Raw genomic sequence first — 57,671 nt, forward strand, 5'->3', positions numbered from 1 at the left:
GCCTTTACCTTCCAAGCTGATATCGCCCGAAGCCACCCATGTATAATCACCATCGGCAGAAGTCGCAATCTTCACATTAAGTTTTTCTTTAGAAGTTGCAGTCGATTTAGGCTCGTTCAAAACATACACTTCAAGCATAGAGGTTTCCTTCCAATATGTCCCTTCACTATAAAATGAAAAGACTTTATTAGTAGCCTCTTTCACGTTCAACGCCGGGGTAAACATCCACAAATCATACGACTTACCAGCATTTTTATCACTACCATCGTGAGCGGTGGCCTGAATGTATTTCTCCTCTTTAAAGACCTTACTTTGCCATGTACGATCGTCATCGGCCGGAGAAACAATCTCGTGGGTCCAACCCGGACATAATTCATCAATAGGAGTATAATTAGCTTCAATGTTATCGAAAGTATAAATCGTATCGGTCAACACTTTCGAAGGAGTAGTACCGTCACCCCCATTACCCCCTGTACCGGGTAAAAGCTCATCTTCTACATTGGAGCATGCGGAGAATCCTGCAACTGTCATAGCTGCCATAAAAATCCATGCAAATTTTCTCATCTTTTTCATATTAAAATTTATTTGGGGTTAAAAATATTATTACGATTCATGCAAAAATAGATCGCTCCTCAGCATAACCAATTTCATTTGATTTCGCGCCCGACTCACCCTATTGAGGGAAATCGAATCCTTTGAGATCGGCAAACGGCTTATCCAACGACCGTACGGTCAACTGCCAAGTTCCGTCATAGGCCTCGTTATCTTGGAACCACCCTACAATTGCAGTAATTTCTCCTTTATTGCCGCTACCGGGGGTAGGAATACGACGATCGGCAAACCGGGCATACTCACTGGTAGAAATATACACATCTACCGTATTGCCACTATCATCGGCAATCTCCCGGGAGCGAGGGAACCCGATATTATATTTTTTATTGTTATCGTAAGTCGCAGGAGCAAACGTAGGGTTCAAAGCGTACTTCGCCAAAGCGGCCGTCACATTCTTTCCGTCCGACGGGAACGGGAAAATCACATCGTTCAATTTCTTTCCATCGGAATCATATCCTGTAAAATAGACATCTTTAATCTTTACGATTTTGAAATAACCATATTTGTCCATTTCGGTGATCTCTTTCAAAGTCTTTTCTTCCACAACTATTTTAGAAGGATCGGGAGTTCCTATCTTCTGGATATGTTTCATCGCCAGCGTATAAGGGATACGCCCGGGCTCTTCACGAATCTTATTGTCGTTGCGATATCCGCGTACTCCCAACTGGGGTGCTGCCGCATAACGTCCCAAAACCAATCCGTTACAGCGAATAGCTACCACTTGTCCCAACGGCAACATACCCGAAAGACTGCCGGCATCGACCGAAACTTTCAAACAAGTATGGTCATCGTCCAGACTTTGTATAACGAAATATTTATATACGTTGCCCGCACGGTCATCGGTAATAATCCGACCTCTAACGATGATATCGTTGGGAGAATCGATCGTATCGATTGTAAACAGGCCCTCTTTCGTATCGAAATTTTCGATAAGGTCTTTAATAGTTACCGTCTGGGGCCAAGCCTCATCGCTGCCTTCGGGAACCGTAGCAAAATCTTCGGGAATGGCATCGAATTCTTTTTCACACGCCGTAAACAGCATAAGAGCTGCAAATACGACACCGATATATTTTAATTGTCTCATACTCTAAACGATTTATTAAAATTTGAAACCGACATTGATAAACATATTGAAGCCCCAAGCATAATAATATTTATTGGGGAATTTGTCCACCGATTGTATATCCTTGGTTACACTCTTATTATCCCGGCTGACACGACCTTGTTGATAACCGCCGGTAATCATGCTGGTATTATTGAGAATATTATTGAAGCTAAGGTTGATATTCAACTGTTGCTTACGATTGTTGAGATAAATCAATTTACCTACCGAAGCATCGAGTAAGAACCCGCCTTTAAGTTTCTCCTGCGAACCGATCATCTCCTTCTGATTGTAGTACTTAACGATATCGGAACCTTTATTCCCGGTATAGTCTCTAACAAGAACAGGTTTACCTGTCTTTTCATCAAAGCTCCAAACCATAGAAGTTTGACCATTCTTATCGATACCGATAATGCGATAACCGTTGTAATTCTGCTCCAATCCTACTTCATTGGGATATTTTCCGCCATACATATTCATGTGCGTGAAACGCGACGGAGAGAAATCGAGGTAATTGTTATCGAAGTAAGAAAGCGTTATGTCGGCAAACCACATCTTCGGGTGAAAATAATCCAGCGTAATGCTTGCGGCCAACTGAGGACCGTTGCTCACATGAAGACCTTCGGTGTAAACTTTTTCGGTATAATCGGTCGAAGCGGCCCGCCCGTCGACTATAACCGGCAATTGTTCGGTAAAGAGATTCATACCGTTCTCGGCGCTCATCGTTCCCATACAATCGTTGGTATATTTGTAGCTGCCATACGTTCCTGCCGCCGATATAGTGAAGCTGCTGTTCAACTTCACACTCACACCGGCCTCGACACCAAAGTGACGTTTATTCACGCCCGACAATGTATGATTTACATACGTGCGGAACTCATCGTGATAATATCCCGTACTTTCTACGCCATCGCGGAATTCCGTGAAGAACCCTGTTACCCGACCTTTTACAATCGATGTATTCAATTGATAGGTCAAATCGGCCGAGAATACTTTCTCCGATTTCAAACCTCTGATACGAGTATCTTTAATACGAGGCGCTACATAGGCATAACCGGCCAACGGAGCCCGAGATTCCGCCAAAGCATTTAACGACAAACGATTATGTCCGTCTATCTTATATACGACACCGGCCTTGATACTGGGATCTATAAAATACATCTGTTTACCCAAGCCCTTAGACCGGGCTCCAACAACCTCGGCACGACCGTTTCTCATCAAACCTTCACGTTGGAAAGAGGTATAGGATAAACGTGCGGCATAATAGATATCGAACAAGGGTAATTTCCAATCGTTCTGTATAAATGCCGAAGCATTGATAACATGCATATTGTAATTATATCCGAACTTATCACCTTTATAAACAGCTCGGTTCGGGTCGTCCAAATCATTCTGGATAATGTCCTGATTGTCGGTAAAGTCACGCTCGGCAAACTGGTCTATATCGATCCACTGATTAGCCCCTAACAAGTCATCGACGGTCTTGTAGTGCATTCCTTTCGCATATTTGGCTTCGATACCGGCCGTCAATTTGAGTTCGCTATTCAACTGATTGGTGTACAAAAAGTTCAAAGGTATTTCCATCAAGTTGTTGTGACGACGCTCCAAAATATACTTGGCGCTCCCCTCGGGATTTATGGCATTGTTGGCATAGTTCGCGCTATACATCGCATTCCAGTTAATCTGGGTCACATTGGGATCGCCGGCTCTCCACAAATCGGCAATCTGATTGGCCAATCCCTTATTCACCTCTTTGTAATAGGCATTATAAACATCGTCGGGACCATCTACCGCCAACTGATAATATTGCCAACTGGGCAAATTACGGTAATAATCGGGACGGGGATCGGGCGCGTTATAAAAAGCTATCGCCGAATTACTGTATTGGCTGTAATGGAATCCTACGCCGGCAGACAATTTGCTCTCATCGTCGATTTTCCAGTCCCAATTAAAAATTGCCGTAGGGTCATAGCTGTGGACAATGCGGGAATTACGCTTTTCTCCGTCTTGGTATCCCCAATAAGGATTGTAATAAATTCCCCGATAATCGTAAACCTCCTGTGAAACGGCAGCCGACTGTGCCCGTTTGGTCGGTGCACCGAACGTCGTCAAGGCAAATCGATGGTCGCCCAATACTTTCTCGGCAGCAAGGAAATAGCCGAAAGAGTTGTAAAAGGTTCCTTCCGTGCGTCCCTCGTCGGCCCAACGATAAACGACCGACCCGGTAAAAGCCCAACCGTTGTCCATAATACCGGTCGAGTAGATAGCCTGTCCGCGCAATTTATAAGCACGATTCGTGTAAGCGGCATTTACATTCGTACCTGCTGCATAGTTGGTTGCCCGCGTGTTGATGTTCGTCGTTCCTCCCAAAGAACCGTAAGCATATCCCGGCATTTCAAGACCATTCACGGCATCTTTATTTCTCATGGCATTGTTCAATCCTCCGAGACTCGAATAGTTGAAACGGCCGCGTTCCAAATCATTAAAGTTAAGTCCGTTTATATAGGTAGAAGATTCCCGTTGTTCATATCCCCTCACATTAAAACGCATAGGGCTATACGAATAACTGGCTGCCTGCAAATAAACATCGTCGGCAGCGCCGGACAGATAGGATGCCGATTGAGATGCGGCACTGCCCTCATCGTCTATCGCCGACTCGTCGAGCTCGAAAACATTATCTTCGAGAACCTGTTGATTGAGTGTATTGTCTGCTTTCTTAGGTTGCAAAGAAGCATTCAAGGTATTTACGCCGTCATTTACCACAAAGTCGACAGAATAAGCCTTATAATCAGCCGCCGTAAATACAACAACCACAGACCCTGCCCTAACTTTCTTCAACTCGAAATTTCCGTCAAAATCCGTAACAGCCGACACGTTCCGTATCGCAACTTTTACATTCGCAATAGGTTTGTTTGTTTCATAGTCAACGACAACACCTCTTACTGATGCGGCCTGAACAAAAGCCGGTACGACAAGAAGCCATGTCATTAATAACCATAGTTTACGATTCATTACATCAAAAGGTTTAATTATAACTGTGTTTATGTTTACAACCCTATTCCCCCTTTTGTCAAGGGGCAGAAAAGGAATTTGCAAATTAAAAGATTATTTTCCATTATACAAACTTCTACGTTGGGAATATTTATTACAATCGTGTTAAATTGTAACCCTATATAAAATGTTAATTATCGGACAAAATGCAAGAAATTTTGGGAAATAAGCTAACTTTCAAGTTATTAAACCTATCACTATGTTAAAAATACCTTTCTAAACGACAACTGCTAAATCATATCTCACCCATCGTCCTAATACATTATCGCCATCATAAACATTAGAGCTAATGATATAATATGATTCTTACGAACGTCGCACACGGAAAGATGTCTTTAAACGCATTTCTTCCTACCGATAGAGATTTATTCCTAAAAAAATTTCGCTTATTTGTCAAATTAGAGTTATCTTGCGCCACATTTTAATTTAAGTCGAAAATTTCAAAAACAAAATTCCACACGAACTATGAAAAAAATAGGATTCTTGCTATTAGCCGTATTCTTGACAGGAGTGACTGTTACACAAGCACAAAAGAAACAATACGCTATATATGCGGTAGCATTCTACAATCTTGAAAACCTGTTCGACACGATTAATCAGCCGAATACGAACGACGAAGAATTTACTCCTTCGGGGTCGTACCGTTGGGGCGGATTAAAATATCGGAATAAACTCAACAACCTTGCTTATGCGATTAGCAATTTTGCCACAGACAACAGCAGCCCGTTCAAATTAAAAAACGGACCTGCCGTTATCGGCGTATCGGAAATAGAAAACGAACAAGTATTGGAAGATTTGATTCATACCGGCGAATTATCCAAACGAAACTATGGAATTGTACATTACGACTCTCCCGATTTTAGAGGAATCGATGTGGGTCTTATATACGACAAAGATCAATTTACACTCGAATCGAGCCGTAGCGCACGACTTCATACCCCTCAATTCCCCGACCTACGTACTCGCGACCAATTAGTTGTTTCGGGAATATTGGCCGGCGAACGGGTACACTTTATTGTCAACCACTGGCCTTCAAGACTCGGCGGAGAAAAACAATCGAGCCCAAAACGGGAAGCCGCTGCCGCACTGACCAAACATTTGGCTGACTCTCTTTTAGCGGCCGACCCCGACTCGAAAGTCATCATTATGGGCGACCTCAACGACGACCCGTCGAACCGTAGTTGCAAAACCGTATTAGGGGCCAAAAAGAAACAACAAGAAGTTCAGGCTGGCGGATATTTCAATACCATGTGGGAAATGTTCGACAAAGGCATAGGCACGTTGGCTTATAACGGTTCTTGGAACTTATTCGACCAAATTATTATTTCGGGGAACCTGTTAGGTAAAGATCGCTCCACCTTGAAATATATCCGGTCGGAAGTATTCAACCGGGATTTCCTAAAACAAAAAGAAGGCAAGTACAAGGGTTATCCTTTGCGAACCCATGCTGCGGGAGTTTATCTAAATGGTTACAGCGACCACTTCCCCACTCTCATCTATTTAGCCAAAGAGATAAAATAAATAAAGCTCGAAACACAAAAAGAGGGGTGATATTGTTCTATCACCCCTCTTTTCATTTTCTCCGGAATTAAAATATAACACGACGAGTTATCCTATCTTCATTCGATGACAATACGATAACATAAATTCCTCTGGGATAATCGGCTGTCGACAAAACAATCTTCCCCCGACCATCTAAGTATTCACACCAAACCATACGACCAGAAATATCGACCAATTCGATCATTCGAAATTTTGTATCATTCACAGCAATCTCTAAATTTCTGCCATTTCGAATGATAACTATATCATCATCTCTATCCACCTCTTCAATTCCGCTATAACAAGGATCATTCACCGCATCCGACGTTTCATATTCGATGTTACCGTCAGGACCTTTGACATAAACCAATTTATCCTGAGTATCCAACCCACTCACATCGGTAGAACAACCCGGGCGCAGCAAATCACCGTCTTCTACACCTATCCCTTCGATCCACAAGACCTTATCTCCCGTCCAAAATCGCTGCCGAAGTGTATTGGCGATCTCTACCGTATCGATTTTACTAATTGTCGAAGATACGGATTTCTGAGTAATCCAATCGAAATGAGTGATGGTCTCACCCTCCTTTACGCCGAAATCATAAATAAGATATTCCCTATCACACAAACTCTCGACAGGCATAAGGAGTTTATTAAAAGTTATATAAACCTGTTTCCCGGATTCTCGGATAAAAGCCAAATTTTCATCGGCCGTCTCCGAACAAGACTTAAAAGTGTAAAACTTTTTATACGCAATGTCATTGACAATGGTATCGGCTTGTATCAGATTTCGATAATAACTCTTTCCGAATAATTGCTGGGAATATCCCCACTCGACACCGTCTCGCACCAAAGGGACATACTCATAATGCGCAGCTTTTATATTCCCGACCACGGCGAACAAAAGAACGAACAACGTAATTTTTCTCATAACTATCACTTTTTCTTTAAGGTAATGAAATAATTTATTTGTAAAAATAATATATATCATTGAATGAATCTATTTTTATTCAATCTTTTTACCGAGATTGCGATTTCTACAAAAAACATGAAAATAGACTGTAACCCTACTCAATCAAATAAATTGATTTCTGCTCTCATTTGCACCATCTTTGCGCAGGATGCGAAAATAGGCTACATTCGGCAAAGTCAAGCGAGCTTGCTTTTGCCCTCATTTGCACTATCTTTGCATCGAATTTTCAAAAGGGATTGCCCCATGACTCAGAAAGCGAAAACTTATATGCTACCCGTCGCAATGGCTACCGGAAGTTTGGCGGGATATTTACTCCCCGACCTTACAGCCCGATGGGCTACACTTCTGGCCCCTATCCTTATTTTTGCTATGCTGTTGGTTACCTACTGTAAAATTTCCCCGAACGATCTACATATAAAACCTCTACACGGCTGGCTTCTCGCTGTTCAGATTATCGGTGGATTAACCATATTCGGTGCGCTTTATTTTTGGGATCCTATCATAGCGGAAGGAACTTTCATCTGCCTTTTCTGTCCCACAGCGACAGCCGCTCCCGTCATTACCGGAATGCTCGGAGGAAATGTCCCGACACTAATTTCATACAGTCTAATCAGCAATATGGCTGTGGCCATTTTATCGCCGATTATTTTTTCGTTCATGGGAATACATGCCGACATCTCTTTCCTCGACTCTTTCCTAACTATATGCAGTAAAGTGTTACCACTGCTTATCCTACCCTTAGGAGTGGCAATCCTCTTACGACAATGCCTACCCAAAATCCACACGGTATTGAATAAGCGACAATCTCTATCGTTTTACATGTGGGCAGTTTCGCTTTTTCTTGTAGTAGGCAAAGCGGTCACATTCATCATCGGACAAGGGAGAGAAGCTATACCTCTCGAAATCGCTATCGCCCTCCTCTCTTTGATCGTTTGTATAGGACAATTCTATATAGGGCGAAAATTAGGTGGACGATACGGCGATAAAATTTCAGGAGCGCAAGGATTGGGACAGAAAAACACCGTGCTTGCCATTTGGCTGGCACTCACTTATTTGTCGCCTATCACATCGATAGGCCCGGCATCATATATCATCTGGCAGAACAGCATCAATAGCTATCAACTTTACTTGAAAGAAAAGCAGACAATGAAAGGCTCTTAGAAACTGTTTTCATTTTTTCAAATCGAATCTTTTCCGGTCGAACGACCTCAAAACTATTCCAAATTCAAATATAAAAGGCTAATTTTCCTCTTCCTCCTCATTCACCGCCGGAAGATTCTTTTTCGCTTTCACCCCCATGACTTTAAGTTTCTCTACACGTCCTATCAGATTTCCGTTGCCGGTTTTCAGTTTTTTCATGGCATCGGTATAAGCCATAGCCGTCGTATTCAATGATTTACCAATCTTCTCCATATCCTCGACAAAACCGGCGAACTTATCGTACAATTTTCCGCCCTCCTCGGCTATATCGATTGCATTGCGGGTCTGCTTGTCCCGTTGCCACAAATCGGCTACGAGTTTCAGTGCGGCAATCAAATTCGTCGGGCTCAACAAAAGCACTTTCTTTTCATAGGCATATTGCCACAAAGCGTGATCGGCCTGCATAGCAGCCAGATAGGCAGCCTCGTTGGGAATAAACATCATTACATGATCGCCTTTCCCGACATAATCTTGATAGCTCTTCCCGGCCAGCTCGTCTATATGTTTCCTCACCGATACTAAATGCTGCTTCAATGCCAATCGAGCTTCGTCGGCATCTTCCGCATTGACGTAATTGACATAAGCCGTGAGAGATACTTTCGAGTCGATCACCATTTGATGATTTTCTCCACCGGGATAACGGATAATGACATCAGGACGCATCTTCCGCCCATCGGAGCCCTGTATGGTATGTCCCTCTTCGTCCCGCAAAGTTTCCTGTATGAAATATTCCCGATCCTTTTCAAGCCCCGATTTTTCGAGAATACTTTCCAATATCATCTCCCCCCAGTCACCCTGTATTTTGGAATCTCCACGCAGAGCATGAGTCAGCTGTTTTGCCTCCGCACCTATGGATTCGCTTCTCTCTACCAGCTCTTTAATCTGTTCTTTCAACGAAAACCGTTCGCGAGCCTCATTATTATAAGTTTCTTCCACGGTCTTTTTAAATCCCTCCAAACGCTCTTTCAAGGGATTGAGTATTTCGGCGAGACGTTCGTGGTTCATCTCGGAAAAGCTCTTCGATTTCTCCTGCAATATCTCGTTAGCCAGTACCTTGAACTCGTTGTTCATCTCTTGCCGGATACGTTGGACTTCCTGCTTTTGAACTTCCATATTTTCGGAAAGCATTTGATTACGGGCTTGCAGATCGCCTTTCTCACGGTTGAGTTTCTCTCGCTCCCGATTAGCAAAATCGAGTTGTGCCTGTACCTCGGCCAACCGCGCCGTACAGCTTTTCACCTGCGCCTCCAACACACCGTTGCGTACCTTCAAGTCAGCCGCCTCGCTTTCGCGTACCGCCAGCGACTGCTGCCACCCTTTACGACTCGAATTATACACGACAAAAAATACCACGGTAGCAACCAAAGCCACCAATATACCAACCCCTACTGCTATCATAATGATCTAATCTATATTCAACACCTCAAAAAATCGTTGTGCAATCTGCTCGAACCCGTTATTACCCGGATGAGAAGCGATATCCTTATCGGTAGTTATCGTTTCATATCCTTGCCAAGTCAATGTTTTAGCCTCGGTATTATCGCTATAACTTTCCGTTTGCACAATGGCTTTGTATTTCTTTCCACCGACATTAAAATCTATTTGTAACCGATTATCCGACAACACGGTATAATGGGTATAATTCAAGGACTGAGAGGTCGGGTCCACACGGGTGATAACCGTACCTATCAAACTGCGATTACCGGCTTTGTTAATGCCGTCTATCGCTACGAGGGTCACGGCATATTGTTTACACGCATTTTTTACAGACTTGATGACACTATTCGATACATACCAGCCATAAATCCACACGATACGAGCCCGAGGCGCATAGGCTTTTATGGTTGCGATCAGCTCTTTTGCCCCTTGCTCGAAGGCTTCTCTTTTACTCGATGTATTTACATTATCGCCAATCTGTATAACGACCAAATCCAAATCGTCGCTCAACACGGGACACAATCTATTATCCAACCAATCCATCTGTTGAGCCCGGTTTTCACAAGCCTCAAAATCGACTCCCGATAATTTCGTATCGGTATAGGCTGGATTGGCTTTTAAAAACTTTCTTTGGATAACGGCATGATAATCGCTCGCCGAGTCGGTCGCATTCATTCCGAAAGCGCCATTACCCAATAGTAAAGAATTCCCGATAAACAGAGCCTTATCAGGCATTTCAAATTTTCCATGATCGAAAATCAAGTCGGTTAGCTCCTCTCCAAAAAATTTGTCGCACGAGGCCATCGTTATCGACAAAATGATAAGGCATAAGTAAGAAGAGAAATATTTCATAAGCCTATACAAACAATTGTATTTGAACAATGTGACAACAAAGATATTAAATAACATGAACAGAGGCAAACGAAAAAATCATTCCCGCATAAATATTCTGCATCACACCTCTACAAACAGACGATAAATTTCACTATTCACACTTTTATAATTACTTTTGTACAAGTAACCGACAAAATTCCAACGCATGAAATTAGGAGATGTATGGTTCTCGGCCATTGCCGAAGCCGAAAACAGTGACCGCATGATTGTCGTTTCGGGACGTACCGAGATAGAACCGTTCATTCAATCGGGCAAGTTCAAAGAACGTGTTGAAATCACATGGAAATACGAGGCCGATAGTAAAGGCATGCCCAATGAGACTACCGGGAAACTGATGGAAGAAGTGCAGACCGTATTGAAACAGGCTATGGAAAAAGATAAACTGGCCATTTTCACAGGAATCTATACCGGAGACGGCGAACGCACATGGGTATTTTATACCCGCAATATACCTGCATTCGGACGTATGCTCAACGAAACTCTCGCTCCGTTCGAAACGTTACCTCTCACCATCTATACCGAGAAAGACCCCGAATGGAACGAATATCGGGAAATGTGCGAGCTTCAAGATCAGGATAATGACGATGAAGACCTCGATGAATGAAAGCGATACAGCACTGAACGTCCATTCGCACAATGAAAAAAGCGCTCTTACATATAGGCATATTCATTCTGTTTTCGGCTCAAATAGCATGTTCACATGGAGAAGACGAACCGGAAGATATTACTACTATCTCTGTTAATGAACCGGGCTCCCTATCTGAAATCATCGCGCCGAGCCAACGAGGCAGTATTACTAAATTATCCGTAAAAGGATCTCTAAATTATAGCGATATTTCCTATATCCACCAAATGCCGGAATTACTTTACTTAGATGTAGGAAACGTCGTACTGCCCAACAACTACTTCCCGGATAATGCCATTTCCAGCCATGAAAAATTAGAGGCCGTGATTCTCCCTGTATCGCTCGATTCTATCGGGGCATCGGCATTTCGATGGTGCGAAAGGTTGCAAGCCGTCCGCCTGCCCAAAAAACTTAAATCCATCGGAGCGTATGCATTCGCCGGCTGTATCAATCTGTACGATATAGAATTACCCAACTCTTTGCTATATCTCGAAAAATATGCCTTTTCCGGTTGTAAAAGTTTATATACCTTGAAAATACCATCGAAATTACAACGTATATCCGACTATACTTTTTCCAAATGTATCAGCCTTACCGAAATAAAAATACCGGGAAGTATCCGGGAAATAGGGTATAAATCATTTTCGGGTTGCAGCGGACTCCGAGAAATTAGCATCCCCTCGACTGTCAAAACAGTAGGTATCGGAGCCTTTGAAAATTGTACCGAATTAAAGGATATATCCTTGCCAACGACTCTTACCGAAATCAATTACTACACATTCTCAGGCTGTACCAGTCTCACTACTCTTACTCTACACAGCAAGCTCACCGCTATCAACAACTATGCTTTCGCCGGATGCAAAAGCCTTACTGAAATACATTGTAAAAACAGCAACCCGCCTTTGATCGGAGAAAATACATTTCGAGACGTAAACCGCATCGGCTGTAAAATATTCGTCCCGTCGAAACGAGCGAAGAAAAGTTATAGTACAGCCCTCTATTGGAATGAATTTACCATTTATATAGAATGACACCTACTGTTCTTTATTCGAATCAATTATAATGAACAGAAATTATAATACTAAAAAACGTATTTTTATCAAATCAAGATTTTAATTTATAATTTTTTTCATTATACTTGCATTAAACAAAAAAACAATCTGCTCCATCAACCAACAGAACATACACTATTCATATTCTTGTAAAATCCTAAACGATAAAGCCATGAAAAATACATTACTTCGAACAGTCGTTATCTTCGTCGCTCTTTGCATTTATCCCAGTATCCACGCTTATGACTTTGAATATGACGGATTCTATTACGACATTACCTCCGATTCAACAGTAAGTGTCACTTACGAAGGATCCACCGAATATCAATACGAAGGCGACATTATAATCCCTGAAAAAGCAACCTTTAATAACAAAACTTACCAAGTCTCAGAGATTGGTCCATTTGCTTTTTTTGAGTGTAATATCGGAACAATCTCGATTCCAAACAATATTATTGCAATTAGAGAAAGTGCCTTCACTTCATCTTCATTAGACTCCATCAATATAGGATCAGGAGTCTTGATAATCGAGCCGTCAGCTTTTAGCTATTGTAACCTAGGCCATATCAATATCCCCGATAATGTCACAAGAATAGGGCATCATGCCTTTTATGCAAGTTTTGGTTTAGAAACTGTAATAATCGGCAATGGAGTTACCCAAATAGAACAATCAACATTTCATTTTTGTCCAAATTTAAAGCACATTGCATTAGGAAATAATACCACCTCAATCGGAGCAGAAGCATTTCTCTCTTGCGATAGCCTAAAATATATAGAACTGCCCAATAGTATCAGCGAAATAGGTAAAAATGCATTTAGTAGCTGCGATGCATTATCATCTATTACACTCAGTGAAAATCTATCAGAAATAAAAGAGCAGACTTTTTCAAATTGTACAAGTCTGTCTTCTATTATAATTCCCGACAAAGTATCGACCATAGCAACATCAGCATTTTCAGGGTGTAATCATTTAGTCTCTCTCAGATTGGGTACAGGTGTTACTGATATATCTTATTGGGCATTTAAAAGCGCTCCATTGAAAGAAATCTATGCTTTCTCGGAAACGCCACCGACAGTCCATTATACAAACTCATACACAAATTCCTTTGACGCAGACATTTTTAATCAATGCACTCTGTACGTCCCTGCCGGTAGTTTACAAGCCTACAAAAATGCAGAAGTATGGAAAAATTTCAAAAACATCGTGGAGAATGATTTCACAGGAATAGAACGCCCCTCACCAGACAAAGCAAAAATTTTCGGAAACAAAAATAGCATTGCATTTCGAAATATCGAACCGGGTACAGATATAAGTATCTATGACACAACCGGGAAATGTATAAAAACATTTGCAGTGGACGGAGACAGCGAAATCCCCTTCCCCAGCGGTATTTATCTCATCAAATATGCCGGGAAAACCGTAAAAATAATATTATAATCAAATAGGCTCAGTAAAAATCGGTGGGGGTAAACATGAATTTTAGCGAATGCGATGGACTGCATTTTCCTTCTCCCCTGCCGTGTCCCGTAGCCTTACGGAGTGTTGCGTCAGCAATATAGGAGAGACACCGAAGTAACGGCAGTTTCTGAGGAGAGGGGTTGAAAAGATTTCAAGAGTTTTTGGGCTGTAAGAATTAACCCCTCCGTCCGACGGACACCTCCCCTATATTTTGTTTGACAACAAAACACAGGGGAGGAGGGCAATACCTTCTGTATCGTTAGATTATATAAAAGTACAATCCCCTCTGATTTCCTACTGAGAAGCTATAAAGGAGAAATGGCACTATAAATAAAAAGAGATGTTCGGTAAAACATCTCTTTTTATTTATTCCACAAGACAGTTGTACTCTATTTTTATTCCTCGTCTTCCTCTTCTTTCATATTGTGGAAAACATTTTGTACATCTTCGTCTTCCTCAAAACGTTCGATCAACTTTTCGATAGAAGCGCGTTGTTCGGGTGTAACATCTTTCACATCGTTAGGAATACGTTCGAATTCGGCACTAACGATTTCATAACCGGCCTCTTCGAGATGGTGTTGGATATTATTATTCTCCGAGAACTCGCCATAAAGTACGATTTCTTCCTCATCGGCCTCCACTTCATCGACACCATAGTCAATCATTTCAAGTTCGAGATCCTCCACCGAGACTCCCTCTTTGGGTTTGATATGAAACACACATTTGTGGTCGAACAAGAAAGAAAGACTACCGGTCGTTCCCAACGATCCTCCGGCTTTATTGAAATAACTGCGCACATTGGCGACAGTACGGGTCGTGTTATCGGTAGCTGTTTCTACGACGATAGCGATACCGAAAGGACCGTATCCTTCATAAACCACTTCCTTATAATCGCCGGCATCTTTCGACGAAGCTTTTTTAATAGCCCGTTCTACATTTTCTTTCGGCATATTCGCCGCTTTGGCATTCTGCATCAATACACGCAGACGCGGATTGGCATCGGGATCGGGTCCACCGGCTTTAACGGCAATAGAAATTTCTTTCCCAATTTTCGTAAATGTACGGGCCATATTACCCCACCGTTTCAATTTTCTGGCTTTACGATATTCAAAAGCTCTTCCCATAGGATATCTTTTACTTATATTTTTATTAAATCGAATTATCTTAGCTGTGCCTCCAATTTCTGTTGAAGATTGGCTATAATTTTATTCATGATAGCATCTATCTGCTTATCGTTAAGCGTCTTATTCTCGTCTTGAAGAATAAACGAAACGGCATAGGACTTCTTACCTTCGGGGAGGTTCTTCCCTTCATAAACATCGAAAAGATAGACCTCTTTGAGCAATTTACGCTCGCTTTCCCGAGCCACTTTCTCGATATCGGCAAAAGAGACCGCTTGATCGACCAACAAAGCCAAATCCCGTTTCACCGCTTGAAATTTAGGCAATTCGCTGTACAATACCGCATGTTTCGCAGCCATTTTCATTAGTGAATCCCAATTCAACTCGGCAAAAGAAACCTCGACATCGATATCGAAACGTTTGAGTATCTTATGCGAGACAAGCCCCATCTTTCCTAGTATCTTTCCTCCCCGGTTGCTATAAGTCAAAGCTACCGAATAAATCTCGTCGCTTGTCTGTGTCGCGATAATATCACCGGCTATTCCAAGACGGGCAAAAATATTCTCCACATAAGCCTTCATTTCGTAAACCGAAGATTTCTCATCGGCATGCGCCCAGCTTCCTTCCACTCGATTACCGGTCTGCCACAAAGCGAAATGTTTTTCTTCGGAATAGCCCGACAAAACTTTCTCTTCATTATGAGTCTCCGGGTCAAAATAATAACAATTACCACATTCGTAAAAACGCAAGTTGGCCCGACGACGATTTATATTATGTGAAATACTTTCCAATCCACCGAATAAAAGGGTTTGGCGCATTACATTCAAGTCATTGCTCAACGGATTAAGCAAAGCCACGCAATGCGCACGAGGCCAACCTTGCAAGTCGTCGTAATAAGCGCCACAGGTTAATGAGTTGTTCATGATTTCATTAAACCCGCACCCCGTGAGCTGTTCCGAAACTAAATTTTGAAACTGGTGACTTTGGTCGGTAACAGTCTTATAAGAAAGGCTGGAATGTACCCGGTCGGATATTTCGACATGATTATATCCATAGATACGAAGTAGATCTTCTATAACATCGACATCTCGCTGCACATCGACCCTATATGTAGGAACTTGCAACGAAAGTTCCTTTTCTGTTTCAGAAACGATCTTTATTTCAAGACTGTTCAATATGCTCTTGACCGTATCGACTGGAATATGTTTCCCGATGAGAGTATCGATTTTTTCATACGTAAGGGTTACAGGGAACGGAGCTACCGGATTGGGATATATATCCACAACTTCACCGCAAATCTCACCTCCGGCCAATTCTTTCACCAATAGAGCCGCCCGTTTCAAAGCATATAGAGTATCATTGGGATCGACACCACGCTCGAAGCGGAAAGACGAATCGGTATTCAATCCTTGACGGCGAGCTGTCTTACGCACCCATGTGGGATTAAAGCAAGCCGACTCCAAGAAAATATCGGTCGTATCGTTGGTTACACCCGATTTCAAACCGCCAAACACACCGGCGATACACATCGATTCCTTCTCATTACATATCATTAAGTCGTTAGAAGTCAACGTACGCTCTACCTCATCGAGTGTAACGAATTTCTCACCCTCTACGGCAGGTTTCACGATGACTTTCCCTCCGGCAATTCGATTCAAATCAAAACAATGCAGCGGTTGTCCGGTAGCATGGAGTATATAATTGGTAATATCCACCACATTATTGATCGGACGCAATCCGATAGCGGACAAACGTTGCTTCAACCAATCGGGACTTTCTGCCACTTTCACATTCCGCATCGTCACTCCGCTGTACCGGATACATGCTTCATGGTTCGCTACATCGACATCAATACCGCCCTCTTTTCTATCGATAGCGAAATCGTTTACCGACGGTCTGTGCAATCCGGCATCTTTACCCCTTTGTGTCAAATAAGCGGCCAAATCACGGGCAACGCCATAATGCGAAGCTGCATCGATACGATTCGGGGTAATATCCACTTCGAGGACATAATCGCTCTTTATATTATAATAGTCTTTGGCCAGTGTACCGGGCTTTACCTCTCCCGGCAACACGATAATGCCATCGTGCGAAGTTCCTATACCTATTTCGTCTTCGGCACAAATCATACCGAAAGATTCCACTCCGCGAATCTTCGATTTTTTAATCGTAAAACTTTCTTCACCACTATACAAAACAGTACCCAACGTAGCCACTACCACGTATTGTCCCGCCGCGACATTCGCAGCTCCACACACGATTTGAACAGGCTCGGATTCCCCCAAATCCACGGTAGTAATGTGCAAATGATCTGAGTTGGGGTGATCCTCACAAGTGAGAACCTTACCGATAACCAGCCCGTTAAGGCCGCCCTTGATGGTTTGCACCTCTTCAATTCCACCGGTCTCCAAACCGATAGAGGTGAGAGCTGCCGAAAGTTCTTCGGGAGAAAGGTCAAAATTCACGTAATCTTTCAACCAATTATACGAAATATTCATAACGAACTAATTTTATCTTCTTTCTAAAAACGCCGAAAAAGCCTTGAAAAAGCTCTTCCGAAAATTTCGCCAAAGTTAATAAGAAACTGTTTAAAAAGCCAAGCTATCGACTAATTTAAAAGGTTCTAAAAGCTATTTCTCAGCAGTATTTATTCTATTTGTCCCCGATGTTATCGACAAGAATCGAGCCGGTATGGGAGTCTCGAAATTCATCTCACGTCGTGTTACCGGGTGAGCAAAGCGTAATTTAACCGCATGTAGAGCCACACGTCCCAAAGGACTGCCATGCGCACCGTATTTGCGATCTCCGATAATACTATGACCGAGATCGTGCATGTGAACCCGTATCTGATTTTTACGTCCCGTCTCCAAATCGAGTTCTACCAACGAAAAACGGCTGTTACCTCCCAATACCTTATAACGAGTAATCGCCAACTGCCCCTCATCGGGATTATCGGTCGAATAAACTTGGAAAGCCGCATTTTCGGTCAAATAGGAACGAACCATTCCCTCGGGTTGCTCCATCACGCCCTCTACTACTGCTACATATTTACGTTCCAATACGATATTGTGCCAATTATGCTGCAACTGTTCCTGTATTCCTTTGCTTTTAGCAAACATCATCAAACCCGAAGTATCCCTGTCGAGACGATGCACGATGAACAGCTTGTTCTCCGGGTTCTGGGATTTCACATAATCGCTGAGTATACTATATGCTGTTCCGGTCTTTATACGTTCTGTCGACATCGAAAGCAATCCATACCCCTTATCTATGACAATGATATACTCATCTTCATAAACCATCTTCAAACGATTGTGTTTAAACACACTGAAACCTCGCTTAAAATTAATTTTCAATTCGTCCCCAACATGCAACATCGTGTCGAATTGGGTAACCGGCATATCATTGACAGCGACTTGCCGGTGAGACAGATAAGATTTGACCGTCGTGCGGCTTTTGTCCCCAAACAAAGTCAATAGATAATTCAACAATGTATCGTCGTGCTCTACTTTGAAACGCTTGATATCTTTTTCGGAAAACCGGCGTAAAGGCCGTTTATCGGAAGGTTGGCGCATATTATTTATTTTTTGTGCAAAGATAGTGTAAACCAAGAGCAGAAACAAATTTATTTGGAAATGCCGAAGTATAGCTTATTTTCGCATTAACACGGTTCTATAAAAAACAACGGGGATAGGCATGAATTTTGGCGAATGCGATGAATTGCGTTCCTCCTTCTCCCCTGCCGTTTCCCGTAACATTATGAGGTGCTGCGTTAGCAATATAGGAGAGACACCGAAGAAACGGCAGTTTCTGAGGAGAGGGGTTGAAAAGATTTTATAGACTTTTTGGCTGTAAGGGTTAACCCCTCCGTCTTGCGGACACCTCCCCTATATTTTGCTGTGCAAAACACAGTGGAGGAGGTTTAATTCAATCGCAAAGACAACTTCACTTCCCTCTTTTTATATGCTTCGAAAAAGTGTAAATATTAGTATAAACCATGCCCATTTTCTAATCGGGCAACATTCCCAATTTATCGGCGACACCCACGACAAGTCCCCACACAAAGAAACTGACGACACCGGCAATTAACGCAGAGAAAAAACCATCGCTAATCCAAACAGAAATCACCGTAACAATAATACTCAACAATCCTCCATACAAAATGATATACCCCATAGCCTTCCATATGAAAACCACAGCCGATAAAATAAATGCCAACACCGACCAAACAAAACCGAAAAATCGAGAAAAGCCATCGCCTACCCTTCGCCAAAACGAACGCCTCGGCCGGTGAGGATATCGCGGCCTGCCCTGTGAAATGATTTCACCGGTCGACATATTCACACGAGTCCCGTTACGCAACGTAATGATACGATCGCCCATAGCCCCAAAAACTATCTACACTCCAAGCACTCGGAATCTTTTTTCAATTTTACTCCATACCAACGGAGTATCGTCAAATGTCTATTCGGATTCCGATTGAATGGAGCCCAGTTGGCAAATTGGAAATCCCGACGATTGGCCCAAATATAATAATCATAGGTCAACTCTTCTATCAGCGAAGATATGCCGCACTCGATTCCACGAGATAGCTCGTTCAATGCCAATTTTACCATCATATTGTTAATCGGTGCGATATCGGTCGATAATCCCACCTGAACCATCGCATGAGCATCCTCGTCCGACACATATGCCGGTATAACTCCCAACTCTCTGGCCCGACGCACATCGGTAATCTCGTCATTCTGATGATAAATAGGATTCCCCGTCAAGCAGGCATAACACGGTCCACCCGGTCTTACGCGTAATATATCGCCACCCTCGGCGCGAGTGACAGCCCTGCCAAACAATCCCACTTTACCCAATTTCACCAAACGGGCATTGATGTTATATCTGCTCGCATACTCGTCCGTCGCAACTATGGTAAGATCCGATTCTGCCACACATTTTTCAAGAATATCAAGCTGCTTATTCATATCGATATCGTAGGTCTCTACTTGCGCATACGGGTTTTTCAATAATATGGCATCTTTCACGGCATTTACTTTGAGCCGTCCCAATTCGTTCACCCCACAGATATGACGAGCGATATTGTGCAATTCTATACGATCGAAATCCATCAGTATAAAATGCCCTACACCGGCTTTCGCCAACTCGACGGCAATAGGTGCGCCACCGCTGCCTAACCCTACGATAAGGACCTTTTTCGACTCCAACGCTCCCACTTCGAGTAGCCCTTTACTGCGAGTATAAAGCTCACTCTTGCGAGGCACATATTTCACAACCGCCTCGATGATTCTTCCGTCATCGACAATAAAAGCACGAGAGCTGACTTTCGTGTCTTCGACATGAATGCAAACAATAACGACCGGAACTCGTTTTGCCTCTTCCGGCATCGATGCATAAACAGACAAAGCCACATCTTCGGCCTTTCCATAATCGTCAGTATCGACTACCCGAAAGAGACAAGGCATGGAATATCCTGTCGGAGCCACCTGCGGATACTTGATGTAGACATGGTAAACCTGTTCGCCTTTCCACTCAAAAGCAGCGCCGAAACATTGTGATTGCCCGCTATTCCAAAAATCCTGCAAATGATCCTGATAAATGTACACTATCGGTTCCATAGCACCTTATTCTTTATCATTATAATAAGGTTTGGTTCCTATTGTCGTGCCCACTTTTTCCTTTCCGCTTTTTTCCGCTTCATCGGGAGTCATCGCTTCCAGTTCTCCATCGTCTCCGATAACCAATTCTACTTCTCTACGTCCACTGTTGGTTTGAGCCAGAGCTTCACCCAAATCTTCACAATCGTCAGTTTGTTTTTTTCCAAATAGTCCCATAGTTAGTTATATTCTTTAATAGATCAATAATTTGCCCCTTTCAAAAATTCATCGAGCGTCTTTCCCGTTTTCAGATGACATTCATACATTTCGAGCCAAATGCGAACCTTAATAATAATCTGATACAAAGTTATTCGATTCGGAGCCCAATCCTCATAACCGTAATGACAAACCCTCACACAGCCGTTTTCTCCGGTAAGCGTATGCATACTGTGACTGGCTTGCAGCATACTACCGCCGGAACGCGTCAACAAGGGTTTAGGACTCGTAATAAAAACCTTCGGTATATTATAGGGATAATTGTCCGAAAGGTCTATTTTCACCACGTAGCATCGTAGAGAATTAGTCTGAATGGCGACCGCCAAATACGGATACGGCGTGTCCATATCCATAAATTTGTACTGTTTCGATTTTATCGTCGAATTTTGCAATACACCTAATTCTATTTGATATCTGTCATAAGTCATATCGATAAATATTTTAAACTGTTAATAACCGATTGTCCCATCTCTGAAAACGACGAAAGCCAGTGAGGTGTACCGTTTTTTCCCAATGCCCCCAAGCTCCAAGAAGTAGTTTCTCCCGCCTCATACCGGACAACGTAAGGCGCCCGACTCGGAAAATCTTTATCGAAAACAATCCTCCAAGAAGACCGACGAGGTATATCGAATCTGATTTCAATAGTCATGTCATCTACTTTCAACAGTTTCACAGCGGAATATTTCGACTGTATATAAGAGACGATACGCTTCAACTGCAAACGGTTTTCTTTATTATTCAACCAAAAACCGGTATCGAACGTCACGCCATTCTCCGGCGGCATCTGTTGTACCGGAATCATATTCAACTCATGATACACAGCCTCTTTGACCTGCGGCATTATCACAGAATCCCGATAAGCCGTATCATAACGACTCCTTACCGAACCGTCTCCTTGCACCACATTCCACGGCACTAAGTTCATCTTTACCCCTTCACCTGTGCATACAAAAGAAAAAGCATTGACAGAGGCCCCTGCCCTATCGCAAATTCCAATAGCCAATATACACCGCGACAGCCCGTCTGCCAGCATACCCTCTTGTATCGATTGCACATCGCCTCCGCTCGGATACGACAATCCCAAACCATGATGCGAATGCCACACACCGATATGGGAGAGATGGTACTCTTCGAATAATCTATCGGCATGCAACTGCAAATAATCGGCATCTTGTATAAAACTGGTAAAACGACAGACCGACCTTCTACCGGGACCCAATACATACATGATTACGGCATCTCCGTTCGGCGTCCAATAGCCCAACAAATTACCTCCGGTTTCCATGTGAGGAGAATCCAATATTGTCCTCGCCATGAAATCTAATTCCCCCCGATAAATATATACGCCCCCATGAGCTATTCGCCCGATATCCATAATCTCTTGTTTTTCATGATTACGCAATATAAATAAAAAATATCGACATTTACAAACTTATAACTATAAAATTAATTATGAACTGGTCTATAATTCTCATTCACTTTCCCAATCATACAAAAAAGAGTCCTTGTTTTTGTCTTTCCGTAAATAACTATTACCTTTGTTCGCTACTTCTAAATCGAGTTAAAAGATGAAAATGAAAATACACCGAGAAGGGAAAAACATATTACTTATTCTTTTTATCATTCTGGCTCTTTTGAATTTGCCGGTTTATCTATGGATAAAAATAACATGGCTGGCTTATCTAATCCACGCCGCCTCCATTATATTTTTCTTTCTGGTAGTTAATTTTTTCCGGTCTCCCAAACGGCATTTCAAAGGTAATCCAAAAAATGCCATAGTCGCACCGGCAGACGGTGTCGTAGTCGTTCTTGAAGAAGTTCTCGAAGATGAATACTTTCATGACAAACGTATGCAAGTTTCTATCTTTATGAATATATTCAACGTACATGCCAACTGGTTTCCCGTTGCCGGAAAAGTAATCCATGTAAGTCATCAACAAGGCCGTTTTATGGCAGCCTATTTACCTAAATCAAGCACAGACAACGAAAGATCCACAGTAGTCATTAAGGCTGAAAATGGTGAGGAAATCTTAGTCAGACAAATTGCCGGTGCAGTGGCGCGTCGCATTGTAACTTACGCCGAAGTCGGTGATACCTGTGACATCGACGAACACATGGGCTTTATAAAATTCGGTTCACGCGTAGATTTGTACCTTCCGCTCGATTGCGATATTAAAGTAGCTCTACACGATAAAACAATAGGCGACCTCACCGAAATAGCCCGTCTAAAATAAAGCTCTCATGAATGCCATTACAAAAAATATCCCTAATAGTATTACTTGTCTCAATCTCCTTTCAGGGTGTTTTGCCTGTCTTTTCGCATACAAAGGAGAATACGACATAGTTGCTTTATGCATAGGGTTATCCGCATTATTCGACTTTTTAGACGGTATGGCGGCACGTTTGCTCCATGCTTACTCTCCGATGGGAAAAGAATTGGATTCACTCGCCGATCTTATCAGCTTCGGGCTTGCTCCGGGATTCATGGCCATGCATTTCATGCTATACGACAGTGTCTTTCATGGAATAAACGATTCCTATCAAATCTGGTGGGCATTAAGCGCATTGCTCATTCCTGTTTTCTCCGCACTCCGTTTAGCGAAATTCAATATCGATACTCGTCAGACAACCTCGTTCATCGGGTTGCCCGTCCCTGCCAACGCTCTTTTTTGGATAGGAATATGTCAAGCCGGCTTACAAATAGAGGACAAAGCCTGTGGATACGCTATCGTCTGCTTAGTCATTCTCTTCTCTTTCCTATTGATTTCGGAGATTCCCATGTTTTCTCTAAAATTCAAGAACTTGAAGTTAAAAGAAAATTATCTTCGTTACTTGATTTTAATCGCTGCCGCAATTTTCCTTATCTTTTTCGGACTGGCAGGCCTCGCCGCAACAATAGGCTTGTATATAATATTATCGCTGTTGACAGCCAAGAAGCATTAACAACAAAAACGGAACGGTTTTTGTTCTACCATACATAAACTTAACAAGTATCAATTATGCATGCTCTTGGACTGCTCCTCATCATAGCTTTTATTATCTTCATAGTACCCATTATAGGTATATTTCAACTTATCCTCCGGTTCTTCTTCGGAAAGAAAAACAGCGTTAGGAATCCCTTTCAACAAGGACAACAGGGACAAAACAACAAAGGGCGTACCACATGGTACACCCATACGAAAAAGAACAAAAAGGTTATCCAAGACGACGAAGGAGAATATATAGATTTTGAAGATATAAAAGAGAAATAGATAATAAGTTTATTATCTATTTTCTACTTTACAGATAAAATCTCTTCTACTATAAAATTGCTATATCCACGCCAGGGCAAAGCTCCAAGATATTCGTTATATTTCAGCTCCACATGACGGCCGCTCAATCGCATGAGAGAATCTGCCAAATTGGCATTATCCACAGAAAAGACAAATTGATTGGACTGTAACGTTCCCCGGCTCTCGGTGCGAAAACCTTCCATAATGAGAATTCCCTCATAGGTTTTGAATACATATCCTTTTTTTACGACATAATTCAAAGTACCGGCTTTTACCCCCGATCCAAAGACAAAATAATAACGTACATAAAAAAAAGCTCCCCCAACCAATAGGAGCAATACAATGGCAACCCGAATGAAACGACGGAATGATCGACGCACCTTGCCAGAGACTTGGTTACTCGATTCATTTTGATTTACATGACTATCCATCTCATTTATATTTTTCAAAATTTACTCAAATTATCCTACTTTTCAAAAAGTATCTTCCTATCCAATTACAAAAACACTTTGTCGAACAACGAACGCACGCCCCGTTTTCACACCAGCGGAAAACTTACTGGAAGGCTCTCATTTTCCACACAAAGATAACATTTTTATATACGACATATACAACAAACAAAAAAGCCGTCGATACCGCTTTCCATATCGACGGCTTTTAACGAATATTGTATTTAATCTTTTTCCGGAATATTTTCAAGGACTGCCACCAACAACTTCCAGAAAGTCTCGACCGTAGAAATCTTAACTTTTTCATTCGGTGAGTGAGGGTGCTTAATAGTAGGACCAAAGGAAATCATATCCAATCCCGGATAATTAGCTCCGATAATACCACACTCCAATCCGGCATGCATCATTTTTACGTCGGCCTCTTTTCCGGTAACTTGCGGATATATTTTTTTCATCAGGTTCAATATATCCGATTTAAAATTAGGTTCCCAGCCGGGATATGCACCATCAAACTCCACTCTGGCTCCTGCCAAAGCAAAAGTACTCTCCAATTCCGATGCCAAAGCCATTTTCATGGTTTCACTGGAACTCCGCACCAAAATCTGTATTTCGACAAGCCCCTCCGAAGTACGCACAATAGAAAGATTGGACGATGTTTCTACCACCTCTGGGGCATCCGGAATCATACGATACACGCCATTATGACAAGCGACAACGGCATTGATAAGATCGTCTTGTATTTCTTCCGGCAAAAGAGTTTTCGGAAGTGAAATCTCCTCGGCTTTAAAAACCAATCCATCTTCAATAAAACCATACTCCCGTCTCAAAGTGGAGAAAAACTCATCGACAGCGGCCATGAAATCGGTTTTATCTTCTGATAAAATAGTCACCACAGCCTCTGCTTCACGCGGTATGGCGTTTCGCAATGTTCCTCCGTTATAATGAGCCAAACGAGCTCCATACTCCGATACAGCCTCTTTCAAAAACCTGAACATCTCCTTGTTAGCATTCATTCTTCCCAAATGAATATCCACACCCGAATGACCGCCATGCAATCCGCCCAAAGTCAATTTCAAAGCTATTTCACCGGCAACCGGAGTATAAGCCTCCTCTTTGTATTTAAATTCGACATTTACATCTACCCCTCCGGCACAGCTCATATACAATTCGCCATCTTGCTCCGAGTCGGTATTCAATAATATTTCACCTTGCAGCTCACCCGGTTCAAGCCCTATGGCTCCATACATACCGGTCTCCTCGTCGTTAGTAAACAAAGCTTCGATAGGTCCATGCTGTATCTCTTTCGATTCGAGAATCGCCAAAATCGAAGAAATACCTATACCATTATCAGCTCCCAATGTCGTTTCGGTAGCGCTCACCCATTCACCGTCGATACGAGGAAGAATCGGATCGGTCTCGAAATTATGGTTCACCGATTTATTCGCCTGAGGAACCATATCCATGTGTCCTTGAAGAATAACCGGCTTGCGGTTTTCCATGCCGGGTGTGGCAGGTTTACGAATAATGACATTCCCGGCCTTATCCAAAATGGTCTCCAATCCCAAAGAACGACCTACACCCATTATATACTCGGTGATTTTATCGAGATGCCCCGACGGACGAGGTACTTGACAAATCGCATTGAAATATTTCCATACTGCCTGCGGTTGAAGAGAAGTGATTTTGTTGTCCATAGTGAAAATTTTATTTACCAATAATATTTTTAAGGGCGATCCGACTTTGGAAGTTCAGTCATGACCTCTGCCATAATCCTTTCACCCTTTGGTTTCTTTTTGTCACACGCCATCGAAATAAAGGCATATATACCTATCAGAACGATTAGTACCATTTGAGAGCCATGTGCCACAAAAGCAAATGCCCCCGCCTCGTTACCGGTTATGCCATAATAGGACAATCCGGCAATCACAGCAAAATGCCACGGCCCGATTCCACCCTGTACGGGAAGCAACATACCCAAACTACCCAATACATAAAGCAGCAAGACCGCCGAGACCGTCAAATCTTCCATACCGGGGAAAGCGAATATGCAGACATACAGTTGCATAAAATAACAGAACCAAATAAACAGGGTATAGAATACGAACCAAAATTTCCCTCTCATCGTAATAATCGAGGCAAAACCGTCCCAGATGTTGGCCATAAAATTCTTTATCTTCAATACAATCTTGCTCCGACTGTTCGTATAGAAAAACCAAACGACAGCGACAATACATACAAAGATTCCAACATAGAGCCACACCGAAGTCAATACATTCATCACCCCTGTTTCGATAGAAGGATTCTCATTCAAAAATTGACGGAACGGCTTCATTTGAATCATGAATACCGCAAACGTAAGCATTGCGAGCATTATCGTATCGGAGAGACGATCGGAAACCATAGATCCCAATACTTTCGTAAATGATGCCTTTTCTCGCTGGGCCACATAACCGCAACGCCAAACCTCTCCCAACCGGGGAAACAACAGATTCATGGCATACGTGCCGAAAATAGCGTTTATCAAAACCCGCATCGACGGGGTTATATTCAACGCTCGCAACTGCAAACGCCAGCGAAACGCACGGGCAATATGGCTGAATGCTGCAATAACCATAGATAGGATAATCCAAAAATAATTCACATCTGATTTGAGGATTTGAAAAATGGTATTCATATCCAATTTCTGGTAGACATACCAAAACAACCACACACCACAAAGCAGAGGAAGCAGATATTTTACAATATCCCGTATTATCCTTTTCAATTTTCCCGTTTTAAAAATTTGTTATACTTTTGTAGGTTGCAAAGATAAAGGTTTATCTTCAACTTTGTAGCTGGCAGAGGTATGAAAAATCTCTGTGAGAAAAAATTTATTGACTGACAACTGAAACGAACCCTTCATGAGCTACATAGTTAGACCTAAAAAATCGTTAGGGCAGCACTTTCTCATCGATTTGAATATCGCACAAGCCATTGCCGATACGCTCGACAATTACAAAAATACTCCCATACTTGAAGTAGGCCCCGGCATGGGAGTCTTAACTCAATATCTTCTATCCAAAGGACACGATTTGACAGTCGTCGAACTCGACCATGAATCGATCGAATATTTACAAGAAAATTTCCCCGAATTGAAAGGACACATTTTAGAAGAAGATTTTCTAAAACTCGATTTATCGAAGTTGTTCTTCGGAAATTTCTGCGTTATAGGAAACTATCCCTACAATATATCCAGTCAAATATTTTTCAAAGTACTCGAATACAAAGATCATATACCTTGTTGCAGCGGCATGATTCAAAAAGAAGTCGCCGAACGAATGGCAGCCCCTCCGGGCAGTAAAACTTACGGTATTTTGAGTGTATTGCTGCAAGCTTGGTATGAAATAGAATATTTATTCACAGTCCCCGAACACGTATTCAATCCCCCACCGAAAGTCAAATCGGCAGTCATCAAAATGACACGAAACCAAGTCCGGCAATTAGGTTGTAACGAACCTCTATTCAAACGAATCGTAAAAACCGCATTCAATCAAAGACGAAAAACCATGCGGAACTCATTAAAAAGTATGGTCGGACAAGATTGTAAAATATTGGCAGAACCGATTTTCAACGAACGCCCCGAACGGCTATCGGTCAAACAATTCATAGATTTGACAAATCTATTGGAAAGTTACATTATAAAATGAATAATCTACCGGAATATTTACGAAAACGACATTCCGGTCTCAAAGTATAAGGAGGGAAAAACATGGATAAATTTACACCCGAATATATCCAAAATGTTCAGCAAATCATTAAAAACGACGAAAAAGACAAAGCCCGTGAATTACTGAAAGATTTGCACCCGGCCGATATAGCGGAACTATATCAACAGTTGAACCTCGATGAAGCAGAGTATATCTACATGCTTTTGGACGGGGAAAAAGCGGCAGATGTACTTCTCGAACTAGATGAAGACGATCGGGAAAAAATGTTGAAACAACTGCCAAGCGAAGTCATCGCCAAACAGTTTATCGACTACATGGATTCCGACGATGCCGTGGACCTCATTCGGGAAATGGACGAAGACGCTCAGGAAGAGATCCTCTCCCACATCGACGACGTAGAACAAGCCGGAGACATCGTTGACTTGTTGAAATACGATGAAGACACCGCCGGTGGTCTCATGGGTACAGAAATGGTTGTCGTAAACGAAAATTGGAGTATGCCCGAATGCGTCAAACAAATGCGGATACAAGCAGAAGAGCTAGGGCAGCTTTATTATGTCTATGTAGTGGACGATGACGACAGATTGAAAGGAGTTTTCCCCCTAAAAAAAATGATTACCAATCCCTCTGCCTCAAAGATAAAGCACGTCATGCGTAAAGACCCTGTATCGGTAAAGACCGATACTCCTATCAATGACGTAGCTATGACTTTCGAAAAATACGACTTGGTAGCCGTACCGGTGATAGACAGCATCGGACGTTTGGTAGGGCAGATTACGGTCGACGACATCATGGACGAAGTTCGTGAACAATCGGAACGTGAATATCAATTGGCATCGGGTTTGTCCCAAGACGTAGAATCGAACGACACTGTTTTCACTCAAACGGCAGCCCGGCTACCGTGGCTGCTCATCGGTATGGTCGGAGGGTTGGCAAACTCGGTAATCTTAGGAAATTTTGAATCGAACATCGCTAAAAATCCGGCCACAGCACTCTTCATACCGCTGATCGGCGGTACGGGAGGAAATGTGGGAATACAATCATCGGCCATCGTAGTACAAGGTTTAGCAAACGGTAAATTAGATTTAAAAACAGCGGGAAAACAATTATTCAAAGAATTAGGTGTAGCCTTGATCAACGCCTGCATGATATCCCTACTCGTATTCGTTTACAACTGGTTTTTCCTCGACAATATAGCGACTACGGTATCCGTATCGCTTTCCTTGTTTGCCGTAGTGATTTTTGCCTCCATTTTCGGGACTCTCGTCCCTTTAACCCTCGAACGATTCAAAATAGACCCAGCCATAGCCACAGGGCCTTTTATCACCATCACCAATGACATTATAGGTATGCTCATTTACATGAGTATCAGCTATGCGCTCTCTATATAAACCCTTATTTGAATAAAATTTCACTATCAACCGTAAAATTCTGCCAGTTATTTGTATTTTTGCACTTTTCGATTTAACCGACACAAGCTCAAAAATGAAAAGATACGTATTAAATATATCCGATTTACAAGACATTGCACCCCAGTTCAAAAGCGAAAGTGGAACCAAGATTCTCAAATACCTTTTCAACCTTTGCAAAATCAACGAGATCAATGCTTTGTACGATCGCTCCTGCGATTATCGGGGAGCAGCATTTTGCAATTCTATTATAGACGATTTGGACATCACTTGCCAAATCGACCACGAAGAGAAACTCGATAACTTACCCGAAGGTGCTTTCATCACAGTCTCGAATCACCCGTTCGGAGCGCTCGATGGCGTTATTCTCATTAAACTACTTGCCAATCGCCGCCCCGATTACAAAGTCATGGTCAATTGGATATTGAATCATGTCGAAGCCATGTCCGACAATTTCATTGCCGTAGACCCTTACTCCAATCCAGACAGACGAAAAGTCTCCCTCAATGGAATAAAAGAAGCTCTACTTCAAGCTAAAAACGGACATCCTCTCGGCTTTTTCCCCGCCGGGGCTGTCTCCAAACTAAGATGGGACCTTCGCATTGAAGATAGAGAATGGCAATCCAGTATAATCAGATTGATTCAGCAATTAAAGAAACCCGTCGTCCCCATTTTCTTTCATGGACATAACTCGCTATTTTATACGATATTAAGGATATTCAGTTGGAAAATGTGCGCCATGCGATTACCTGCCGAAGTATTCAAAAAAGAACACAAAACTATACGCATCTCTGTGGGAGACGCCATTTCCCCCGAAACGTTAGCTCAATATCCCACCATTAAAGAATTGGAGAAATTCTTAAAGCAAGAAACCTATAAATTGAAAAAACGATAATAACTATAAATTTACAAAGGAATCCGTTTTAGTGATTTTTACACTAAAACGGATTCCTTTTCTTCTGTCGTGGCAAAATCTCTACTTATAAAAAGGAGCTATAATCATACGGCTCCCGATTTCGCCCCGTTCAAAACCTATCCGAATTTATTCCTTTACCGGGATAAAAGTAAAATCAAACTCATAGGATTCTAACGGCAGCCAATAGACAGGCAGCACACCCGGTCCGCAAGTCGCAGTTCCTACCCCAGTTTGTGCAGCATCCACATGTACTGTCACTTCACCGTCAAAATTCAGGTCATTGATATGTGTAGCAGCTTCGATGTTTATATCCGAGTAAGGTAATACGCTGAACTGGAACGGTTTGTCAGAAATTATTTTCCAGCCACTACCCTTTTCTCCGGTTAACGCCAGCCAACGGGTATCTATGCGATTACCGGTAGACTGGGGCATCACATAATAATGAAACATAGCGAAAGGCGAAGTCTCATAAATTCCTATCTTCCCGGCAACCCTATCTACATAGTTCTCAAAATCACCCCGACCTAAATAGGTCACATCGCAACAATTCGCCACAGGCATACGGAATGTCAATCCCACCCGAGGCAATGACTTCACGATAGCTGTATCGGGAGTAAAGACAGTATTTATCTTTAACATACCCTTCCGATCCAATGTATAAACAAAGCTCCCGGTTCCTATCTCATTGTCTTTTGCGTTGAGAACAGAAACATCGACCGTAAAACCATTCTTAGAGGGCTTTATCGATGTCACTTTCTGGGAAATTTTATCCAACCCCGCTTTCTTCCAAAGCATGCCTCCATGTTTGTCTTTTTTGTCATTCTCGGTCAAGGGTCGATATAGCGACAGTTCCACCGGTTGTGAAAGCCATTCTTCACCTCGATATTTATATGAAATCAATGCACCTGTCTCAGGAGAAACCGTAGCTGATACTTTATCGTTAAACCACGTATATCCGTCTCTTTCTAATTTTGTACCTGACGGTAAATCTATTTTTGCTTCATATTTGGAATTGGCAAGAAGGACAAACTGGTCATATGCCACTTCATAATTCGTGTCCATAAAAGCCGAGGCTTGATTAGGAGTCCAACTAAGATTCAGATAGGCCTCCTTCACATCACGAGGCAGTTTCACTTTCCCAAGAACAATCTCTACCGTCTCGTGCGGGGCACAAGCCGTTATCACCTCTCCCTGAGCCAATATGTTCCCGTTATCGGCGGTCACATTCCAATGCAAAGTATAATTTTTCAAATCGGTAAAGTCATACCAATTCTTGACCGTAACCGTCAAATTCTCGTTATCTATCAAACGAGATTTGATATATTGATATACTTTTTTCACAGCAAACAAATGAGGATGTGGTTCCCGGACAGCATTTACCAACCCATTACAACAAAAACTACCAAAAGAAGGGACACCCTCGGGACCATAATCCCCTCCGTAGCTCCAATACCACCGACCGTCGGAATCTACCTCTCGGAAAGATTGATCCACCCAATCCCAAATACAACCGCCCTGAGCCATCGGTTCTGACTCGAAAACGTCCCAATAATCTTTCAATCCCCCCACGCTGTTACCCATAGCGTGAGCATATTCACAAAGAATGAAGGGGCGATAAATATCCGGTTGTGCAAGATAAGCCTTTATCTCGTCTATACTACGATACATACGGCAATAAATATCGGTATTGAAATTTTGTTCTGCCCGTTCATATTGTACCGGACGGTTAGTCTCCACCGATTTCAGCCACTCGTAAGTTTTCTCAAAATTAATTCCGTTGCCGGCTTCATTACCCAACGACCAAATCGTAACCGAAGGATTATTCTTTGTCCGCTCATACATACGGCGGGTGCGGTCCATGTGTGCACTCAACCACGATGTATCCTTAGCCAAAGTCGCCGGACCGTACCCCATTCCATGAGATTCGATATTCGCCTCGTCTATAACATAAAGACCATACCGATCGCACAACTGATACCAATAGGAATGATTAGGATAATGGGCACAACGCACTGTATTGATATTATTTTGCTTCATCAGTTGTATATCTTTCAACATCAACTCTTTACTAACCGTACGGCCCTGTTCTGAGAACTCGTGTCGATTCACTCCTTTTACCAACACAGGGACTCCATTGATACAAAAACGACCATTCTTAATCTCAGAGGTTTTAAAACCCACGGGACACCCCGTCGTTTCTATTACTTGCCCCTGCTCGTCTTTCAAATCGACAACCAACGTATAGAGATAAGGCTGCTCGGCATTCCACGGTTTAACATCAGGAATAATCGCATCAAACGATACGATACTGTCTCGCACCGGAGAACCGCCGTCCTGTGCGACCATTCGATGATCGGCATCGAATAATCCATAATGAACCGTTATGCCGTGTCGGCCTTTCAAACCACCTATATGCACGTCCAAAGAGAACTCCCCATCTTTATACAAATTTTTATCCAATGGAGAAACTACTTTATAATCGGCAATATACTCTTCGGGAGTGCTATACAGATAAACATCGCGTTCGATTCCACTCAATCTCCACATATCCTGACATTCGAGATACGCCCCCGCACTCCAACGATAAACTTCGACAGCGAGTGTATTCTCACCCTGTTTCACCTTATTAGTAATATCCCACTCAGCCGGGGTTTTGGAATCCTGATTATATCCCAAAAGCTCCCCATTGAGCCACACATAATAAAAAGAAGTAACACCCTCGAAACACAAGACGATACGACGTCCTATCCAAGATTCAGGCAAAACGAATGTACGGCGATAAGAACCGACCTCATTATCCTCATAGGGAACAAAAGGAGGATTTTTCTTAAAATGAAACATCGGATCGTCAAACTCGTATGTCTCATTCACATATATAGGGATACCATAATTCTGGCATTCCCAGTTCCCCGGAACCTGTATATCATTCCAGCCACCGGTATAAAAGTCGGGACGGTAAAAATTCACCGGACGCTTATCGGGATTCCGTACCCAATTGAATTTCCACGTGCCGTTCAAGCTCATATAATAAGGAGACTGTTCATAGTCTTGTGCCCGCACGCTGTTTATATCCCCCTCTTTATACGGCCAAACATAAGCATGAGGAGCCAATTTATTCAAGCCTATGGCATATTGGCTCTGCCACTCCGGTGTCTCTACCCTAGCGAAAGTCTTTCCCAACGGGCACAACAACATACAAATCAAAAACAGGATATTATTTTTCATCATCTTATTCTTAAAATGGATATATTTCAACAAATTTTTTCCGTTATCATTTAAGCGGAAGAGCAACTCGCCCGTCTTTTATTTCCAATAATCTCGCTGCTAATTCTTCGACGACATCGGGATATTGTTCGGCTACATTTTTCCGCTCTCCCAAGTCCTTATGCAAATTGTACAACTGGGGAAGAGAACTATTACCTGTTTCAATACCGACATTTTTATTGAATGGCTCTCCTTTTCCGGGTTCTATATACTTCCATTCGCCGGAAGTAATCGATAAATTATTTTGTGCATTCTGTTCAACCAAATAAGGACGCCCCTCGGCTTCTTTTCCCAACCACGTATCTAAATAATTCTCACTATCAGGAGCAGCCCCCTCGGGTAAATCGGTTCCCAACAACGAGGCAAACGAAGCGAACCAATCAATTTGGCATACCAACGCATCCGAAACGGTCGGCTTCACTGTGTCTACCCAGCGAAGAATACAAGGGACTCTGGTCCCCGCCTCATAAGAACTATATTTACCACCCCTGAAAGGCCCTCCGGGTTTATGTTCTCCCAATAGCTCCACAGCCTGGTCTTTATATCCGTCGTCTACAACCGGGCCGTTATCGCTCGACAAGATAATAATTGTATTTTTATCTAATCCGTTTTTCTTCAAAGCCGATAAAATCTCACCCACACTCCAATCGAACTGCAACAAGACATCTCCTCTCGGCCCCATACCCGATTTCCCGGCAAAGCGTTCATTAGGTACACGGGGAACATGTGCATCCTGCGTGGCAAAATAGAGAAAGAAAGGTTCGTCCTTATGATTCTCGATAAACGAAACAGCTTTGTTTGTAAGCTCATCGGCAATTTGGTCGTCTTTCCACAACGCAGATTTTCCGCCCTTCATATATCCAATACGAGAAATGCCATTGACGATACTCTGGTTATGACCATGCGAAGGATGCATAACCAATAAATCAGGATTCTTTTTCCCCGTAGGTTCTCCCGGAAAATTCTGCTTATAACTGACATAAATAGGATCTTCCGGATCAAGATTTACAACCGCCCCATTCTCTACGAATACACAAGGGACTCGATCGCCCGTAGCGGCCATAATATAAGAATAATCAAATCCTATATCGGCAGGATTCGGCGACAACCGTTGATTCCAGTCTTGTGTCCCTTTTTCATCTCCGAGCCCCAAATGCCACTTACCGACAACCCCGGTAGCATATCCGGCATCTCGGAACATATCGGCCAACGTGTATCGTTCGGGACGGATAATCATTCCCGCATCCCCATCGGCAATACCCGTACCTTCCCTACGCCATGCATATTCGCCGGTCAACATCGCATAACGGGAAGGTGTGCTGGTAGCCGCAGCACTATGAGCATTAGTAAATCTCACTCCCTCGGTAGCCATGCGTTGCACGTTCGGAGTATTTATCGTCTTAGATCCATTACAACTTAAATCGCCATAGCCTATATCATCGGCATAGATGAACACGACATTCGGACATTGCGGCATCTCCACGTTCCCTCTCTTTTCGGCTTGTCCCGAAATTGGGAGTGCCATTAACGGTAATATCAACGGTATCGATTTCATATCTATTTTTCTACTAAAATAAACATATTTTTTTACACTTTCCCTCGAACAGGCCATTTATTTACAACCGGAGAAAAAAGTATTAATTATTTTAATTTACAATCAACTCATCGAAATACATCCATATCTTCTGATCTTCACGTATATCTCCGATGGGACAAAGTCCGGGATTTTCCATTTCGAGCTTCAAATATCGGGCATTCAAATCCAACCCACTGAAAACGGCATCTTCCACGGCTGTACGATTCTTAAAAATATCCTCCTGAGAAAAAGTAATCTCTCCTACCGGAACGAATGTTTTTTTATTGTTCGATACAGATAACCGAATTAGCGAAGGTTTATGAACGGCCATTCCAGAGTTAGTGATACACCCTATACGAACTTCTTTCACCGGAGTCCTTTTTCCCATATCCAGAACAAACGATGCATCTTCGTCATACCACCCGGCCCATTCGAAATCGGTATGACGCAAACTGCCTCTAATACCATTGGTCAACACATATCGTTTTTCATTCGAAGCCAATACCTCTTTTCCCGTAGCCTTGTTCCACTGTAAATCCAGGAGCAAAGTCTCCCCCATTTTCTCTCCGTTCATGAAAGTCGCGGCTTTTATACAGGTCGTACTCTTTACCGTCAAGGGAGAAGCGTAAAGACTCGACGATGCGATAGGTTCCGTTCCATCTTCGGTATATCGGATTTCTACATCAGGCCTAATACACGAAAGCTCCACCATCAACTTTTTCCCCTTTGGGGTAACCTTATGATCTATATTGTACATCGAGCGGGCACAAGTAATATCCATTGCCTCGATATGAGGCAAAACCTTATCGATCCTTTTCAAAAAATCGGGCCAGTCTTTTGTCCCTTTTTTTGCCCAAGCGATGTCAGACAACGCCAATAACCGAGGGAATAACTGATATTCCACATCATCGGGAGAATTACAAAATTCTGTCCACATAGATGCCTGTACCCCCATCAACAAGTCCTCATAAATAGGGTTCCATTCCTCTTGAACCGGCTCATAAGTATATACGTCTTTTAATGTATTATTTCCGAAATAGGTCAAAGGCTCAAACCACTGAGGCCCCTGATAGCGGATAAAGTAAAGAATCCTAGCAGGTGTCATAATGAACCGATGCCCTTGTGCGGCAGCTTTCAACGCCGCTTTTCCAAAACCTTGCCAACCATAAATAATCGCACCTTCGGGCAATGTGCTGTTCGTTAATTCGTCCCAGCCCATCACTTCTTTACCCTTGCTCCTTACATAATTGCTCATACGAGTCATGAAATAGCTCTGCAACTCCTCGGTATGTTCTATATGCTCGGCCTCCATGCGAGCCCGACATTTCGGACACTTCGCCCAATTTACCTTCGAGGCTTCGTCTCCCCCCAAATGAATATACTTGGAAGGAAACAGTTCCGACACTTCGTCAATTACATCTTCCAGAAACGAAAAGACACTGTCATTACCGGCACAATAAACGATCTCTGAATTTTTACCACCGATACCGGGCAACACACCGATAAAACGATCTACGACCGGGCATGCCAATTCAGGATAAGCAGCCAATGAAGAGTTCGTATGAGCCGGCATCTCTATTTCGGGAATAATCTCGATTTGCCGTAATGCGGCAAATCGAATAATCTCTCTCATATCGTCCTGAGTATAATACCCTCCGACAGAGACAGGTTCGCCTTCCTCTTGATTCCTACGATTTGGAAAAGGCTCGTCGCGTTTCACCCGCCAAGCTCCCACTTGCGTCAATCGCGGATATTTTTTTATCTCCAATCGCCAACCGTTATCATCGACCAAATGCAAATGTATCTTATTTATTTTCAAAAACGAAGCTGCATCTATAATCTTCAATAAATTGTGCTTAGGCATGAAATACCGCGATACATCTATCATAAGCCCCCGATAACCGAACCGAGGACGATCGTTAACAGTCATCACAGGGATTTTATACTCCATCGTTCTATTCTGCTTCTTGCCCTCTACCACACCTGCCGGCAATAGTTGGCGTAGCGATTGTAAAGCATAAAAGAATCCGGCATCGCCCGCAGATTCTATTAGAATTTTTTCCGAGGTAACGATCAAATTATATGCCTCATCGGGCAAAGACGTAACTGTTTTCAATCGTACATCGGCCGTTTCGGAACCGATCATAATGCTAGGTATAAAACCGGTCTGCCGCCCCAATAGAGTTACAAAGTCGGATACCATACGTAACTGAGATTCATTTTCAACCCCGAACTTCATATCGGCATTGAAATAGAAATATCCCTCTCCTACCGAATACTCTGCTGGAACCGGAACCACAGGTAAAAAGGTATTTGCGACCGGAGCTCCTATACAAAAAGATGCACAAAACCAAAAAGAGCCTAAGACTAACGCTTTTCTTATCTTCATATCAACCATTCACCGTTTTATTCATTCACCAATAGGAAATTCTTTCAAAACAGGATCGTCATACTGGACTTGCAGTCGCTTCAACTCTTTCATCAAATCGGCTGTAACCTGCTCGGTTCCCTCTTGTCCGAAAATATTGTGCATCTCCATCGGGTCGTTTTGCAAATCATACAACTCCCACACATCTATATCGTTATAGAAATGTATCAATTTATACCTATCGGTCCTAACGCCGTAATGACGTTTTACCGCATGCTCTGCCGGATATTCATAGAAGTGATAATACAGAGAAGTTCTCCAATCGGCAGGCGACTCTCCTTTTAGCAACGGGAGCAACGACACACCCTGTATATCGGAAGGAACAGAAACACCCGCCAGTTCGAGGAATGTCGGAGCATAATCTATATTCTGCACCAATTGAGGAATGTATCCTCGCTTATCAAAACCTTCTGGAAGACGCATAATCAAAGGAGTACGCATTGACTCTTCATACATGAAGCGTTTATCGAACCACCCATGCTCTCCCATATAGAACCCTTGATCCGAAGTATATACGACAAGCGTATTATCAAGCAATCCTTCCTTTTCCAAGTAGTCAAGTACCTTTCCCACATTGTCGTCCAATGACTTCACCGTCTTAGCATAATCCCGCATATAACGTTGGTATTTCCAACGTACCAAGTCTTCACCCTTCAAATCATCTTTATAAAATTTATCGATAATAGGAGTATAAAATTTATCCCATACAGCTTTCTGGGCCGAATCCATACGCCCATAAAATTGTTCGTATAACGATTTTAAAGGAGTTTCTTTATCAGATCGCTGCATTTTCAAATCGTAAATCAAATCCATATCCTTTGCAATACTCATTTCTTGCGAAGCGGCAGCCAAACGACCATCATAAGTATCGAAGAAATTTTCGGGATAAGTAAACTCCTTATCTTCATATAAATTCAAATCGCAAGTATCGGCCATCCAATTGCGGTGTATTGCTTTATGATGGATAAAAAGACAGAAAGGTTTACTTCTATCCCTCTTGTTTTGTAACCAATCGAGACTCTCGTCTGTGATGATATTGGTCACATATCCCCTTTTATTCACGGTATCATTTGTCTGCGTAATAAAATCGGGATTATAATAATCGCCTTGACCCGGCAGAATTTCCCAAAAGTCGAATCCCGTAGGCAATGTTTCCAAATGCCATTTCCCGACAATAGCGGTTTGATAACCAGCCTGCTGCAACAGTTTCGGCATGGTCTGCTGAGTTCCATCAAATTTACAGGTCGTATTATCGGTAAACCCGTTTTTATGACTGAACTTCCCGGTCAACATACAAGCCCGGCTCGGCCCGCTGAGCGAGTTAGAAACAAAACTGTTGGTAAACCTCACTCCATCTTTCGCTATGCGGTCGAGATTAGGAGTCTCTATATACCGTGTATCATAACAACTCATCATCTGAGACGTATGATCGTCGGTCATAATATAAACGATATTCAATGGTTTCTGTCTACTCTGACAAGAAACGAGACCACCCAATACAGCAAAAGAGGCCGCCGTGTAAAAGAAATTAGGACTGATCGATTTCATAAGCAACGGTATAATATTATATAATTTTATATGACACAATATAGCACAGGAATACAATTTACGACACATCGAATCGTGTACGAAAGTATTCCACAAAACACTTTGTAAAATAATGAATGCCCGGAAAAACCGAGTCATTCATTATTTATACGGTATATCAATATCCGAAGTTTTGGTCTGCGGCCGACAATCCGTCGTTAGCACTTAACTCGGAATGAGGAATCGGTAAATGCAGATTCTTTTTCAAGAAACTCTCGTCGCTCACTTTTCCATAGAACGTCGCATCCTCCCCGAAATAACGATCTCTAAACCTTTGATCCGGATTGTTGTGTTGAGCCTCTCCTTCACAATGCTCGTAAGTTATATCATGACGGTTCACGATTTCCAATGCCATTTTCAAAGTCTCCGTTCCCCCTCGACGTATATCGAAATACATCTCGGGCTCGGCAGCCAACTCAAACAACCGTTCATAAAATATTTTCTTACGCATTTGGTCTTTGGACAATCCACTGGGGAAGTCAACCGGTTGCGAGGCTTCTGGCGAAACCGAAGTACGCGCCCTTCTCAAAACCTCATTTACCAGATTGGCCGCTCTATCCGTTTCATCTAATTCGTTATACACATCGGCCATTAGCAACAAAAAGTCGGCATAACGGTACAATATGATATTGTTGTTGCTCTGTTGCGCTTGACAATTAAAATCGATCTGTTTTTTCCACAAAGGCCACCCGGCATGATCACCCACCGACGTCGCAAACTGTCCCACCAAATTGACAACGTTCTTTTCGCCGGTCGTCGTATTCTCGGTGTAAAACTGTTCCTGCAAAACCGTCAATTCCTCTACGGTAGGGTTAGTAGGATCGTCCATTTGGTCATACGGGATATAAGCAACAGCATCTGCTACGCGGCTCGTCGATTTGGTCTTATACGTCTTATATGGATAAGTATATACCGAATCACTTATCAAGTGATAAGAACTGCCGTTTTTCACATCGTACCACCGAGTCAAAAACGTAGCATCATACCGAGGATCCCCCGGATAAGTTCCACGGAACAGATCGTGAAATGCTTTGGTCGAACGGATACGCTGATAAGCCGTACCCGGCGATGCATTGTCGGCAGCAAAAATCCAATTCAATCTATTCCAAGAATAATCCGACGAAGTAGTAAAATTCAACTGGAAGATAGATTCCGGCGAATTCTGCACATGGTTTACAAAAAGATCGGAATAACGGCTCTGCAATGAATACTTTCCATAAACCAAATCGCACCAGAATTTAGCATCTTCTAAATAATCGGCTTTGCGGTCGGCCAAATCGGGATTACACGAAAGCATCCAATTCAGTTTGGCCAAATAAGCGGCAACTCCCAACTTATCGATATATCCGTCAACGTGTTCGCCATTCTCCGGCAAATTGTCATACGCATACTTCCAATCGATGAAAATCTGGCCGACAACATCGATAAAAGACGATTTCGGTTCCGAAATCGCATCATGGGCCGACGGTTCGATCCGCAAAGGAACATCACCCCACATCATAGAAAGATAGTAATAACACAACCCACGAATAAACGAAGCCTGCGCCGTGTAGTTTTCTTTCAGATCTTCACTCAACGAACCCTTATTCATATTCACGATGAAAGTATTACATTCTTGGATAGCTTTGTACAATCCTCGCCAAGCCCACAGCACGGCATCGCCGGCCGTAGTGGCATTCAACGAAGCGTAACGGTCCGGTTCCGAACCATTTGTCTGCGACCACGAGAGCCCCGATGACCCCACTGACATTTCATAAACACCCTGTCCGAAACAGTCTTGTGTCGTCAAATAGCCATAACAAGCATCCAAAGCCTGCTTAGCAGTCTCTTCCGAATCGAATATAACGGTATTATCCACAGAGTACTTGGGATTCTCGTCGAGCCAGTCTTCACAAGAAGAGAAAGTAACACCCGTCACTATTCCCAAGACAATTATATATTTTAGCGATTTCATAAATTACTATATATTAAAATGAAACATTCAAACCAAATATAAACGACCGAGCATGAGGGAACGAACTCATATCCACTCCCGGACGTAAACCATCGAATGCAAAAGAGTTAACCTCTGGATCGTAACCACTGTAATCGGTTATAATAAAAGCATTTTTAACCGATCCGAAAATATTGATCGAATTAAACCCGATCTTTTTCATTACCGCCTTCGGTAAATTATACGAAAGGGTAATATCGGTACAACGCAAGAAACTGGCATCCTCTACATAGCGATCCAATACAGCCGGTGTAGGCAATGTATAATTTACTCTCGGATAAGCGTTCGAACGGTTTTCGGCAGTCCACGCGCCTACCCAAGCCTCGGTTCGCAAGTTGCCACCCGTACGGTTCGGGATTGCTTGATAACGAATATTGGTATTGATCATATCCTTCCCGTGCACTCCATTAAATTGAGCCGAAAGACTCAGACCGCGCCAAGTAAAACGAGTTTGAAAACCGTAGGTAAAATCGGGATTCGGGTTACCGATAATCACACGGTCATCGGTATTGATCACACCGTCTCCGTTCTGGTCTATGATTTTAATATCACCAGCCTGAGGCGCTCCACCCGTACTTAAATCTTGCGTTACATTATACGAACCGCCATTGGCCGGCAAATCTTCTTCCTGAACGATTCCATCGGTTTGATAACCCAAGAATAGCCCCGGCTCATGTCCTACCCAGAACAAGTGTGCATTCCCGAAGTGGTTACCCAACGAGTTTCCTTCATAAGCCAATATATTCTCATACACACCGAAATTACCTCTCGAAACACCCAGACTATTGATCTTCGGGTTATTTTTTCCGATATTTCCCCCGAACGTCCATGTAAAGTCTTTCGTTTGGATAATATCGGCTTCGAGACTGAACTCGATACCTCGGTTCAACAAATTCCCCGAATTATAATAAATGCTCGGGAAACCGGCCGAAGGAGGCAATACTCTGGAAATGAGCAGGTCTCTCGTCTCTTTATTATAAAAGTCGAACGAACCTCTCAACCTGTTTTTCAATACCCCGAAATCCACACCGACATTCCACGACTCGGTCGTTTCCCAAGTCAAACCCTCGTTCTGTAATTTATCGACAGCCATAGCGAGAACCTTGTCACCCACAGCATTAGCATAGTCTATAATTTGACTATAATTCGAGAAACTACTATACGGATCGATAGCCGAGTTTCCGGTCTGTCCATATCCCACTCTCACCTTAAACTGGTCGAGCCAATGCACATTATCCTTTATAAAATCTTCCTGTTCCATACGCCATGCCAATGAAAAAGAAGGGAAATATGCCCAACGATGTCCACGGGCGAAACGACTCGAACCATCGGCACGAAACGATGCCGTCGCCAGATAACGACCTTCGAGGAACGACATGTTCACGCGTCCCAGATAAGAGAGTAACTGATAGTCTCTTTGTACGGGTTCGAGGTAAGATATGCGTTCGGCCATGTGCAATCCGTCTATACCGAAACTCATATTGGAGAACTGACGGCCCTGTGTTCTCTTATTCAGATAATTGTAATCGTCATAAGTAACAGCCCCGGTTACATCTAAATCGAGAATACGGTCGAACGTATGATGATAATTCAACATATTCTCGACAGTGATATTGTTTTGGCTCAAATCGGTGATACCCAAAGAACCTTTATCGTTATTCCCCCGGAAAGTCTCCGTGCCGAACCAACGGGCACGATATTCGTCCCTCAAATTGCCACCTGCACGAAGATTATATGTGAGGCCTTTCCATATTTTCCACTTCAAGTCCATCGAAGCACGAAAGGCGTTCTCAGTCGTTTGGTCGTCATAATCATTCAACCAACTGAATACAGTGATCCTCTTCTCCATACCGTTCGTACCACTCAACGAAGGGTCGTCGGCGGGATACTCAAACGGTTGGGAAGTAATAGCGGTTACCGATACCGATCCTTGTGCTCCACCGTTGGCATTGCTACCCGACATCATATCGTTCTTTTTCAACGACCCGCTTAACGACAAATCCACCGATACGGTCTTCGACAAGTCCATCGACAAATTCGCACGTAAGTCCCCCTGTTGTAAACCAGTCTGTTTTACAATACCGTTGATATCTTTGAAAGAAGCCGACACAAAATAACGTACCTTGTCGGAACCACCGTTCACCGAGACCGAATAATTCTGTGAGAAAGCCGTACGATAAATCTCACGCTGCCAATCCCGTTCCTGCAATATGCGATACGAAGTAGGGTCGGTCTCGTCGTATTTTCCACCCGAGAAAATATAACGCACCTCGTTCCCCGATTTGAAGAACTGGCGATCGTCGGGACCAGACTGAGCATTCCGGTAATCGGCATAATCGCTCAAATTCAACATATCGTACAATCGAGTGGCATTCGCAACAGTAAAGTTAGCATTCACGTTTATGCGAGGTTTACCGCTCTTTCCTTTTTTAGTCGTAATCAATATGACACCATTAGCACCCCTCGAACCATATATCGCCGTGGCCGAGGCATCTTTCAAAATTTCAATACTCTCTATATCCGCAGGATTCAAACTGCTCAACGGATCGGCCGCAGTTTGATAATCGTCATCGCCGAATGCAGAAGCGGCGAACTCACCCGTAGAGGCCTGAGGAATATTATCGATTACATATAACGGTTGGTTATCGCCACGTAACGAACTGGCTCCACGAATCGTTATAGAGGTAGCGGCTCCCGGAGTCGTGTTGGTAGCCCCTACCACCAAACCGGCAACTTTACCTTGTAACAAGTTATCGAGAGTCACGCTCTTCGAAGCGTCCATCTCATCGGGACGTATCGACGCGATAGCTCCCGTCACATCGCTTTTCTTGACACTGCCGTAACCCACAACGACCACCTCGTCCAGCAACTGGGCATCGCCTTGTAGAACCACATTGACAACGGTCTTATCACCTACCTTAACTTCTTGTTTCTGATAACCCACGTAAGAAAACACGAGTACAGCATTCTTATCCGGTACTGAAATCGTATAATTTCCGTCCAAATCGGTTGCCACAGCTTTTGTCGTACCTTTCGCCTGTACAGTAACGCCCATCAATGGTTCAACATCGTCACGGACATTACCCCGAACGGTTATACTTTGTGCGTATGTAATTTGCATGCCCGACAGCATGACAATTACAACAGACAAAGCCTGTCTAATCATATCCTTTATTTTCATGTAATTATATTTTAAGATACTTATTTAATCCTGAACTTAAAAACATCTACTCCTTCCGACGACCTCACCCGAGCGATATACACACCCGGAGAAAAACGATCGGTCGATATGGTATATTGCTTTCCCGAAATTCTTTCGTCCCGAAAAAGGACACCCGAAGCCGAGAAAAAAGCGATCTGCGATAAATCGGCATCCGATGTCGAAAGCACTACTATTTCCCCCGACCGGTCATTACAAATGAGATTGGTCTTTTTTTTTCCCTCTTTCGATAAAACCGGCAGTGAAGACACCCCGTCTGTCCGAGTGATTAGTGTATCTACATTGGCCGAAATAACCGAGTTCGCAGCACGAATCAAACTCAACGGGTCGGAAACTGCCACATCGTTCCCCATGTCAAAATACATGACCGTACCGCTATTCTGTTCGAGAATGAAGTTCATCTTGTCCTTTACGCAATCGACACCATTAAAAGTATAAGAGGACCCCGACATAGTCGCCGTATTCGCATCGGTAGACAAATCGGGATTGGCAGCTACAATATTTTTATATCCTGTAACGTTGCTTCCTGTCGTCGCCGTAGTAGGATAAGACATACCTATTTTTTCTTTCGGAAATCCCCACGACACAAACTTATTATACGCCGAAACATAATTGTCATACGCAAACCAAGTCACCTGAGGCCCATAAATCTGGAAGGTATAATAATCGGGCATATCGATCCACTTCGTAGGCAGAAAATAAGCTACCGGATGCAACGAAACACTGAACACTTTATCCTCGGGAATAGCAGCACGCAAAGCCTCTACCATCGGGCCATATCCCGAAGTCCACCTCGAATCGCCGCTATACAACCACTCGAAATCGACATCTATACCGTCGCAATAAGGCAGCAACTCGGCGACGTCCGCAGCCAATCGTTCGCGCCATGCAGCATCCGAAATATGCGAAGGCCACACCTTGTTCCCGTTCTCACTGTCGGAAGAGATCAAACCCAAACGTATCTTGAAGCCCCTGTAACCATCATACATTTTCCTAATCTGCGACAACAGTTCTTTCCAGCTCCGAGTGTTTTTCCCGGGGCTATCCGCATCATTGAATTGCCAATACGACAACAAATAAATAGCTCCGTCGCCACCGCTGGGAAAAGTGAGGTCGCCAGACGTTCCGGCGGCATCCTGTGCTATCTGGGCACTTGTCCGGGCATTTCCCCAAACCGCTACCTCATCGATGTATCCTTTGAAATTCTCCCCGATAACGGCATCGGCCGAAGTATTCATAAATGTAAAATCGTCTTCGTCGGGTATCGTTGTAATGTTATCGGCATAAGTTTGACTTGCTCCGCTATCGGTAAACAGCCGAATACGGGATATAGCCCGACCGGTCGTCGAAACGATAGACACGGCAATATGTTCCCAACCTGCGGCAGTGAGCGCATTCTCAAAATTATACGTATAACCGTTGATTCCTACCAACAATTCCTTCTTCGACTCATCGCCCAATTTTATGGAAAACTGATTGGATTCATCGCTCTTATTAAAAATCGCTGCCCCCATTCGCCATTCTTCAATAGAAATCCAAGCCTCGATAGTAGCGTAATTCATTGCTGGAAGCCCGCCGGTATTCTGCAAAACTTCTTCGCTCACATTCATGCCGGCGCCTTCGCCATTCAAATGAAGAACTCCGTTTCGCCCTTCATATTCGGCCACATACGAAGCATTGGACAGCACACCTTGATTATCGGGGTAAGTCATCGTCACTGCTCCGGTATAGCCCGACACTTGCGCATCGAGAAATATCAAATCATTAGTCATCAAATGCATATCCCTATCTATCTGCAAACGGTCACAATGACGCACGAAAGAAGAATAACCCGTTACCACTCTATATTTAAAGTAATCGTTATCGATAACGGCTTCACGCGTCACATTCGTAGGCTCGCCATGATGTGCCAATTTATAATCCACAATATCTTCGCACTGGTCTTGGTCAAACTTGTAATAGAACAGAAGATCGTCATATTTCGGGTGGAATTTGTTCACCGTATTACGGAACATCAGGTTCTCGGGTTCAGCTCCCGGCATCTCCGTTTTCCAGAAACGGAATTCGTCGATACGTCCTTTAAAGTTTTCTCCTATGACAAATGGCTCCGATGTCTCAGGAATAACTGCTCCACCGGTATTGGCAATCCACTTTTTCTCACCATTAGTCCACACATCGATTCCATTGGCAAATGCCGAAATGGTAAGTTGCGTCCACGAACCTATCGGCAAATCGTTCGCTACGATAAATTCTTGTGTCGCTGTTTTATAAATCAACTGCCCCGAGGTTCCGAACCGTAAAGAATATTCTTCGTCTCCGTTTCCTCGTTTAAAAACATAAGCATTTTCCACCCATTCGGACGGATTCACCAAACACTGAACCGAATAAAGATCCAAATTATTTAAGTCCGATATAGTTCCGCAATCGACTTTTCCGTCACCATTGAAGCGTAACGCAAAATTTGTAGTCTGTGAAAACAGCGAACCATAAAAAAACGAACTGAAAAGAATAAGCAAAAGAATCCTCGTTTTCATGCATATTTTATTTAAGAGTATAACAAAACAAAGAAAAATAAAGCCGAGGAAATTTATCCTCGGTTTTATAGGTCTCATTTATAAGTCATTAAAGCACGACTTTCGATGCTTTGTTTCCATATTTCACCACATAAGCACCGCGAGACATCGGAACTTCCACGAACGAATCGGTTACCTTCACGGTTTTCACCAATGCACCGTTCAACGAATAGATAAATACCTCGGTCCCGAAGTCTATATCGTTCAAATAGATATACTGACTATCCCATGCCACGAATCCGTTGGTCTCACCTATCGCGTCAATACCAGTAGCAGGTGATCCATTCGGGGTATCCCAACCATCGAAATTCACAGGATCGAACTCAGGACATTCTCCGCTCGGATTAGCCGTAAATTGTATCGTTGCGATATAAATGGCTCGATTGCCCAAGTGTCCTCCGGGAATATTGTACCGTATCCGCAAAGGAATCCTATCGTCGCCTGTAATTCCGGCAATATTCAAATCGGCATATATCGGCCACCATTTCGTATCGATCGAACTGTAAGTAGTAGTTTCGGGGAGTGGTACATTGGTCGTTGCCCCTCCGAAATTCCAAACAGAAATCTTATAATCCGCAGTTATAGGATCTCCTACTACTTTCGACACGAAATGGAAACGTACCGGAGTATTAACCGGGAAATCTATTTGTGTAAACATACTGACGTTTATATACCCGGCCAAAGCATCAGCGGCTGACAATGTGGGTTCTTCGGCACTACCGTCCCCTTTTATCAACAACATATTTCCATAATCCGAAGCAACGATGTGACACCCTTTATTAAAGCCGGCCACACTGGCATCTTCATTTTTAACTTGACCTCCGGTCAACACGACAGTACCCTCCTCTTTCAACTTCTCGGTAGGATAAGGTGAAACAGGATTGGCTCCCTGCGAAGAATAATGAACAAATTCATACGAACCGACCGCTTGATCGGCAAATTTCAAATGACCGGGAGTAACATCTTCATCGGCAGCCCATGAATAATTAGCACCCAGCAAACATAAAGTCGAAATAAGTAATGCTTTCGTTTTCATACATACAAGAATTAAGAAATTAAACAATAAAATAATTTGCTTTCACGAATGCAAATATAAAATCGCCCCCAACAAAGGCATGTTCGAAATTGTCTAAATCATTTTCGAAATCGTCTAAAACAAGTATAACAGGCTATTGAGAAAAAACAAAACGTTTGAAATTAAGCCGATGGCTCGTTCCTTTTCTGCTCTCGGTACTCCCGAGGAGTCATCGATGTAAATTGCTTGAAGCAGGTGCTGAAATAACGAGCATTGGAAAACCCGATACGCTCCGATACCTCTGCGATCGGGATATCGGTATCGGTAAGCAATCTCATGGCTTGTTCGATTCTTATGCGATTGATTAAATCGTTCACGCCTAAACCTGTCAATGCCTTCACTTTGTTATACAAAGAAGCTCTGCTCATGCCCATTTCGACCGTTAAATATTTCACATCTAAATCGGAGTTATCTATATTATCCAACACCAGCTTATTCAATTTCAACAAAAATTGTTCGTCAGCATTACTGAATGTCTGGTTTTTAGGCATGATAGAAACCTGTACGGCATCGCGATAATAGTTTTTTATTTGTTCCCTATTCCATAACAAATTGCGTATAACTGTCAAGAGCACATCGTCATCGAATGGCTTGGCAAGATAAAAGTCTGCGCCCAATTTATATCCGGCTGCGAGGCTATCGGGGTTATCCCTTGCAGTGAGCAAGATAACCGGGATATGACTGATTTGAATATCGCTCTTCAACAAACGACAAAATTCGAATCCGTCCATGTGGGGCATCATAATATCGCAAATCACCAAATCGGGTTGGCACTGATGAACGACATGCAAACCGTTCACTCCGTCATCGGCCGTATAAATTTGTTTAAAAACACTGGAAAATGAAGTTTTAATAAAAGAACGTATATCCATCTCGTCATCGATAATGAGAATAGAATAATCTTGGAGAGGAAAATCTTTTTCGGGAACGGTTGTCTCCGGCATATCGGTTGCATATCCTATATCGTTCAAATACATACCCGGAGCACATGCGACATCTTCGTCGTTATATGCCAACGGTAACTCAAACCAAAACGTGGCTCCTTTGTCTTCGTTATTGTATGCGCCTATTTCCCCGCCATGCAATACCAGCAGAGTCTTAGAATAAGACAGACCTATACCGCTGCCGCTCAACCGATGATCTCCCTGATAGAACCGAGTGAATAAATGGGATAGGTCATTCTCGTTCAATCCTATTCCGTGATCCTTGACAGAAATGCGCACACAACTTTCTCTACGTTCGGTGATGACCGTTACCACAGTTCCTTCCTCACTGAATTTAAATGCATTCATCAACAGGTTGGACAATACGATCTCGCATTTCTCTCTATCGAAAGAGATTTTATCTATCGTCTCATCGGGATTGAAAAGAAGCATTATTTTCTTGGACTCGAACTCTTCCGAAAAATCCCCGATGACAGCCCTTACCCACTCATTCAATGAATAAGGAGCCAAATGCAATGCTTCATATCCCACCTCCATACGCCGCATATCAAGTACCATATTGATGATATTGCGCATACGACGGGCCTGTTTGAAAATCTGCATTAACTGTGTTTTCAGCGTATCATCGACAGTGCCGCTCTTTAAAAGTCGCTTTAACGGAGCATAAATCAAAGTTAAAGGTGTTCGAAGTTCATGACTAACGTTGATCAAGAACCTTACCTTATCTTCATACACTTTACGTTCCCTCTCTTTCATTTCGAGCTGCAACCGGGAATTTTTTCTTTTTACAGTGTAACTTATCATCAAATAGCACAAACCGGCCGCTACAATCACCACGAGAGCGATAAACCAAAACGATTTCCACCACGGTGGAACAACCTCTATCTGTAATATGCACCGGGATTGGCTCCAACCGCCGTCTTCCGTACTACACGAAGCCATTACCCTATATGTACCTGCCGGCAAAGTATATAAAGTCAGAGTATGGTCGTAAGTTTCTATTTCCGATCGACCGAGGCCTTCGATGTTGAACCGGAACATCTTCTTCCTGAAAATATCCTTCTCCCGTACCATCGTCTTCAAAGTGAGCGAAGTATAATTCCATGCAACACGCAAGCTCCGGTCTGTATCGCCCATTTTGTTCATCACCGATTTTCCATCGAGAACAACATCAGACAACTCGACCGACGAAGGAGAGAGGGAATTGTACTCCTTGTATATTTCCCGATCGATATGTAAAAGTCCGGTTACACCGCCCATATAAATGTGAGCTCCGTCCCGAGTTACCAAAGTAGATTTATGCAAATATTCGTTAGGTATAGCGCCGTCGGATTCGCCGTAAATAAAAAATTTATCCTCGCCTATGGAATATCGGAAAAGCAGACCGTCGGCGCCTAACCACAGATATTGATTGGCATAGGCAACCGAAGTCACCTCCCTAAACATATTCGTTTTTATTTCGTTCAACGCTTGGGTATTCACATCGTAGTGGAACAGCCCTTTGTCGGTCCCTATCCAAAAGTTTCCTTCGTCGTCCCTACAAGCCGCATTGATGACCGCTTTTGAACCGAAAGCAAAGAGACACACCGCAGCATTCTTCGCATGGTCGAGCCGCAAGATATAATTGCGGCCAAAAAGATAGGTAATATCCTTATCGGAATAAAACCGCTGAACCGTACCGTAATACCGAGACGAATCGGCAACATGCGCAATGGTAAAAGAGCCCGTCGATTTATCATAAGTATATATCTTGTCCGCAAATAAATGGATTTTATCGGTATCGAAATAATCGACATTGACCGATATGCCCGAATGTATAATCTCCTCGTTACGCCTATCGTTCAATAAAGTAAAAGGCCTTAAATTACCCGTACGTTTATCGAACAAATATAACCCTTTGGAAAAAAAATACATCAATAATTCTCGCTCGTTATAACGGGTTATCGAGGCAACTTTATATCCGTAAGTATTGGGATAGTGGGTAAATCTATTGCTCTTTGGCTCCAAACGGTTCAGTCCCCCGCCATCGGTCCCGACCCAGATAATTCCGTCCTCATCTTCATATAAGCACAACGCCGTTTTATCGCTCATGCCGTAATGATTGCCCGGAGAAACATCGCGATACGTTCTCATATGTACCTCTTTGATGCCGAATAATCCACCTCGTATCGTTCCAGCCCACATATTGTCGTCCCTGTCCTTATATAAACAAAATACCGAACTATACGGAAATGAATAGATATTGCCGGGCGTATATCGAATATTGGAAAAAGTCTCGTCTTTCAAGTTCAGGATACTGATTCCACCGCCATCGGTAGCCAGCCATAAAGAACCGTCCCGCTCTTCTATATCGAGAATCACATTATTGGTTAGATCTGAGTTCGACACATCGTAATGCTTTTGTTTTCTACCGCCGTCGATATACCGGTCGAGCCCCTTGCCATAGGGAGAAATCCACAAATCTCCCTGGGTATCGACTTTGACCGACATGATCTCTTTCTCCTTACAGAACGTCGGTCGTTCTATTTCCCCTGTACGGCAGTCCAATAGCCACAATCCGTTCCATCTCGACGATAATACCCAGCAATGCTCCGACCACGGTATCATGTGATTGAAAAACGCGTATGACTTATCTTTCCACCGAACAGGAACCGTATCCATGACAGCCCGGTGATAATCCCATCGGTATATTACTCCCCTTCCTCCCAAAAAAAGAGCATCGTCAGTCAACAAATAAGAATGAGCCTGCAAAGCCTTCTGCCTCCAAAGAACAGTCTTGAAATCGTCGCTTTCCCGCTGATAAACACATACACCCTTATCGGTCGAAATCCAAATATTATGACGGGCATCCTCAACAATGAAATGAACTAAATTGCCCGGTAAAGAAGCGGCTGAATCGGGAACAGACGAATAATTCTTAAACTCGTGATAATCGAAACGACTTATCCCCGACTTCGTCCCAACCCACAGAAAACCATCGTGGTCGAGCATGATAGAACGCACAAAATTTTGAGAAAGCCCATCTTGTTGGGATAATTGTTTGAAATAAAAATTGGGAGCCGCTTCGACAATAACTGTCTCACACGCTATAATACCTGCGATTAATAAGAGATAAATATAAAGCAAGCGTCTTCTCATACAAAACAAAAATTCAAAAATAAAATACGGCGACAGCGAGTTTCCTCAATGGTTTTATTATCCCGATTCCGATATCCTAAATATCTCTTCCCGGTGTCGGTTAGATTAACCTCTGTAATCTAAATAACTAGCCATATACAAATATATTCCTCTCTCTAAATTTCACAAACGATTTCATAGAATGATATCAATCAAAAACAAAATTATGAAAATCTTGATGTCTTTCGATATATTTTCACGAGAATTTCCATACCATATTCGGAATAATGAATTTTAAAGTAAAAAGAAATTCTATCCTATTCCCAAAGTAATAAAAGAATTACAATTCTCTTAAAAAGTTCAAATAAGTCTCGATACCGATAAAATCTCGCCGATAAATCACATTATCGCTTTGCCCGACAAATAGAAAAATATGTATCTTTGCATAAAATGCAGAAATAGCATCGGTTCAGTTTGGAAAACGAATCTATTCATTTCGTTCTGCATTTACTTTTCGCTATGTTTGTAAATACATTTTTATTAGAAAACAGATGATTCCGGCAGAAATACAGCAAACCAAACAACGATTCGGCATTATAGGAAATGCTCCGGGTCTGATTCGAGCCATTACAAGAGCTCTACAAATCGCACCTATCGATTTGGCTGTGCTTATTACCGGAGAAAGCGGTGCGGGAAAAGAGTTCTTTCCACAGATTATACATGCCAACAGTTCCCGAAAGCATGGAAAATATATTGCCGTAAACTGCGGAGCGATACCCGAAGGAACCATAGATTCCGAATTGTTCGGGCATGAAAAAGGAGCTTTTACTGGCGCATTATCTGCACGAAAAGGTTATTTCGAAGAAGCCGACGGAGGAACAATTTTCTTAGACGAAGTCGGCGAATTACCCCTCACGACTCAGGCTCGATTATTGCGCGTACTCGAAAGCGGAGAATTTCTAAAAGTCGGTTCTTCCACTGTTTTGAAAACCAATGTAAGAATCGTCGCTGCGACCAACTTGGACATGGTAAAAGCCGTTTCGGAAGGAAAATTCAGGGAAGATTTGTATTACAGGCTCAGCACGATACACATCGAAATTCCCCCATTGAGAGAACGGTCTGAGGATATTCTCCTATTATTCCGTAAATTTTCTACGGACTTTGCTGAGCGTTACCGAATGCCCGTAATCCAACTGACGGAAGATGCACGCACCGTACTGCTCAACTACCGTTGGCCGGGAAATGTAAGGCAGCTAAAAAATATCACCGAACAAATCTCTATTTTCGAAACGAACCGAGACGTAGACGGAGCAACGTTGCAAAACTATCTGCCCCAATATAATATCGAAAAATTACCGGCTCGCGCTACCTCGAACGAACAAGAGCACTCCTTCTTCGAGAAAGAAAGAAAAATGCTCTACAAGACGCTGTTCGAAATGCAAAAAGAGCTGGCAGACTTACATACGAAAGTAGAAGAACTGACGAGGGAGAAAATTCAGGGACAAACTCCTTACGCTCAAACGCCCCAACCGGTTCCTGTCGCACAATCGATGGCTCTTACTCCTATCGTACCATCTGTTCCGGTACATGTCCCGTCCGCCAAACGAACGGCCATAGAAGACACCGTAGGAGAAATAATACCCAACGAACCCGAATATATCGAGGAACAACCTACGACACTCGAAGATACGGAAAAAGAGACCATCAAAAAGGCATTATTACGTAATCACGGAAAACGGAAAAAAACAGCCGAAGAATTAAAAATATCCGAAAGGACTCTTTATCGTAAAATTAAAGAATATAACTTAGAATAGAGCCGCACGACAATGAAACGTTTAACGACTATATTACTCGTCATACTGTCGTCATGCAGTATCTCTTATAAATTCAACGGAGCTTCGATCAATTACGAAACGACCAAGACCATATCGGTAGCAAACTTTCCCATTAAAGCGGCATTGGTTTACCCTCCATTGGAAGAGTTGTTCACCAATTCATTGAAAAATGCTTATACTCGGCAAACACGATTACAAATGGTTAGCAGCGGAGGAGACCTGCAATTGGAAGGAGAAATCACGAACTATGACCTCACCCCGCAAGCCGTAACAGAAAACGCATACGCATCGCAAACGCGCCTGACTATTTCTGTAAGGGTAAGATTCACCAACACCAAAGACCCTCAGTATGACATAGACCAAACATTCTCCGGGTATAAGGACTTTTCCAGCGACCGAATGTTAACCGATGTGCAAGATGAACTTATCCAACAAATCACAGACGAGCTGGTAGATCAAATTTTCAACGCGACGGTAGCCAACTGGTAACACTATGATAACCCGGGAACAAATACGAAACCTTCTAAACGGGATTGGCGATGAAACAATCTCGAAATCCGATGCCGACCAAATGGCCGCGGATTATCCCTATTTCAGTATCCCGCAACTTCTCTATCTGAAATTCACACCGGGAGCCATGCCCGACGAGAAGCGCATACAACAGGCTCTGATTTACGCCAGTCCTCATGCGCACTTAGAGACCATTCTCGGAGTCGAAGGAGAATCTTTCGCCGACCTCTATCCGAAAGCTCCCCGAACCGACAGCACCATGCAAGCGATCGATCTGTTTTTGGGAACATACCGTAAAGAGCAAAAACGAGGTAATGAAGAAGAAAGCCTCGACCGAATTATTTCAGGCAATATACTCGCTCAATCGGACTATATAAGCAACCTGCAAAAAGAAGAACAGGCCAATTTAGCCACAACGCCGGTTCACGAGCACGAGACAAATCCATCTCCTGCCGTTCTACCGAAAACAACCGGTCGCGATCAAGAGAATACAGAACAATCCGCCTCCTCCGAAAGCAGCAACGACGACACTTTCTTCACGGAAAGTTTAGCAAAAATCTATATCAAACAAAGACGATATGAGAAAGCATTGCAAATAATTAAAAAATTAAGTTTGAAATATCCAGAAAAAAATATTTACTTTGCAGACCAAATAAGATTTTTGGAAAAATTGATTATTAACATAAAAACAGAATAATAAAAAATGTCAGTAGTATTAACCGTTTTTATCATCTTGGCATCATTGCTGATGATAGGTATTGTATTGGTTCAGAAATCAAAAGGAGGAGGTCTTGCTTCTAACTTCGCATCATCGAATCAAATCATGGGAGTTCGGAAAACAACCGACTTTGTGGAAAAAGCGACATGGACTCTTGCTATTGTTATCATGGTTCTGAGCATAGCTACCGTATTCGTTTCTCACAACGGGCAGCAATCTTCCGTATCGGAAATTAAAGACATTGTAAATACCGAAGCACCGGCAGCTCTTCCCGGATTTGAAACGCCTGCTACCGGAAATAATGCAACACCGACACAAGAGGCTCCTGTTCAAGAAGCTCCTGCAAACTAAAATATGAAAAGACTTTTATAAATTTTCATATATCAAGCCCGAACGTAATGTGTTCGGGCATTTTTTTACAAATCGAAATTTTACTTTTACCATGGACGACACAAAACCATTCTGGCATCTTTTCCGACATAACCGAAACGATGAAAAACCTTCGGAGATAGAAACCGAAGCAAAGCTCAAAGAGCAAATACAGGCACTTGTTCGTAACGGAATCTTTTTCGACTTTGAAAAAAGAAAAGCAGCCCCCGTACAATCTAAATTCGGGGGAAAACCGGCCTTACCGAAAAAATTCGAATGGCCTCACTACACCGATGAATACGGCGAACACATCGTTCTTCCGTTTTTCCTGCAACTATCTTGCGAAGAACTATCGGTTTACGACACAGACAATCTCCTTCCACACGAAGGCATGTTCTATCTCTTTTATGATCTCACGAATCAACCGTGGAGAAATAGTAAGGGAGCAAAACTATTATACACCCCTACCCCCATTTCCGAATTAGTACCGACCGATTTCCCCGACAATCTCCCGGAAGAACACAGGCTTCCCGAAATGGCGCTCAAATTCACAGCACATACTTGTGCTCCCGATTGGGAAGATTATGTCGGTATGACAGGCGATGACAACACCGCATATACCGATTGGGATATCATAGAACGAAAATTAGGGAAATGGGGATATCCCCACATGGAATCGGCCGGACGTATCTTGGGATACGCCTCACTCATTCAAAACGGTATAGCCGAAGCATGCGAATCGAGAGCGCAAGAGGAGAAACAACAGACATATAGCAAAAAGTCTGCCCGCGAATGGATTTTACTTCTGCAACTCAACTGTATCGAGGAAGAAGAGGTAGATATACCGTTCGGGGACTGCGGAAGCCTTTACTTTTATATCCGGCAACGAGACTTGGAAAGGCGAGATTTCAGTCAAATTCAATTCGAGCTGCAATGCTATTAGAAAATTCGGCTCAGTAGAAAATCGGTGGGATAGACATGAATTTTAGCGATGTCATGCCGACAAGCACATTCCGGTTCCCTCGGCGAGTGGTTAAACAAGCAGCCGAATAGATTTTTGACAAAAATCAACCCCTCCTTTACTACTCGACACCCGCCCTATATCTTACTTGACAACAAACACCCTGTAAGGCTATGAGGCTCAGCAAGGAGGAGGGTGAAATCCACTTCGAACATTTTTAAGCTCCTCCATTGCCGTGCCCCGTAACATTACAGGGTGGCACGTATAAAATCGGAATAGAAGCGAAAGAGAAATACATCTCACCCTCCTCCTCTGTGTTTTGCGCAGCAAAATATAGGGGAGGTGGCACGTAGTGACGGAGGGGTTAAAAAACAGCGACAGTAACAGCAACAAAATCAAATCTCAACCATTCCCCCTACCTGGCTTCGCCACATAGGGAGAAGATTAAAAATGATATTTCTCATTTCTGCATAAGGATAGATTTTAAACTTCTCCCCTGTGTTGCGCCAGCAATATAGGGGAGACACCGAAGAAACAATAGTTTCTGAGGAGAGGGGTTAAAAGATTGGATAGCACAATCCCCTCTGATTTCCTACTGTGCCGAAAACTCCAATCTATCTTAACCCGACATTATAAAAAGAAAAAGAGCCGAAAAAATTCGGCTCTTTTTCTTTTAGGCTACCCAATATATTTATTTTACAGGTTTCAAGGCCTCCATTATAGCGGCTTCCAATTCATCGGCCAATTCGGGGTTATCCTCTATACATTTCTTGGCGGCATCACGACCTTGCCCAAGTT

Annotated in this window: 43 protein-coding genes (1 of these 43 running past the window's edge); 16 read left to right on the top strand and 27 right to left on the bottom strand. The window is 42.9% G+C overall.

What is annotated here, in order from left to right:
- The 3 genes from QVD32_RS03265 to QVD32_RS03275 form a co-directional block, all read right to left on the bottom strand.
- Window positions 1-573 (bottom strand): hypothetical protein (locus tag QVD32_RS03265; RefSeq protein ID WP_287710144.1); only part of this gene is annotated, 573 nt, incomplete at its 3' end.
- Between the two features lie 100 nt (window positions 574-673).
- On the bottom strand, window positions 674-1,696 hold the full coding sequence (locus QVD32_RS03270) for a DUF5689 domain-containing protein (protein WP_118687422.1): 1,023 nt from the start codon (window positions 1,694-1,696) through the stop codon (window positions 674-676).
- 15 nt (window positions 1,697-1,711) lie between these two features.
- Complete coding sequence (locus QVD32_RS03275) at window positions 1,712-4,726, bottom strand: carboxypeptidase-like regulatory domain-containing protein (protein ID WP_118687421.1); 3,015 nt, start codon at window positions 4,724-4,726, stop codon at window positions 1,712-1,714.
- Between the two features lie 504 nt (window positions 4,727-5,230).
- On the opposite strand from QVD32_RS03275, the gene QVD32_RS03280 reads away from it, so the two are divergent.
- Window positions 5,231-6,286, top strand: a complete 1,056-nt coding sequence (locus QVD32_RS03280) for an endonuclease/exonuclease/phosphatase family protein (RefSeq protein WP_008860964.1) — start codon at window positions 5,231-5,233, stop codon at window positions 6,284-6,286.
- A 67-nt stretch (window positions 6,287-6,353) separates the two neighbouring features.
- Here QVD32_RS03280 and QVD32_RS03285 read toward each other — a convergent pair whose 3' ends face one another.
- Complete coding sequence (locus tag QVD32_RS03285) at window positions 6,354-7,238, bottom strand: T9SS type A sorting domain-containing protein (RefSeq protein WP_195241970.1); 885 nt, start codon at window positions 7,236-7,238, stop codon at window positions 6,354-6,356.
- A gap of 285 nt (window positions 7,239-7,523) precedes the next feature.
- On the opposite strand from QVD32_RS03285, the gene QVD32_RS03290 reads away from it, so the two are divergent.
- Entirely contained in the window at window positions 7,524-8,441 is a 918-nt protein-coding gene (locus tag QVD32_RS03290; protein ID WP_046414554.1) for a bile acid:sodium symporter family protein, read from the top strand.
- Window positions 8,442-8,519: 78 nt separating this feature from the next.
- Here the strand turns inward: QVD32_RS03290 and QVD32_RS03295 are convergent, their stop codons facing one another.
- Both QVD32_RS03295 and QVD32_RS03300 read right to left on the bottom strand, forming a co-directional pair.
- Window positions 8,520-9,878, bottom strand: a complete 1,359-nt coding sequence (locus tag QVD32_RS03295; protein WP_021892051.1) for a DNA recombination protein RmuC — start codon at window positions 9,876-9,878, stop codon at window positions 8,520-8,522.
- A gap of 6 nt (window positions 9,879-9,884) precedes the next feature.
- Window positions 9,885-10,769 (bottom strand): SGNH/GDSL hydrolase family protein, encoded by an 885-nt coding sequence (locus QVD32_RS03300; protein WP_021892050.1) that lies wholly within the window; start codon window positions 10,767-10,769, stop codon window positions 9,885-9,887.
- A 187-nt stretch (window positions 10,770-10,956) separates the two neighbouring features.
- On the opposite strand from QVD32_RS03300, the gene QVD32_RS03305 reads away from it, so the two are divergent.
- From QVD32_RS03305 to QVD32_RS03315, 3 genes are all read left to right on the top strand, one after another.
- On the top strand, window positions 10,957-11,415 hold the full coding sequence (locus tag QVD32_RS03305; RefSeq protein ID WP_008860969.1) for a DUF695 domain-containing protein: 459 nt from the start codon (window positions 10,957-10,959) through the stop codon (window positions 11,413-11,415).
- A gap of 32 nt (window positions 11,416-11,447) precedes the next feature.
- Entirely contained in the window at window positions 11,448-12,467 is a 1,020-nt protein-coding gene (locus tag QVD32_RS03310; RefSeq protein ID WP_021892049.1) for a leucine-rich repeat domain-containing protein, read from the top strand.
- A gap of 193 nt (window positions 12,468-12,660) precedes the next feature.
- Window positions 12,661-13,926 carry a leucine-rich repeat domain-containing protein gene (locus QVD32_RS03315; RefSeq protein WP_118687420.1) on the top strand — a complete coding sequence of 422 codons (1,266 nt, stop codon included), beginning with the start codon at window positions 12,661-12,663 and terminating at the stop codon, window positions 13,924-13,926.
- 416 nt (window positions 13,927-14,342) lie between these two features.
- On the opposite strand, the gene QVD32_RS03320 is transcribed toward QVD32_RS03315, so the two are convergent.
- From QVD32_RS03320 to QVD32_RS03355, 8 genes are all read right to left on the bottom strand, one after another.
- On the bottom strand, window positions 14,343-15,071 hold the full coding sequence (locus QVD32_RS03320) for a YebC/PmpR family DNA-binding transcriptional regulator (RefSeq protein WP_008860972.1): 729 nt from the start codon (window positions 15,069-15,071) through the stop codon (window positions 14,343-14,345).
- Window positions 15,072-15,106: 35 nt separating this feature from the next.
- Window positions 15,107-17,566: a phenylalanine--tRNA ligase subunit beta gene (pheT, locus tag QVD32_RS03325; protein ID WP_021892047.1), complete on the bottom strand. Its 2,460-nt coding sequence runs from the start codon at window positions 17,564-17,566 to the stop codon at window positions 15,107-15,109.
- Between the two features lie 132 nt (window positions 17,567-17,698).
- Window positions 17,699-18,643: an RluA family pseudouridine synthase gene (locus tag QVD32_RS03330; RefSeq protein ID WP_008860974.1), complete on the bottom strand. Its 945-nt coding sequence runs from the start codon at window positions 18,641-18,643 to the stop codon at window positions 17,699-17,701.
- Between the two features lie 433 nt (window positions 18,644-19,076).
- On the bottom strand, window positions 19,077-19,451 hold the full coding sequence (locus QVD32_RS03335; protein WP_021892045.1) for a hypothetical protein: 375 nt from the start codon (window positions 19,449-19,451) through the stop codon (window positions 19,077-19,079).
- An 11-nt stretch (window positions 19,452-19,462) separates the two neighbouring features.
- Complete coding sequence (locus QVD32_RS03340) at window positions 19,463-20,695, bottom strand: HesA/MoeB/ThiF family protein (protein WP_021892044.1); 1,233 nt, start codon at window positions 20,693-20,695, stop codon at window positions 19,463-19,465.
- A gap of 6 nt (window positions 20,696-20,701) precedes the next feature.
- Window positions 20,702-20,911, bottom strand: a complete 210-nt coding sequence (locus QVD32_RS03345) for a hypothetical protein (protein WP_008860977.1) — start codon at window positions 20,909-20,911, stop codon at window positions 20,702-20,704.
- Between the two features lie 23 nt (window positions 20,912-20,934).
- Window positions 20,935-21,378, bottom strand: a complete 444-nt coding sequence (locus tag QVD32_RS03350) for a type II CBASS E2 protein (RefSeq protein ID WP_008860978.1) — start codon at window positions 21,376-21,378, stop codon at window positions 20,935-20,937.
- The gene (locus QVD32_RS03355; protein WP_021892043.1) at window positions 21,375-22,325 is read right to left on the bottom strand and encodes an MPN domain-containing protein; all 951 of its coding nucleotides are present in this window, start codon (window positions 22,323-22,325) and stop codon (window positions 21,375-21,377) included. The genes QVD32_RS03350 and QVD32_RS03355 overlap by 4 nt, the downstream gene beginning before the upstream one ends.
- A 199-nt stretch (window positions 22,326-22,524) precedes the next feature.
- Here QVD32_RS03355 and QVD32_RS03360 point away from each other — a divergent pair, with 199 nt between their 5' ends.
- The 3 genes from QVD32_RS03360 to QVD32_RS03370 are packed head-to-tail and all read left to right on the top strand — an operon-like array spanning window position 22,525 to window position 24,201.
- Window positions 22,525-23,184 (top strand): phosphatidylserine decarboxylase family protein, encoded by a 660-nt coding sequence (locus QVD32_RS03360; RefSeq protein WP_040295821.1) that lies wholly within the window; start codon window positions 22,525-22,527, stop codon window positions 23,182-23,184.
- Between the two features lie 7 nt (window positions 23,185-23,191).
- Entirely contained in the window at window positions 23,192-23,893 is a 702-nt protein-coding gene (gene pssA, locus QVD32_RS03365; RefSeq protein WP_021892042.1) for a CDP-diacylglycerol--serine O-phosphatidyltransferase, read from the top strand.
- Window positions 23,894-23,949: 56 nt separating this feature from the next.
- Entirely contained in the window at window positions 23,950-24,201 is a 252-nt protein-coding gene (locus QVD32_RS03370) for a DUF4834 family protein (RefSeq protein ID WP_008860982.1), read from the top strand.
- A 23-nt stretch (window positions 24,202-24,224) separates the two neighbouring features.
- On the opposite strand, the gene QVD32_RS03375 is transcribed toward QVD32_RS03370, so the two are convergent.
- From QVD32_RS03375 to QVD32_RS03385, 3 genes are all read right to left on the bottom strand, one after another.
- Window positions 24,225-24,653 carry a hypothetical protein gene (locus QVD32_RS03375; RefSeq protein ID WP_229033589.1) on the bottom strand — a complete coding sequence of 143 codons (429 nt, stop codon included), beginning with the start codon at window positions 24,651-24,653 and terminating at the stop codon, window positions 24,225-24,227.
- 242 nt (window positions 24,654-24,895) lie between these two features.
- Window positions 24,896-26,365, bottom strand: coding sequence for an aminoacyl-histidine dipeptidase (locus QVD32_RS03380; RefSeq protein WP_021892040.1), 1,470 nt, complete (start codon window positions 26,363-26,365; stop codon window positions 24,896-24,898).
- Window positions 26,366-26,394: 29 nt separating this feature from the next.
- On the bottom strand, window positions 26,395-27,435 hold the full coding sequence (locus tag QVD32_RS03385; RefSeq protein ID WP_021892039.1) for a lysylphosphatidylglycerol synthase transmembrane domain-containing protein: 1,041 nt from the start codon (window positions 27,433-27,435) through the stop codon (window positions 26,395-26,397).
- Window positions 27,436-27,571: 136 nt separating this feature from the next.
- On the opposite strand from QVD32_RS03385, the gene rsmA reads away from it, so the two are divergent.
- The 3 genes from rsmA to QVD32_RS03400 all read left to right on the top strand — a co-directional run bounded on the left by rsmA (window position 27,572) and on the right by QVD32_RS03400 (window position 30,682).
- Window positions 27,572-28,357, top strand: coding sequence for a 16S rRNA (adenine(1518)-N(6)/adenine(1519)-N(6))-dimethyltransferase RsmA (gene rsmA, locus QVD32_RS03390; RefSeq protein ID WP_021892038.1), 786 nt, complete (start codon window positions 27,572-27,574; stop codon window positions 28,355-28,357).
- Between the two features lie 62 nt (window positions 28,358-28,419).
- Window positions 28,420-29,769, top strand: a complete 1,350-nt coding sequence (mgtE, locus tag QVD32_RS03395; protein ID WP_008860987.1) for a magnesium transporter — start codon at window positions 28,420-28,422, stop codon at window positions 29,767-29,769.
- Window positions 29,770-29,863: 94 nt separating this feature from the next.
- A complete protein-coding gene (locus QVD32_RS03400) occupies window positions 29,864-30,682 on the top strand; it encodes a lysophospholipid acyltransferase family protein (RefSeq protein ID WP_008860988.1) in 819 nt (272 codons plus the stop codon).
- Window positions 30,683-30,829: 147 nt separating this feature from the next.
- On the opposite strand, the gene QVD32_RS03405 is transcribed toward QVD32_RS03400, so the two are convergent.
- From QVD32_RS03405 to QVD32_RS03445, 9 genes are all read right to left on the bottom strand, one after another.
- The gene (locus QVD32_RS03405; RefSeq protein WP_455768385.1) at window positions 30,830-33,931 is read right to left on the bottom strand and encodes a glycoside hydrolase family 2 TIM barrel-domain containing protein; all 3,102 of its coding nucleotides are present in this window, start codon (window positions 33,929-33,931) and stop codon (window positions 30,830-30,832) included.
- Between the two features lie 43 nt (window positions 33,932-33,974).
- A complete protein-coding gene (locus QVD32_RS03410; RefSeq protein WP_371417642.1) occupies window positions 33,975-35,492 on the bottom strand; it encodes a sulfatase family protein in 1,518 nt (505 codons plus the stop codon).
- Window positions 35,493-35,613: 121 nt separating this feature from the next.
- Complete coding sequence (locus QVD32_RS03415; RefSeq protein WP_021892034.1) at window positions 35,614-37,932, bottom strand: beta-N-acetylhexosaminidase; 2,319 nt, start codon at window positions 37,930-37,932, stop codon at window positions 35,614-35,616.
- 21 nt (window positions 37,933-37,953) lie between these two features.
- A complete protein-coding gene (locus tag QVD32_RS03420; RefSeq protein ID WP_195241969.1) occupies window positions 37,954-39,519 on the bottom strand; it encodes a sulfatase family protein in 1,566 nt (521 codons plus the stop codon).
- 157 nt (window positions 39,520-39,676) lie between these two features.
- Window positions 39,677-41,512: a RagB/SusD family nutrient uptake outer membrane protein gene (locus QVD32_RS03425; RefSeq protein ID WP_021892032.1), complete on the bottom strand. Its 1,836-nt coding sequence runs from the start codon at window positions 41,510-41,512 to the stop codon at window positions 39,677-39,679.
- A 13-nt stretch (window positions 41,513-41,525) separates the two neighbouring features.
- Window positions 41,526-44,732: a SusC/RagA family TonB-linked outer membrane protein gene (locus QVD32_RS03430; RefSeq protein WP_155012212.1), complete on the bottom strand. Its 3,207-nt coding sequence runs from the start codon at window positions 44,730-44,732 to the stop codon at window positions 41,526-41,528.
- A 20-nt stretch (window positions 44,733-44,752) separates the two neighbouring features.
- Window positions 44,753-47,305, bottom strand: a complete 2,553-nt coding sequence (locus QVD32_RS03435) for a LamG-like jellyroll fold domain-containing protein (RefSeq protein WP_008860995.1) — start codon at window positions 47,303-47,305, stop codon at window positions 44,753-44,755.
- Between the two features lie 88 nt (window positions 47,306-47,393).
- Window positions 47,394-48,380: a hypothetical protein gene (locus QVD32_RS03440; RefSeq protein WP_046410990.1), complete on the bottom strand. Its 987-nt coding sequence runs from the start codon at window positions 48,378-48,380 to the stop codon at window positions 47,394-47,396.
- A 161-nt stretch (window positions 48,381-48,541) separates the two neighbouring features.
- The gene (locus QVD32_RS03445; protein ID WP_021892028.1) at window positions 48,542-52,501 is read right to left on the bottom strand and encodes a hybrid sensor histidine kinase/response regulator transcription factor; all 3,960 of its coding nucleotides are present in this window, start codon (window positions 52,499-52,501) and stop codon (window positions 48,542-48,544) included.
- Window positions 52,502-53,031: 530 nt separating this feature from the next.
- Here QVD32_RS03445 and QVD32_RS03450 point away from each other — a divergent pair.
- The 5 genes from QVD32_RS03450 (at window position 53,032) to QVD32_RS03470 (ending at window position 56,855) form a co-directional block, all read left to right on the top strand.
- Complete coding sequence (locus QVD32_RS03450; RefSeq protein WP_021892027.1) at window positions 53,032-54,294, top strand: sigma-54 interaction domain-containing protein; 1,263 nt, start codon at window positions 53,032-53,034, stop codon at window positions 54,292-54,294.
- Between the two features lie 12 nt (window positions 54,295-54,306).
- Window positions 54,307-54,804 carry an LptE family protein gene (locus QVD32_RS03455; RefSeq protein WP_008860999.1) on the top strand — a complete coding sequence of 166 codons (498 nt, stop codon included), beginning with the start codon at window positions 54,307-54,309 and terminating at the stop codon, window positions 54,802-54,804.
- 4 nt (window positions 54,805-54,808) lie between these two features.
- A complete protein-coding gene (locus QVD32_RS03460) occupies window positions 54,809-55,522 on the top strand; it encodes a hypothetical protein (RefSeq protein WP_021892026.1) in 714 nt (237 codons plus the stop codon).
- Between the two features lie 6 nt (window positions 55,523-55,528).
- A complete protein-coding gene (gene secG / locus QVD32_RS03465) occupies window positions 55,529-55,894 on the top strand; it encodes a preprotein translocase subunit SecG (RefSeq protein ID WP_021892025.1) in 366 nt (121 codons plus the stop codon).
- A gap of 91 nt (window positions 55,895-55,985) precedes the next feature.
- Window positions 55,986-56,855: a YwqG family protein gene (locus QVD32_RS03470; RefSeq protein ID WP_021892024.1), complete on the top strand. Its 870-nt coding sequence runs from the start codon at window positions 55,986-55,988 to the stop codon at window positions 56,853-56,855.
- A 709-nt stretch (window positions 56,856-57,564) separates the two neighbouring features.
- Here QVD32_RS03470 and recA read toward each other — a convergent pair.
- A protein-coding gene (recA, locus tag QVD32_RS03475; protein ID WP_008861003.1) for a recombinase RecA crosses the window boundary here: on the bottom strand, window positions 57,565-57,671 show its 3' end. 925 nt of this gene lie beyond the right edge of the window; only the last 107 of its 1,032 coding nucleotides appear in the window; the start codon falls outside the window, past its right edge — the gene reads right to left on this strand; the stop codon is at window positions 57,565-57,567.

It is taken from the genome of Barnesiella sp. (assembly GCF_022723415.1).
Taxonomy (GTDB): Bacteria; Bacteroidota; Bacteroidia; order Bacteroidales; family Barnesiellaceae; genus Barnesiella; species Barnesiella intestinihominis.

Coding starts and splice junctions, on each gene's coding strand:
- QVD32_RS03405 (WP_455768385.1), bottom strand. CDS start 33,931: ATGATGAAAAATAATATCCTGTTTTTGATTTGTATGTTGTTGTGCCCG.
- rsmA (WP_021892038.1), top strand. CDS start 27,572: ATGAGCTACATAGTTAGACCTAAAAAATCGTTAGGGCAGCACTTTCTC.
- QVD32_RS03420 (WP_195241969.1), bottom strand. CDS start 39,519: ATGAAATCGATCAGTCCTAATTTCTTTTACACGGCGGCCTCTTTTGCT.
- QVD32_RS03470 (WP_021892024.1), top strand. CDS start 55,986: ATGGACGACACAAAACCATTCTGGCATCTTTTCCGACATAACCGAAAC.
- QVD32_RS03290 (WP_046414554.1), top strand. CDS start 7,524: ATGACTCAGAAAGCGAAAACTTATATGCTACCCGTCGCAATGGCTACC.
- QVD32_RS03340 (WP_021892044.1), bottom strand. CDS start 20,695: ATGGAACCGATAGTGTACATTTATCAGGATCATTTGCAGGATTTTTGG.
- QVD32_RS03425 (WP_021892032.1), bottom strand. CDS start 41,512: ATGAAATCGCTAAAATATATAATTGTCTTGGGAATAGTGACGGGTGTT.
- QVD32_RS03400 (WP_008860988.1), top strand. CDS start 29,864: ATGAAAAGATACGTATTAAATATATCCGATTTACAAGACATTGCACCC.
- mgtE (WP_008860987.1), top strand. CDS start 28,420: ATGGATAAATTTACACCCGAATATATCCAAAATGTTCAGCAAATCATT.
- QVD32_RS03275 (WP_118687421.1), bottom strand. CDS start 4,726: ATGAATCGTAAACTATGGTTATTAATGACATGGCTTCTTGTCGTACCG.
- QVD32_RS03375 (WP_229033589.1), bottom strand. CDS start 24,653: ATGGATAGTCATGTAAATCAAAATGAATCGAGTAACCAAGTCTCTGGC.
- secG (WP_021892025.1), top strand. CDS start 55,529: ATGTCAGTAGTATTAACCGTTTTTATCATCTTGGCATCATTGCTGATG.
- QVD32_RS03335 (WP_021892045.1), bottom strand. CDS start 19,451: ATGGGCGATCGTATCATTACGTTGCGTAACGGGACTCGTGTGAATATG.
- QVD32_RS03410 (WP_371417642.1), bottom strand. CDS start 35,492: ATGGCACTCCCAATTTCGGGACAAGCCGAAAAGAGAGGGAACGTGGAG.
- QVD32_RS03350 (WP_008860978.1), bottom strand. CDS start 21,378: ATGACTTATGACAGATATCAAATAGAATTAGGTGTATTGCAAAATTCG.
- QVD32_RS03300 (WP_021892050.1), bottom strand. CDS start 10,769: ATGAAATATTTCTCTTCTTACTTATGCCTTATCATTTTGTCGATAACG.
- QVD32_RS03320 (WP_008860972.1), bottom strand. CDS start 15,071: ATGGGAAGAGCTTTTGAATATCGTAAAGCCAGAAAATTGAAACGGTGG.
- pssA (WP_021892042.1), top strand. CDS start 23,192: ATGAATGCCATTACAAAAAATATCCCTAATAGTATTACTTGTCTCAAT.
- QVD32_RS03450 (WP_021892027.1), top strand. CDS start 53,032: ATGATTCCGGCAGAAATACAGCAAACCAAACAACGATTCGGCATTATA.
- QVD32_RS03415 (WP_021892034.1), bottom strand. CDS start 37,932: ATGAAGATAAGAAAAGCGTTAGTCTTAGGCTCTTTTTGGTTTTGTGCA.
- QVD32_RS03315 (WP_118687420.1), top strand. CDS start 12,661: ATGAAAAATACATTACTTCGAACAGTCGTTATCTTCGTCGCTCTTTGC.
- QVD32_RS03435 (WP_008860995.1), bottom strand. CDS start 47,305: ATGAAAACGAGGATTCTTTTGCTTATTCTTTTCAGTTCGTTTTTTTAT.
- QVD32_RS03445 (WP_021892028.1), bottom strand. CDS start 52,501: ATGAGAAGACGCTTGCTTTATATTTATCTCTTATTAATCGCAGGTATT.
- QVD32_RS03370 (WP_008860982.1), top strand. CDS start 23,950: ATGCATGCTCTTGGACTGCTCCTCATCATAGCTTTTATTATCTTCATA.
- QVD32_RS03285 (WP_195241970.1), bottom strand. CDS start 7,238: ATGAGAAAAATTACGTTGTTCGTTCTTTTGTTCGCCGTGGTCGGGAAT.
- QVD32_RS03460 (WP_021892026.1), top strand. CDS start 54,809: ATGATAACCCGGGAACAAATACGAAACCTTCTAAACGGGATTGGCGAT.
- QVD32_RS03380 (WP_021892040.1), bottom strand. CDS start 26,365: ATGGACAACAAAATCACTTCTCTTCAACCGCAGGCAGTATGGAAATAT.
- QVD32_RS03355 (WP_021892043.1), bottom strand. CDS start 22,325: ATGGATATCGGGCGAATAGCTCATGGGGGCGTATATATTTATCGGGGG.
- QVD32_RS03305 (WP_008860969.1), top strand. CDS start 10,957: ATGAAATTAGGAGATGTATGGTTCTCGGCCATTGCCGAAGCCGAAAAC.
- QVD32_RS03310 (WP_021892049.1), top strand. CDS start 11,448: ATGAAAAAAGCGCTCTTACATATAGGCATATTCATTCTGTTTTCGGCT.
- QVD32_RS03440 (WP_046410990.1), bottom strand. CDS start 48,380: ATGAAAACGAAAGCATTACTTATTTCGACTTTATGTTTGCTGGGTGCT.
- QVD32_RS03360 (WP_040295821.1), top strand. CDS start 22,525: ATGAAAATACACCGAGAAGGGAAAAACATATTACTTATTCTTTTTATC.
- QVD32_RS03345 (WP_008860977.1), bottom strand. CDS start 20,911: ATGGGACTATTTGGAAAAAAACAAACTGACGATTGTGAAGATTTGGGT.
- QVD32_RS03295 (WP_021892051.1), bottom strand. CDS start 9,878: ATGATAGCAGTAGGGGTTGGTATATTGGTGGCTTTGGTTGCTACCGTG.
- pheT (WP_021892047.1), bottom strand. CDS start 17,566: ATGAATATTTCGTATAATTGGTTGAAAGATTACGTGAATTTTGACCTT.
- QVD32_RS03280 (WP_008860964.1), top strand. CDS start 5,231: ATGAAAAAAATAGGATTCTTGCTATTAGCCGTATTCTTGACAGGAGTG.
- QVD32_RS03270 (WP_118687422.1), bottom strand. CDS start 1,696: ATGAGACAATTAAAATATATCGGTGTCGTATTTGCAGCTCTTATGCTG.
- QVD32_RS03455 (WP_008860999.1), top strand. CDS start 54,307: ATGAAACGTTTAACGACTATATTACTCGTCATACTGTCGTCATGCAGT.
- QVD32_RS03330 (WP_008860974.1), bottom strand. CDS start 18,643: ATGCGCCAACCTTCCGATAAACGGCCTTTACGCCGGTTTTCCGAAAAA.
- QVD32_RS03430 (WP_155012212.1), bottom strand. CDS start 44,732: ATGAAAATAAAGGATATGATTAGACAGGCTTTGTCTGTTGTAATTGTC.